The sequence below is a fragment of the Variovorax sp. dw_308 genome, assembly GCF_019207085.1.
Taxonomy (GTDB): domain Bacteria; phylum Pseudomonadota; class Gammaproteobacteria; order Burkholderiales; family Burkholderiaceae_C; genus Variovorax.
Map to the genome: position 1 here is coordinate 56,204 of NZ_JAATOM010000013.1, position 55,834 is coordinate 112,037.

52 protein-coding genes and 4 pseudogenes (2 of these 56 cut by a window edge) are annotated in these 55,834 nt (G+C 64.7%); 39 read left to right on the forward strand and 17 right to left on the reverse strand.

All coding sequences use genetic code 11. The features are described 5' to 3' along the window. The 3 genes in view from HCU76_RS22975 to HCU76_RS22985 are tightly spaced (at most 7 nt apart) and all read left to right on the forward strand, a layout consistent with a single transcriptional unit that may run on beyond the window. Positions 1–992, forward strand: partial view of an AMP-binding protein gene (locus HCU76_RS22975; RefSeq protein ID WP_213958809.1) — the 3' portion only. It extends 610 nt beyond the left edge of the window; only the last 992 of its 1,602 coding nucleotides appear in the window; the start codon falls outside the window, past its left edge; the stop codon is at positions 990–992. Further along, the gene (locus HCU76_RS22980; RefSeq protein WP_213958808.1) at positions 989–1,663 is read left to right on the forward strand and encodes an NADPH-dependent F420 reductase; all 675 of its coding nucleotides are present in this window, start codon (positions 989–991) and stop codon (positions 1,661–1,663) included. Before HCU76_RS22975 ends, HCU76_RS22980 begins: the two co-directional genes overlap by 4 nt. A 7-nt stretch (positions 1,664–1,670) precedes the next feature. Next, positions 1,671–2,660: an Ldh family oxidoreductase gene (locus HCU76_RS22985; protein ID WP_218510737.1), complete on the forward strand. Its 990-nt coding sequence runs from the start codon at positions 1,671–1,673 to the stop codon at positions 2,658–2,660. A 92-nt stretch (positions 2,661–2,752) separates the two neighbouring features. Here HCU76_RS22985 and HCU76_RS22990 read toward each other — a convergent pair whose 3' ends face one another. The 3 genes from HCU76_RS22990 to HCU76_RS23000 all read right to left on the reverse strand — a co-directional run bounded on the left by HCU76_RS22990 (position 2,753) and on the right by HCU76_RS23000 (position 5,235). Beyond that, positions 2,753–3,076 (reverse strand): 3,4-dihydroxy-2-butanone-4-phosphate synthase, encoded by a 324-nt coding sequence (locus tag HCU76_RS22990; protein WP_213958806.1) that lies wholly within the window; start codon positions 3,074–3,076, stop codon positions 2,753–2,755. Continuing rightward, the gene (locus tag HCU76_RS22995) at positions 3,073–4,176 is read right to left on the reverse strand and encodes a flavin reductase (protein WP_218628358.1); all 1,104 of its coding nucleotides are present in this window, start codon (positions 4,174–4,176) and stop codon (positions 3,073–3,075) included. The genes HCU76_RS22990 and HCU76_RS22995 overlap by 4 nt, the downstream gene beginning before the upstream one ends. Before the next feature lie 99 nt (positions 4,177–4,275). Next, positions 4,276–5,235, reverse strand: coding sequence for a LysR family transcriptional regulator (locus tag HCU76_RS23000; RefSeq protein WP_213958805.1), 960 nt, complete (start codon positions 5,233–5,235; stop codon positions 4,276–4,278). A 157-nt stretch (positions 5,236–5,392) separates the two neighbouring features. Between HCU76_RS23000 and HCU76_RS23005 the strand changes: the two genes are divergently transcribed. The 8 genes from HCU76_RS23005 to HCU76_RS23040 all read left to right on the forward strand — a co-directional run bounded on the left by HCU76_RS23005 (position 5,393) and on the right by HCU76_RS23040 (position 15,066). After that, on the forward strand, positions 5,393–6,373 hold the full coding sequence (locus HCU76_RS23005; RefSeq protein ID WP_213958804.1) for a tripartite tricarboxylate transporter substrate binding protein: 981 nt from the start codon (positions 5,393–5,395) through the stop codon (positions 6,371–6,373). Positions 6,374–6,451: 78 nt separating this feature from the next. Next, positions 6,452–7,807, forward strand: coding sequence for an LLM class flavin-dependent oxidoreductase (locus HCU76_RS23010; protein ID WP_256354381.1), 1,356 nt, complete (start codon positions 6,452–6,454; stop codon positions 7,805–7,807). A gap of 38 nt (positions 7,808–7,845) precedes the next feature. Further along, on the forward strand, positions 7,846–9,177 hold the full coding sequence (locus HCU76_RS23015; protein ID WP_256354382.1) for an acyclic terpene utilization AtuA family protein: 1,332 nt from the start codon (positions 7,846–7,848) through the stop codon (positions 9,175–9,177). After that, positions 9,174–9,497 carry a DUF4387 domain-containing protein gene (locus tag HCU76_RS23020; protein WP_213958801.1) on the forward strand — a complete coding sequence of 108 codons (324 nt, stop codon included), beginning with the start codon at positions 9,174–9,176 and terminating at the stop codon, positions 9,495–9,497. The genes HCU76_RS23015 and HCU76_RS23020 overlap by 4 nt, the downstream gene beginning before the upstream one ends. 322 nt (positions 9,498–9,819) lie before the next feature. Next, on the forward strand, positions 9,820–11,229 hold the full coding sequence (locus tag HCU76_RS23025; protein WP_213958800.1) for an MmgE/PrpD family protein: 1,410 nt from the start codon (positions 9,820–9,822) through the stop codon (positions 11,227–11,229). Between the two features lie 55 nt (positions 11,230–11,284). After that, entirely contained in the window at positions 11,285–12,628 is a 1,344-nt protein-coding gene (locus HCU76_RS23030) for an MFS transporter (RefSeq protein ID WP_213958799.1), read from the forward strand. Positions 12,629–12,778: 150 nt separating this feature from the next. Continuing rightward, positions 12,779–13,759, forward strand: a complete 981-nt coding sequence (locus HCU76_RS23035) for a tripartite tricarboxylate transporter substrate binding protein (protein ID WP_213958798.1) — start codon at positions 12,779–12,781, stop codon at positions 13,757–13,759. A gap of 521 nt (positions 13,760–14,280) precedes the next feature. After that, complete coding sequence (locus HCU76_RS23040) at positions 14,281–15,066, forward strand: recombinase family protein (protein WP_213958797.1); 786 nt, start codon at positions 14,281–14,283, stop codon at positions 15,064–15,066. Between the two features lie 35 nt (positions 15,067–15,101). Here the strand turns inward: HCU76_RS23040 and HCU76_RS23045 are convergent, their stop codons facing one another. Then, complete coding sequence (locus tag HCU76_RS23045) at positions 15,102–15,452, reverse strand: DUF6788 family protein (protein ID WP_213958796.1); 351 nt, start codon at positions 15,450–15,452, stop codon at positions 15,102–15,104. 121 nt (positions 15,453–15,573) lie between these two features. On the opposite strand from HCU76_RS23045, the gene HCU76_RS23050 reads away from it, so the two are divergent. Together HCU76_RS23050 and HCU76_RS23055 are read left to right on the forward strand one after the other, a co-directional pair. Then, complete coding sequence (locus HCU76_RS23050) at positions 15,574–16,932, forward strand: IS701 family transposase (protein ID WP_213958795.1); 1,359 nt, start codon at positions 15,574–15,576, stop codon at positions 16,930–16,932. 89 nt (positions 16,933–17,021) lie between these two features. Then, entirely contained in the window at positions 17,022–17,903 is an 882-nt protein-coding gene (locus tag HCU76_RS23055; protein ID WP_213958794.1) for a helix-turn-helix domain-containing protein, read from the forward strand. A gap of 31 nt (positions 17,904–17,934) precedes the next feature. Here HCU76_RS23055 and HCU76_RS36740 read toward each other — a convergent pair. Beyond that, a pseudogene (locus HCU76_RS36740) lies at positions 17,935–18,206 on the reverse strand (ATP-binding protein); the annotation flags it as partial. Between the two features lie 393 nt (positions 18,207–18,599). Here HCU76_RS36740 and HCU76_RS23065 point away from each other — a divergent pair. The 10 genes from HCU76_RS23065 (at position 18,600) to HCU76_RS23110 (ending at position 27,620) form a co-directional block, all read left to right on the forward strand. Continuing rightward, positions 18,600–19,031 carry a hypothetical protein gene (locus tag HCU76_RS23065; RefSeq protein ID WP_213958792.1) on the forward strand — a complete coding sequence of 144 codons (432 nt, stop codon included), beginning with the start codon at positions 18,600–18,602 and terminating at the stop codon, positions 19,029–19,031. After that, entirely contained in the window at positions 19,028–20,221 is a 1,194-nt protein-coding gene (locus tag HCU76_RS23070) for an amidohydrolase family protein (protein ID WP_213958791.1), read from the forward strand. The genes HCU76_RS23065 and HCU76_RS23070 overlap by 4 nt, the downstream gene beginning before the upstream one ends. Further along, positions 20,218–20,676, forward strand: a complete 459-nt coding sequence (locus HCU76_RS23075; RefSeq protein ID WP_213958790.1) for a RidA family protein — start codon at positions 20,218–20,220, stop codon at positions 20,674–20,676. The genes HCU76_RS23070 and HCU76_RS23075 overlap by 4 nt, the downstream gene beginning before the upstream one ends. 296 nt (positions 20,677–20,972) lie before the next feature. Further along, a complete protein-coding gene (locus HCU76_RS23080; RefSeq protein WP_213958789.1) occupies positions 20,973–21,794 on the forward strand; it encodes a creatininase family protein in 822 nt (273 codons plus the stop codon). 23 nt (positions 21,795–21,817) lie between these two features. After that, entirely contained in the window at positions 21,818–22,618 is an 801-nt protein-coding gene (locus HCU76_RS23085; protein ID WP_213958788.1) for an ABC transporter ATP-binding protein, read from the forward strand. Next, positions 22,596–23,477: an ABC transporter permease gene (locus tag HCU76_RS23090; RefSeq protein WP_213958787.1), complete on the forward strand. Its 882-nt coding sequence runs from the start codon at positions 22,596–22,598 to the stop codon at positions 23,475–23,477. The genes HCU76_RS23085 and HCU76_RS23090 overlap by 23 nt, the downstream gene beginning before the upstream one ends. Then, positions 23,474–24,865, forward strand: coding sequence for an FAD-binding oxidoreductase (locus HCU76_RS23095; protein ID WP_213958786.1), 1,392 nt, complete (start codon positions 23,474–23,476; stop codon positions 24,863–24,865). The genes HCU76_RS23090 and HCU76_RS23095 overlap by 4 nt, the downstream gene beginning before the upstream one ends. 35 nt (positions 24,866–24,900) lie before the next feature. Next, on the forward strand, positions 24,901–25,920 hold the full coding sequence (locus tag HCU76_RS23100; protein WP_213958785.1) for an ABC transporter substrate-binding protein: 1,020 nt from the start codon (positions 24,901–24,903) through the stop codon (positions 25,918–25,920). A gap of 11 nt (positions 25,921–25,931) precedes the next feature. Next, positions 25,932–26,900, forward strand: a complete 969-nt coding sequence (locus tag HCU76_RS23105) for a PDR/VanB family oxidoreductase (RefSeq protein ID WP_213958784.1) — start codon at positions 25,932–25,934, stop codon at positions 26,898–26,900. A 36-nt stretch (positions 26,901–26,936) separates the two neighbouring features. Further along, positions 26,937–27,620 (forward strand): TetR family transcriptional regulator C-terminal domain-containing protein, encoded by a 684-nt coding sequence (locus HCU76_RS23110; protein ID WP_213958783.1) that lies wholly within the window; start codon positions 26,937–26,939, stop codon positions 27,618–27,620. A gap of 579 nt (positions 27,621–28,199) precedes the next feature. Here the strand turns inward: HCU76_RS23110 and HCU76_RS23115 are convergent. After that, positions 28,200–28,562: pseudogene (locus tag HCU76_RS23115) on the reverse strand (integrase core domain-containing protein); the annotation flags it as partial. 47 nt (positions 28,563–28,609) lie between these two features. On the opposite strand from HCU76_RS23115, the gene HCU76_RS23120 reads away from it, so the two are divergent. Beyond that, entirely contained in the window at positions 28,610–29,137 is a 528-nt protein-coding gene (locus HCU76_RS23120) for a hypothetical protein (RefSeq protein ID WP_213958782.1), read from the forward strand. A 39-nt stretch (positions 29,138–29,176) separates the two neighbouring features. On the opposite strand, the gene HCU76_RS23125 is transcribed toward HCU76_RS23120, so the two are convergent. The 4 genes from HCU76_RS23125 to HCU76_RS23140 form a co-directional block, all read right to left on the reverse strand. Further along, positions 29,177–29,743 (reverse strand): NADPH-dependent FMN reductase, encoded by a 567-nt coding sequence (locus HCU76_RS23125; RefSeq protein WP_213958781.1) that lies wholly within the window; start codon positions 29,741–29,743, stop codon positions 29,177–29,179. A gap of 13 nt (positions 29,744–29,756) precedes the next feature. After that, the gene (locus tag HCU76_RS23130; RefSeq protein ID WP_213958831.1) at positions 29,757–30,953 is read right to left on the reverse strand and encodes a porin; all 1,197 of its coding nucleotides are present in this window, start codon (positions 30,951–30,953) and stop codon (positions 29,757–29,759) included. A gap of 131 nt (positions 30,954–31,084) precedes the next feature. Further along, a complete protein-coding gene (locus tag HCU76_RS23135; RefSeq protein WP_213958780.1) occupies positions 31,085–31,726 on the reverse strand; it encodes a nuclear transport factor 2 family protein in 642 nt (213 codons plus the stop codon). Between the two features lie 28 nt (positions 31,727–31,754). Further along, entirely contained in the window at positions 31,755–32,726 is a 972-nt protein-coding gene (locus tag HCU76_RS23140; protein WP_213958779.1) for a tripartite tricarboxylate transporter substrate binding protein, read from the reverse strand. A 152-nt stretch (positions 32,727–32,878) separates the two neighbouring features. Between HCU76_RS23140 and HCU76_RS23145 the strand changes: the two genes are divergently transcribed. Both HCU76_RS23145 and HCU76_RS23150 read left to right on the forward strand, forming a co-directional pair. Continuing rightward, a complete protein-coding gene (locus HCU76_RS23145) occupies positions 32,879–33,781 on the forward strand; it encodes a LysR substrate-binding domain-containing protein (RefSeq protein ID WP_213958778.1) in 903 nt (300 codons plus the stop codon). A gap of 144 nt (positions 33,782–33,925) precedes the next feature. Continuing rightward, positions 33,926–35,116, forward strand: a complete 1,191-nt coding sequence (locus HCU76_RS23150) for an iron-containing alcohol dehydrogenase (protein ID WP_213958777.1) — start codon at positions 33,926–33,928, stop codon at positions 35,114–35,116. Between the two features lie 87 nt (positions 35,117–35,203). On the opposite strand, the gene HCU76_RS23155 is transcribed toward HCU76_RS23150, so the two are convergent. The 4 genes from HCU76_RS23155 to HCU76_RS23170 are packed head-to-tail and all read right to left on the reverse strand — an operon-like array spanning position 35,204 to position 39,679. Beyond that, positions 35,204–36,190: a tripartite tricarboxylate transporter substrate binding protein gene (locus HCU76_RS23155; RefSeq protein ID WP_213958776.1), complete on the reverse strand. Its 987-nt coding sequence runs from the start codon at positions 36,188–36,190 to the stop codon at positions 35,204–35,206. Between the two features lie 28 nt (positions 36,191–36,218). Further along, positions 36,219–37,076, reverse strand: a complete 858-nt coding sequence (locus HCU76_RS23160; protein WP_213958775.1) for a fumarylacetoacetate hydrolase family protein — start codon at positions 37,074–37,076, stop codon at positions 36,219–36,221. Continuing rightward, positions 37,073–38,035, reverse strand: coding sequence for a VOC family protein (locus HCU76_RS23165; RefSeq protein ID WP_213958774.1), 963 nt, complete (start codon positions 38,033–38,035; stop codon positions 37,073–37,075). The genes HCU76_RS23160 and HCU76_RS23165 overlap by 4 nt, the downstream gene beginning before the upstream one ends. A 12-nt stretch (positions 38,036–38,047) precedes the next feature. Further along, positions 38,048–39,679 carry an FAD-dependent monooxygenase gene (locus HCU76_RS23170; RefSeq protein ID WP_256354365.1) on the reverse strand — a complete coding sequence of 544 codons (1,632 nt, stop codon included), beginning with the start codon at positions 39,677–39,679 and terminating at the stop codon, positions 38,048–38,050. A gap of 130 nt (positions 39,680–39,809) precedes the next feature. Here HCU76_RS23170 and HCU76_RS23175 point away from each other — a divergent pair, with 130 nt between their 5' ends. The 4 genes from HCU76_RS23175 (at position 39,810) to HCU76_RS23190 (ending at position 44,421) form a co-directional block, all read left to right on the forward strand. Next, on the forward strand, positions 39,810–40,736 hold the full coding sequence (locus tag HCU76_RS23175; RefSeq protein WP_218510739.1) for a LysR family transcriptional regulator: 927 nt from the start codon (positions 39,810–39,812) through the stop codon (positions 40,734–40,736). A 140-nt stretch (positions 40,737–40,876) separates the two neighbouring features. Continuing rightward, the gene (locus HCU76_RS23180; RefSeq protein WP_213958771.1) at positions 40,877–42,352 is read left to right on the forward strand and encodes an aldehyde dehydrogenase family protein; all 1,476 of its coding nucleotides are present in this window, start codon (positions 40,877–40,879) and stop codon (positions 42,350–42,352) included. Positions 42,353–42,383: 31 nt separating this feature from the next. Then, positions 42,384–43,409, forward strand: coding sequence for an amidohydrolase family protein (locus tag HCU76_RS23185; protein ID WP_213958770.1), 1,026 nt, complete (start codon positions 42,384–42,386; stop codon positions 43,407–43,409). 25 nt (positions 43,410–43,434) lie between these two features. Further along, entirely contained in the window at positions 43,435–44,421 is a 987-nt protein-coding gene (locus HCU76_RS23190) for a tripartite tricarboxylate transporter substrate binding protein (protein WP_213958769.1), read from the forward strand. A 247-nt stretch (positions 44,422–44,668) separates the two neighbouring features. Here the strand turns inward: HCU76_RS23190 and mdeB are convergent, their stop codons facing one another. After that, positions 44,669–47,290, reverse strand: coding sequence for an alpha-ketoglutarate dehydrogenase (gene mdeB, locus HCU76_RS23195; protein ID WP_213958768.1), 2,622 nt, complete (start codon positions 47,288–47,290; stop codon positions 44,669–44,671). Positions 47,291–47,394: 104 nt separating this feature from the next. On the opposite strand from mdeB, the pseudogene HCU76_RS23200 reads away from it, so the two are divergent. Beyond that, a pseudogene (locus HCU76_RS23200) lies at positions 47,395–47,867 on the forward strand (Lrp/AsnC family transcriptional regulator). 50 nt (positions 47,868–47,917) lie between these two features. Here the strand turns inward: HCU76_RS23200 and HCU76_RS23205 are convergent. Then, positions 47,918–48,661: a TetR/AcrR family transcriptional regulator gene (locus tag HCU76_RS23205; protein WP_213958767.1), complete on the reverse strand. Its 744-nt coding sequence runs from the start codon at positions 48,659–48,661 to the stop codon at positions 47,918–47,920. Between the two features lie 144 nt (positions 48,662–48,805). On the opposite strand from HCU76_RS23205, the gene HCU76_RS23210 reads away from it, so the two are divergent. The 7 genes and pseudogenes from HCU76_RS23210 (at position 48,806) to HCU76_RS23235 (ending at position 53,755) form a co-directional block, all read left to right on the forward strand. After that, a complete protein-coding gene (locus HCU76_RS23210; RefSeq protein WP_213958766.1) occupies positions 48,806–49,321 on the forward strand; it encodes a flavin reductase family protein in 516 nt (171 codons plus the stop codon). A gap of 45 nt (positions 49,322–49,366) precedes the next feature. Beyond that, the gene (locus tag HCU76_RS23215) at positions 49,367–50,578 is read left to right on the forward strand and encodes an acyl-CoA dehydrogenase family protein (RefSeq protein WP_213958765.1); all 1,212 of its coding nucleotides are present in this window, start codon (positions 49,367–49,369) and stop codon (positions 50,576–50,578) included. A gap of 23 nt (positions 50,579–50,601) precedes the next feature. Continuing rightward, the gene (locus HCU76_RS23220; protein WP_256354366.1) at positions 50,602–51,177 is read left to right on the forward strand and encodes a VOC family protein; all 576 of its coding nucleotides are present in this window, start codon (positions 50,602–50,604) and stop codon (positions 51,175–51,177) included. Positions 51,178–51,208: 31 nt separating this feature from the next. Then, positions 51,209–51,805: pseudogene (locus HCU76_RS36745) on the forward strand (sulfatase-like hydrolase/transferase); the annotation flags it as partial. Between the two features lie 98 nt (positions 51,806–51,903). Further along, entirely contained in the window at positions 51,904–52,917 is a 1,014-nt protein-coding gene (locus HCU76_RS36750) for a sulfatase-like hydrolase/transferase (protein ID WP_256354367.1), read from the forward strand. Between the two features lie 51 nt (positions 52,918–52,968). Then, positions 52,969–53,400: a nuclear transport factor 2 family protein gene (locus HCU76_RS23230; protein ID WP_213958764.1), complete on the forward strand. Its 432-nt coding sequence runs from the start codon at positions 52,969–52,971 to the stop codon at positions 53,398–53,400. 22 nt (positions 53,401–53,422) lie between these two features. Beyond that, the gene (locus HCU76_RS23235) at positions 53,423–53,755 is read left to right on the forward strand and encodes a YciI family protein (protein ID WP_213958763.1); all 333 of its coding nucleotides are present in this window, start codon (positions 53,423–53,425) and stop codon (positions 53,753–53,755) included. A 153-nt stretch (positions 53,756–53,908) separates the two neighbouring features. Here the strand turns inward: HCU76_RS23235 and HCU76_RS23240 are convergent, their stop codons facing one another. Next, positions 53,909–54,940, reverse strand: coding sequence for an amidohydrolase family protein (locus HCU76_RS23240; protein WP_213958762.1), 1,032 nt, complete (start codon positions 54,938–54,940; stop codon positions 53,909–53,911). Between the two features lie 143 nt (positions 54,941–55,083). Between HCU76_RS23240 and HCU76_RS23245 the strand changes: the two genes are divergently transcribed. After that, on the forward strand, positions 55,084–55,834 hold the 5' portion of the coding sequence (locus HCU76_RS23245; protein ID WP_213958761.1) for an acyl-CoA dehydrogenase family protein. Its footprint extends 494 nt past the window's final position; only the first 751 of its 1,245 coding nucleotides appear in the window; its start codon is at positions 55,084–55,086; its stop codon lies off the right edge, out of view.

Below are 55,834 nucleotides of genomic sequence, written 5' to 3' on the forward strand. Positions count from 1 at the left end.
ACGCGGTGGGCATGCGCGCAGACGACAAGGTGTTCTCGCCGCTGCCCCTGTTTCACGGCATGTCACGCTCCATGGCTACGCTGCCCGCTCTCGCCCTGGGCGCACAAGTGCACTTGGCGCCGCGCTTCTCAGCCACCACCTTCTGGGACGATGTGCGTGTGTCGGGCGCCACCATCAGCACGACCATCTTCACCATCCCTCCCGTGCTCAAGCGCCGCGATCCTTCGCCAAGGGACCGTGACCACCGGGTGCGAGTCATGTTCAACGCCCACCACGACCTGGAGTTCGAGGAGCGCTTCAACGTGCGCCTGGTCGAGGCCCATGGCATGACCGAAGTGGGCCTGACCATCTACACCCACTTCCCGGAACGCAAGCTGGGCACCTGCGGCCAACCTGGCGCCGAATGGGAGGTCCGGTTGGTCGATGAGAACGACGGTCCCGTGCCAGCGGGCGTGCCGGGTGAATTGCTCCTGCGCCCGCGCGTGCCCGGCGTGCTGATGCAGGGCTACGTCAACAAGCCTCAAGCCACGCTTGACAGCTACCGCGGCCTGTGGTTCCGCACCGGCGACTTGATGCGCTGCGACGACGAAGGCTGGTACACCTACGCCGGCCGCAAGAAGGAGCGCATCCGCCGTCGCGGCGAGAACATCTCAGCCTACGAGGTCGAGTCGATGGCGGCCCAACACCCAGCCCTCATCGAATGTGCGGTGCTGGGCGTGCCGGCGGGCGACGGCGAGGATGACGTGTATCTGGTAGCCGCCATGCGAGAGGCGCCGGCCCTGACACCCTCAACGCTGCACGCGTGGCTGGCCGAGCGCCTGCCGCGCTTCATGGTGCCGCGCTACATCGAATTCCGTGCGGCACTACCGAAGACGGGCTCGGCCAAGATCGAGCGCCACGTTCTGATGCAGACAGTGCCCGCGATTGACGCGTGGGACAGCCTGGCCGACAAGCCAAATACAAACATGGAAACGAAAAGGAGCATGGCATGAAGATAGGAATCATCGGCGCTGGCCGCATCGGACGCGCCTTGGCGGCACATGGCGTACGCTGTGGCCACGAGGTCATGCTGAGCAACTCGCGCGGAGCCGACAGCCTGCGCGACGCAGCAATTGAACTCCGCTGTCAGGCAGGCACGCCGGAGCAGGCTGCAGCGTTCGGCGAGGTGGTCGCGCTCGCCCTCCCGTTCTGCCACTTCCGGGCGGTTCCCGCAGTGCCGTTGCGCGGCAAGGTGGTACTGGACGCAAACAACTACTACCCGCAGCGCGATGGCCAGCATCCCGATCTTGATGAGGGCCGCACAACGACCAGTGAGATGGTCGCCGCCCACCTTCATGGCGCACGGATCGTCAAGGCGTTCAACGCCATCCTGGCCGACGACCTGGAGCAGCAGGGCCTGCCCGCGGGCTCGCCTGGTCGCAGGGCGCTGCCGCTCGCAGGCGATGACGCGGAAGCCCGCGCAACTGCGGCGTCGCTGGTGGACGCCTTCGGCTTTGATCCTCTGGATTGCGGCGCATTGAGCGAAGGCTGGCGCTTCGAGCGTGCGCGTCCTGTCTACTGTGTACCGCTGGGCCGCGCCGTACTCGAGGCAGCGCTGGCGGGCACGCGGCGGGACAGCTTCGTGCCGCTGTTTTCATGGCACCGCGACACGATGGAGCGATGACATGAGGATGAGCATCGAAGAGGCGCGCCAACTCGCGCGCGACAGCATGGCGGCTTATGGTCACACGGCCGAGGAGGCGCACACCATTGCAGACCACCTCATCGATTCGGAGCTGCGCGGCCTGGAATACGGCGGGCTCGCGCGCTGCCTCTCGATCGTGGAACACCTGCGCACCGCACCCGCTCGCCGCCCGATTTCCGTACTGCGTGACTCGCCAGCCTCAGCACATCTCGACGGCGGCTACCAGGTGGGCTACCTGGTGGCCCAACGCGCTACCGACATCGCCATCGAGAAGGCCAAGCAGACCGGCGTGGCGATCGTCGGCGCTTCCAAGACCTGGTACACCGGCATGTTCTCCTACTACCTGGAAAGGGTCACGCAGGCAGGTTTCGTCGGCATGGCTGCCGGCAGTGGGGCGCCCCTCGTCGCACCGCACGGCGGTACCCAGCGCCGCTTTTCCACAAACCCCATCGCATTCGGTTTCCCGTCGACCAACGCGCCCGTGATCTGGGACATCGGCACGTCCTCGATCATGATGGCCGACGTCGTGCTGAAGGACCGCCTCGGCGAACGCTTGCAGGAAGGCCAGGCCTTTGATCAGGACGGCGGACCAACGATGGATCCGGCCGCCGCGTTGCGCGGCGCGATCGCGGTGTGGGGCGGCCACAAGGGCTCGGGCCTGGCCATGTCGGTGCAACTGTTGGGCATGCTGGCCGGCCAGGACAACGCGGCGCCACGGCTGACGGACTGCGGCTTCCTGTTGTTGGTGGTAGACCCTCAACTTTTCGGCTCGACTCAGGAATTTTGCGAGCAAGTCAGCACGTTTGCCGCAGAACTTCGCGCGACCCGTCCAGTGGATCCCGCGCAGCCGGTGCGCGTGCCGTTCGAACGGTCCATTGAGATCCGACGTCGTCGCATGGACGCAGGTCACATCGATGTGCCGGACCTGGTCGTGCAAGCGCTGCAAAAGGCCATTGCGAAAGCGGATGGGGCTTGAGGAATTGCCATCGCAAGGGCAGCCATTGTGCTTCGACAAAGGCAATGCGATTAGCTTCGAGTCCGCAACGTTGCGAACCGGGCGATGAAAACTTATCGAGTTGATTCATGAACACTTTCTTGAGAGTGGCAATCGCCGCCCAAGCTACAGCGAAGGGGCCGCATAGCCGAGTTGCGTTGAAATCCCAGAGGCGGCGTGAATGAGCCCGCGCGGCCGGCGCACCATGAAGCCAGGTGTGCGGGCGTCAAGGCATCAGCAGCGATGATGAGATTGCCCTCGATCTCTCTGTGTTCATCGTCAACCACGAGCACGAACTCGCCACGCGCGATAGCGGCGATCGCCGTCTTGACTTCATCCAAGACATAGTCAAGCGCCACGTCGTCGGGGAACGCCTGTTGGAGATGATTTGCGTTCATGCTGCCTCCGAGCTGTCTTGTGCCCTGGAAATCTGCGTTGAGATTTCGGCGGCCGCGAGGGACAGCTCGCGTGGAACATCTCCGTCCCAGTCGGATGTCAATCGGTCGGCGTTGGAGGTCACCGACAGCGCCATGACCATGTGCCCTTCGGCATTCCTGATCGGCGCGCTGAACGCATTGACGGCAACCTGGTGGATCGGGGAGGGCGTCGAGCCGATGGCTCGTGCCAACCCGTGGCTGCGCGTCTCAACCATCGTCGCATCGAACGCGGCGCGGCACTCGGCGATGCTGCCATGCGTGGCGGTCGACACCCTAAGGTCTTCATCGATGAGGTGCTTCGTCATCTCGGCTGGCAGGAAAGCCGCGAAAGCGCGTCCCGTGGCGGAGCGCGTGATACTCATCACGAGCCCGGGCCTGAGTTGGTCGCTCACAGGTTGCTTCGACGGCTCCCAGTGCACCGCGGTCGGTCCATGGTTGCCCCACACGGCCAGGCACAGCGTGTGTTCTCCGAGGCGCGTCGAGACGGCTGGCAGCGCATCGGTGGCAAGCTTGATGGCTTGAAGATCGGCTGGTTTCGAGGTGCCCAGGCGCAGCGCAGTGGGGCCCAGATCGTGTGAGTAGGCGACCATGTACTTGCCGCCTCCGAATGCCAGCGCACGTCGCCCAGACTGCGCGATGCGTTCGACGCGGCCCACATAGACAACGTGATCGCCGCCCGGATATTCTGCGACCTTCACGCACTCCAGATGGGCGGCCGCACCGTCCAGAAGCGGTACGTCGCCGATGCCTCGCCCGTGTGCGACGCCGCTGAATTTGTCGTCGCGCGACTTCGCAAAGTGATTCGACACCTCGATCTGGTCGTCTGCCAGGATGTGAACCGCGAAATGGTCGCTGTCATGGAATGCGCCGTAGCTGCGCGAAGATAGGGATTGGCTCCACAGCACGAGTGGCGGGTCGAGCGACACGGAACTGAAAGAGTTGGCGGTCACGCCGTGTGCCACCCCGTTGCCGTCTCGTGTGGTGATCACGGTGACACCCGTGACGAACGTGCCGAGCACGTCGCGTAGTTGCCGTGCTTCGAATGCTGCGATCGATTCCATGTGTTGTCTCCATCTGCTTGTCGATGCAGAGAGTCTAGGAAACGAGCGCCTATTCAACAATTCATCTGTCGCTATGAATTGATAATTTAGCTTGATGAATCAAACCTGCGGATGCAGGTCTGACTGACGCAGAAAACGGATGAAACTCTGTACTGACGCGCCCGGGTTTGCACTGCGCGCCGTCGCAATGCCAAAGGTGCGTGTCATGTCGACGCCTTCGATCTCGATGCGCGCGTGCTTGGCCACGCTGCCTCGCGAGGACACGGAGCGGGGCAGCAACGTCACGCCCATGCCCGCATCGAGCATGCCGAGCAGCGTATTAAGGTTACCTACGACCTTGGACGCAGGCAGCGCGAGGCCTTGAGCCTGCAGTGCGGCAGCGATGCGCGCACGCACGCCCTGGTACTGGTCCACGACCATGAGCGCGATGGAGGACATGTCCTTGGTGTTCACGCTCTTGCGTCGGGCCAATGCATGACCTTTGGGGGCAACAAGAACCATGTCATCGTGCCAGAGCGGCGTGAAGCGATAGCGTTTGTCTGTGCCCTCGTATGCCAGCACCGCCAGATCGGCCCGCCCATCGTCAATGGCAGCGAGCACGTTCATGTACTGAAGGTCGAGAAGCTCGACTTCCACATCCGGGTAGCGCTCGGCATAGGCCTGGATGATCGGAGGCAGGCGCAGCGCTGCGATCGTCGGCGTTGCAGCCACCACCACCCGCTGGCGACCACTGCGTGCGTTCTTGCGAAACCCGTCGACCAATCGCGAAAGGCCCTCAAGCGTCTTCACTGCCTCCTCGAGAAGCCGCTCGCCCTCTTCCGTGGTTTCGACCTTACGGGTCGTGCGACGCAACAACTGCGCCCCCAGCGAGGCCTCTAGCCGATGGATCCGGCCGGTGATGGTCGGCTGCGTGACGTGCAGCTGTTGCGCGGCGGCACTGAAACTGCGCGCCTTGGCCACCACGATGAATGTCTGCAACTCAATCAATTCGAGTCCTGCCGTCACAGGGACATGGGGCATTTCACGGCGGAGTTCAGTCGAGATGAATGAACGAGGCATCGTGATTACTTATAGAGTCAATTTATAAGAATATAGCGCTTCTCGATTTGTTTGTGCAGAGCTCGCGCCGAACAATCGATGCACGCTCCAAAAGCCGATAGGGCCCGCACAAAGATGCGCCAAGGGGCGGGGACAGACAAACCTCGGAGACAAAATCATGGTCAATCGCAGAGACTTCTGCCTGTCGGCAATGGCGGCGACATCGCTGGCCGCGACATGGCAACCCGCCCTCGCCGGCGACTATCCAGACAGACCCATCCGGCTCATCGTCGGATTTCCCGCGGGACAGAGCACCGACACGAGCGCCCGGCGCATCGCGCAAAGTATGTCGCAGACGCTCGGGCGTAGCGTCTTCGTCGACAACCGTCCGGGCGCTGCCGGCATCATTTCGCACGAGGCGGTAAAGAACGCGCCAGCCGACGGCTACACACTGCTGATGGGATCGACCGGCACGCTCGCGATCAACCCCTGGCTCTACCAGAAGCTGCCCTATGACCCCATCAAGGACTTCGAGCCAGTGGCGTCCGTCTCGGCGTCGCCGCTGGTGCTGTTCACGTCCGTGGACTCGCCGGTCAAGAACCTGAAGCAGCTGATCGCGTTGGCCAAATCGCGCCCTGGAAAACTGAGCTACGGCTCAAGCGGCAACGGCACCACCGGCCACATCGCGATGGAGATGCTCAAGAAGGAAGCCGGCATCGAGCTGCTTCACGTGCCTTACAAAGGCTCGCCGCCGATGATCACCGACGTAATGGGCGGTCAGGTCAACGTGGCCTTTGACACGGCGGGTGCGGTGCTGGCAATGGTCAAGGGCGGGCGTATCCAGCTGCTGGGCATCGCCACGCTCAAGCGCTTCGAAGCGGCGCCGGATTTGCCCACGCTGGCCGAGCAAGGCCTAGCCGGTTTTGAGGCGATGCCGTGGTCCGCGATCCTTGCACCCAAGGGCACGCCCGCACCCATCGTCCAGCGCTTGAACACGGCTGTGAACGCGGCCCTCAAGGACCCCGTCGTGCTCGATCAGTTCGTCTCGACTGGCAGCTACGCGCTCGGCGGACCACCGCCGCAGCTCCAAGCCTATCTCGCTCAGGAGCACGCGCGCTGGGGTAAGGCCGTCGTCGCCTCAGGCGCACGCGTCGACTGAATACATCCACTCCACACAGCAAGGACACATTCCATGAAAAACAACCCACCTTCGCGGCAGATGAGTCTGATCGCCTTCATGCAGGCGCAGAACTGCACCAACTACGTCGGCTCGTGGCGCCATCCCGCGAGCATGAGCGACTTCATGACGCCGGAGTACTACCAGCGCATCGCCCGTACGCTGGAAGACGGCAAGTTCGACATGGCCTTCTTCGACGACCGCCTGGCAATGCCAGACATCTATGGCGACGATCACCGCGAGACGGTCGCCCACGGCGTTCGCTGCGTGAAGATGGACCCGTCGACGATTCTCATGGCCATGGCCGCCGCAACGACCAAGCTCGGACTGGGCGCTACCTACTCCACCACCTACTACGAGCCCTTTCACGTGGCGCGCCTGTTCGGGACACTCGACCTGATGACCAAGGGGCGCGTGGCGTGGAACGTCGTGACCTCGCTCAACGATTCGGAAGCTGCAAACTTCGGCCGCGACGAGCATCTGGAACATGACCTGCGCTATGACCGCGCCGATGAATTCATGGAAGTCGTGCAAGGCCATTGGGACAGCTGGGAGGACGACGCGTTGATCCTGGACAAGGCGAACGACCGGTTCGCGGATCCGGACAAGGTGCACCGGCTTGATCACTCCGGAAAATTCTTCAAATCAAAGGGCCCGCTTCCGGTGCCGCGTTCGCGTCAGGGCAATCCGGTGATCCTCCAGGCCGGCTCGAGCGGACGCGGCATGGCGTTTGCCGCACGCTGGGCGGAACTCGTCTTTGCCGCCTACCCCAACCTCGAGGTGGGCAAGAAGCAATACGCTTACTTCAAGAACGCAATTGCCGAAGCGGGTCGCGACCCGGCGCAGGTCAAGGTCGCACCCGCGGTCAAGTTCGTGGTCGGCGAGTCAGAGGCTCATGCGCAGGACAAGCTGGCCTTGGCCATGTCGACTGCACGCCCCTTCGACGGGCTGGCCCTGCTGTGCGAAGTCCTCAACGTCGATTTCGCTGCGCGTCCCTACGAAAAGCCGTTCTCCGATGAAGAGCTCGCTTCGATCTCTTGGCACGGCCTGCGCGACAAGGTGATTGCCAAGAGCGGCAAGAAGAACCCTTCCGTCAGGGATTTCGTGGAAGCCTCGGGCCGCGGCACTGTCGCGGAAGGTCCGAACTTCGTCGGCACACCCACACAAGTTGCCGACCAGATGGAAGAGTGGTTCAACGGTGCTTGCGACGGCTTCGTGATCCAAGCCTTGCACACGCCAGGGAGCTACGAAGATTTCGTTCGTCTGGTTGTGCCGGAATTGCAACGCCGCGACCTTTTCCGCAAGGAGTACGGCGGTGACACGCTGCGCGAAAACCTTGGATTGAAGCGTCCTCAACCTCGTGACTGGCGTCGCGCGCAAGACGCTCTGTTGGCGCAGAAGGCAAAAGCAGTATGACAAAGAAGCCTGAAATCAAGATCCTCACGCCCGTGGGCATGCTCGGCTATGGAATCCCCGAAGTCGACTATTTGCGCGGCATCGATGCAGGCGCCGACGCCGTGGTCGTAGATGCGGGTTCGACCGATCCCGGCCCCTATCTGCTCGGACTCGGCAAGATGATCGTGACGGAAAGCGCGCTCGAGCGCGACCTTCGCCTGATCCTCGCCGGCTGCGACAAAAACAAGATCCCCCTCCTCCTTGGTTCTGCAGGAGGACCGGGCATTGGGAAGCACGTCGACGAGACGATTGACATCATTCGTCGCATCGCCAAGGACAAGGGCTACAAGCTCAAGGTCGCGGCCATCTATGCCGACGTCAAGCGTGAACTCGTGCATGAACGCTTCGATGCCGGTCGCGTCACGTCCTGCGCCTCCGCACCCCCCGCAACCAAAAACGACATCGAGACTTCGGAACACATCGTCGCGCAGATGGGCGTCGAACCGATCCTGGCGGTTTTGAGAGAGCATCCCGACGTCAACGTGGTCGTGGCAGGTCGCGCCTACGATCCTGCGCCCTACGCCGCGTTCTGCATGCTCCACGGCATCGAGGACCCGGGCATTTTCTGGCACATGGGCAAGATCATGGAGTGCGGCGCCAATTGCGCCGAGCCCAAGGGCAAGGTGATCCTCGCCACGATCCGCCAGGACAGCTTCGACCTCGAGCCCATGAGCCCGAACGAGCGCTGCACGCCGCTGTCCGTTGCCGCCCACACGCTGTACGAAAAAACGCGACCGGATCTGCTATCCGGCCCTGGCGGGGTGCTGGATCTGAACGGCGCGCAATACACGCCGTTGAACGACCGAAGCGTGCGCGTCAGCGGCAGTGTGTTTCGCCCCACACCCAAGTACCTGGTCAAGCTCGAGGCCGCCGCGATCGCCGGACAACGCACGATCTTCATGGGCGGCATCCGCGACCCGATACTGATCGGCCAGATCGACGCTTTCCTCGAAGCATTGAAGAAGCGTCTGAACACCGTCTATCCCGAACTACGTTCGGGTGAGGCACAGATCAACTTTCACGTCTACGGCAAGAACGGCGTGATGGGCGCCCTCGAACCCGAGAAGGATTTCGTGCCGCTGGAAGTCGGCATCCTGGGCGAAGTGACGGCACCGACGCAGGATCTGGCTACCGCGATCTGCAGCAACGCACGCATCGGCGTGCTGCACATGCCCTACCCCGGCCAGATGGCGACCGCAGGGAATTTCGCCCTGCCGCTCAATCCGATGGAAAACCCGATCGGACCTGTGTGCCGCTTTTCGCTCTACCACCTGATGGAAGTCGAATCGCCGCTTGAACTCTTTCCATACCGCATCGAGGAGGTGGCATGACGCAACTGAAAGATTTGGCCCAGGTCATCCGTAGCAAGAACTCCGGCCCGTTTGAAATCACCTTCGATGTGATGTTCAAGGATGCTTCTACTTACCAGTTCGTGGAACAAAGCGGTGTACTGACTCACGACCTGATGTGCCGCCTGTACGGCGTCAAAAGGGAAGACATCGTCGCGTTGCTGTTCTTCAAGCCTGCTCAAGCCTTCAAGTTCACGCTGCGTCGCAATTGGGCACAGGGCAGCATCAACGAACGTGACACGTTCGGCGCGCAGCAGCATGCGCCCCTCATGACGATCGACATTCCAACCGAACCCAGATGACTGAATGCGACAGCCATTCGCCTTGCGTGCGTCGCTGTCGCGCTCACGGTCACGGTCACGGTCACGTCACGTCACGTCACGTCACGTCACGTCACGTCACGTCACGTCACGGTCAGCAGCATTTTCCCGATCTCCGCGGCGGAGTTTCCCGACAAGCCAATATGCATCGTCGTGCTTCACGCGCCCGACGGGGACCGCGAGACGCTCGCGTGGCAACTGGCTGAACGTGTCCAACCGCGCCTTGGTCAGGATGCCGGGCTCAAGGTCGCGTGAGATCGCTTTCTACCTAATCAACACATCTACGTCAGAGTTTAAAAAGATCATGAACGCAACCAGCCAAACCGAAGTCCATGCGCTCGCGCAAACCGAATCCGAAAAGATCGCGCAGTTTGCGCTGAATCTGAAGTTAGAACATGTCCCGGCCGATGTAGTGGCGCTGGCGAAAGAGCACTTTCTCGATGTCATCGGCATCGCCCTGGCTTCCTCCAAATTCGACATCGGTCAGTCCGTACTGCAGGGTGCTCAGGAGTTGGGGCGTGGCGATGACGCCACGGCCATCGGCAGTGGCGTGCGGCTCCCCGCCGCATCTGCCGCGTTGGTCAACGGTGTGCTCGCCCATGCGCTGGACTTTGACGACACACACATCGGCGCCATTTACCATGCCAGTGCGCAGGCCATGGCTGCTTCGGTCGCAGCAGGGCAAGCCAACAAATCGACAGGCGAGGAGGTTCTTCTCGCCTTCATCGCGGCATTGGAGATCGGCTGCCGGCTTGCCACGGTCGGCGCACCGGACTTCCATAATCGCGGCTTCCATCCGACCGCTCTGTGCGGCACGTTTGCAGCCGCGGCTGCGGCGGGACGTCTCTACAAAGTCGACCATAAGTCGCTGGTTTCGTCGCTCGGCCTGTGCGGCAGTCAGGCCTCCGGCATTCTGATCGGTGGCATCTCCTGGCTCAAGCGCTTGCACCCTGGCTGGTCTGCGCACGGCGCGCTCGCGGCGGTGGCCCTTGGCCGCGCTGGCTTCCTCGGCCCGAACACCGTCTTCGAGGCCGCCAAGGGCGGCTTCTACTTCACGCATATCCAGCGCATTCCTGAAGGCGACAAGTTGCCGAGCTTCGGCTTGGGCGAGCCGCAACAGGTCTGGCAGACCCTGGGCATCGCGCTCAAGCCGTATCCGTGCTGCCACTTCATTCATGCCTTCGTGGACGCGGCGCTGGAGCTGCGCGGCCAGTTTGAATTGGACGAGATCGAGCGCATCGAGTGCCCCCTGACGGCCGATCTCCACAAGATGGTGGCGCTGCCGCGTGAAGCCTGCATCAAGCCCTCCATCCCCTATCGCGCACTGTTTAGCGTTCAATATGTGGTGGCCCTCGCGTTGGCCAGAGGTCGGGTGGATATTGCGGCGTTCCATGACGAACCGCTCGACTCGCCGGACGTTCTTGCAATCGCTGACAAGACGTTCTGCGTTGACGACCCGGCCAGCGATTTTCCGGTGCACTTTCCTGGAGAGGTCATTGTTCACCTCAAGGATGGCCGCATCGTGCGTTGCCGCAAGCCCGCAAGCCTCGGTACAGCCGACGTGCCACTGTCGAGCGCTGCGCTCAAGGCGAAGTTCATGACCAATGCCACGCGAGCCATCACACCTCGCGCCGCCGAGGAACTGATCGACAAGGTACTGAACCTGGAAGCCGCGTCGTCACTGGACGAAATCATGGCGCTTTGCGTGATCTGAGCCTCCCCGCGGAGGCGACCGTCGCCCGATACCGATTAAAGAAAGAGACATCAAAATGGCCTATACCGCCGCGCAGCGGCTTGATCGCCTGCCCGAATCTATGTTCCATCGTCGGATGGCACTGATGATCGGCGCAGGTCTTTTCTTCGACGCATTCGACCTCTATCTTGCGAGCGGCGTGATGGTCGCGCTCACCTCGACCGGATGGTCGACGATGGCCGGCAATGCCAACTTTGCCTCGGCCGGAGCACTCGGCACTTTGATCGGCGCATTCATGGCCGGCTGGCTGGGCGACCGATTTGGCCGGAAATTCACCTTCCAGTTCAACCTGATCTTGTTCGGCGCCACCTCCGTCGCTGCTGCGTTCTCGCCGAGCATGGAGTGGTTGATTTTCTTCAGATTCGTGATGGGCATCGGCCTTGGGGCTGAGATCGTTGTCGGCTACGCCACCATCTCGGAGTTCGTTCCGCCCGCCAAACGCGGCAAATGGGGAGCTGTGCTCTTCTTCTTGGCGACGTCGGCGCTTCTCGTGTCGAACGTCGTGAGCTACTTCGTGATCCCGACCCTTGGATGGCGCTGGATGTTTGGCATTGCGGGTGTAGGTGGTCTGATGGTTTGGGTGATGCGCCAAAAGATGCCCGAGTCGCCGCGCTGGCTGGAATCGGTTGGACGTGGCTCCGAGGCGAATGAGATCCTCGATGCGATCGAAGCCGAGGTCAGAGCAGAGACAGGACGGCCGTTGGCGGACCCCCTCCCCGTCCCCAACGTGATGCCTTCCAACTTTCGATTCGTTGACTTGTTCCGGCCGCCCCTGCTTCGTTCGACACTCGTCGCAGTGACACTGAACGTGGTGGCGCTTGCCTCGCTGTACGGATTCATCATCTGGTTGCCCACCTTCCTGGTCAAGCAGGGCCTGTCCATGTCTTCTTCCTTGGGCCACACCGCGCTCATGTCGTGTGGAAGCCTTTTGGGTGTCCTGCTCGCGGCGCAGGTGACCGACAAATGGAGCCGCAAGAAGTGGATTGTGCTGGCATCCATCGGTTCAGTGGCGCTCGGCTGGGCCTATGCCAATGCGGGCAGCCTCACTGCGACAACGGTGGTCGGCGTAGCGTTCATGACCGTTAGCTACTTTGGCTCGACCATGGGTTTCTCGACCTATGTCCCGGAGATCTTTCCGACGCAAGTGCGACTGCGCGGTGCCGGCATCGCAAGTGTCTCCGGTCGAGCTGCATCCATCTTTGCGCCGCAGGCGGTTGCCGTCTTGTATGCGTTCAACGGCGTCAATGGAGTGATCTTCACCGTGATGGCATTGGGCATTGCACAGGCAGTCATTCTCTCGATCTTCGGCATCGAGACGACTCGGCGTTCACTTGAGAGCGAATTCGTGTCTGTTCATTGAATCCAGCCGGTTTCAATGTCGCTTTCCTGTGCCCGGTCGGTCACAAGCCGCTGGGCTGCTTATGCCACTGAATGCCGCCACCTCACTAGCCGACGGCCCAATCGACCTTCTCTCGAATTTTCATTTCACAGACGCGCTTGGAGAAAAAACATGCACCGGAGACAACTCTCAAAAATCTTGGCAAGTGCCGCAGCTCTGACCATCCTCGCTCAGGTCGGTCACACCGAGGAACGATTTCCCAGCCGCCCCATTCGCCTCGTCGTTGGCTTTCCAGCGGGGCAGTCCTCTGACGTGGGTGCGCGAATCGTTGCGGCGAGGCTCAGCGAGGAGATGGGCCAACCTGTGATCGTTGACAACAAGCCGGGCGCCTCGGGGATCATCGCACACGAATTCGTCAAGAAGGCCGCGCCCGACGGCTACACGTTGCTCCTCACCTCGACGGCCCCGCTCGCCATCAATCCGTTTCTGTTTCGCAATATCCCTTACGACTCATCCAAGGACTTCACGCCGATCGTCCTGATCAATACGAGCCCCATGTTCCTGGTAACTGCGGCAGATTCGCCATTCAACACCCTTCGTGAGTTCATCGACTATGCGAAGGCGCACCCTGGCAAGGTTTCGTACGGTTCGAGCGGAAGCGGCACCACCGGCCACATCGCGATGGAGATGCTGAAGAGCGAAACCGGGCTCGACGCCGCACATATCCCATACAAGGGCTCGAGCGCGCTCATCACGGACCTCATCGGCGGACGCGTGCAGGCCGGGTTTGATGCGGCGAGCTCCATTACGCCGATGCTCGGCGCCGGCAAGGTCAAGGCACTTGCAACCAGCGGTGCCGAGCGCTCCCCGCGTTTTCCCAAGGTTCCCACCGTCGCCGAGCAGGGCGTCCCGAACTTTCAGGCCTTGACCTGGGCCGGATTGGTGGGCCCGGCCGGAATGCCACCCGCAGTGGTCGAGCAACTGAACGCCGCTGTGAACCGCGCACTAAAGAACCCCCAAGTTCAAAAGCACTATGAAAGCGTTGGCTCGGTCGTCAACGGTGGGACGGCCGCAAGCTTCGATCAACTCGTTCGTCAGGAATTGAAGCGCTGGGGGCCTGCAGTGAAGGCGTCAGGCGCGCAACTGGATTGACCGACTACCTCTGTCGGCGCTTGGTCACAATTTCGGCGGTGGCGGCCGATCCCGAAATCGTCCGCCTGTTAAAGACGGACATCGGGGGCACCGCTCCTGCGATTCGATCGGCTCCTCTACGACCTTCGAAAGTTACCGGTTCAGCACCTGACTATTCACATGACTTCGGAACGCAGTCGCTTGGTGATCGACGCCGCTGCTGCTGCGGTCAACACGGCGAGCGCGGGACAGATCGTTCACGACAATCAAGGTTGAAAATCGCGTCGCTTCCTTCGACAAGCTCGTGGGCGCACCCGCGCGCACCCGCTCAGTTCTTCTACGCCAACTGCACCGACACTCGCGGGTTCTACAGCGTCCACGGATCGTCACGATCTCCTCGGGGCAGGAGCCGGCGTTGCGCTGCCAGCGCAGTCGGTGACAGGGCTGGCGGCTTTTGGGCTCCTGGGTTGTCGGCGCCAATTCGATATTGACCAGATGGCGTATATGACCCGCGCAGCGTCAACGATCGACTGCTGCTCGGCATGAAGGGCACCATGTCGGAGATGGAATTGTCCTTGCTGCGTCAGCGCTCGGTCGAGGCGATCAAGCTCAAGGCCGCGCGCGGCGATCTGCACACCACCGTGGCCATCGGGTTCGTTCGCAGTGAGGATGATCGTATCGAACTGGATCCTGATTTGCGCATCCGCGAGGCCATTGCTTCGGTGTTCGCCCGCTTCGCCGAAGTCGGCAGTATTCGCCAGGTGCTGCTGTGGTTCCGGCAGGAGAAGATCGAGCTCCCCACGGCCATCTACGAAGACAGCCGCCGCAGCGTCGTCTGGAGACTGCCAACCTACAACACCGTGCTTCACATCCTGAGCAACCCGGACTATGCAGGCGCATACGCCTTCGGCCGCACCGAAACACGTACCCGAATCGAGGGCGGAAGGAAGCGGATCGTGCGCGGCAATCGACGCGAGCGCGAGGACTGGCAGGCCTTGATCGTCGAGCACCATGAAGGCTACATTGGGTGGGACACCTACGACCACATTCAACGTGTGATTGCCGACAACACCAACATGCGCGGCGGCATGGTCCGCGGCGCCGTTCGCCGGGGCGAGGCGCTTCTGGCCGGATTGCCGCGCTGTGCGCATTGCGGTCGCAAGCTGCATGTGGCCTACAGTGGCAGCGACGGCACCATACGCCGCTACCACTGCCGAGGTGCGGCTATCAATCACGGCGCAGAGATGTGCATCTCGTTTGGCTCATTGCGCGTAGATCGCGCCGTCGCAGACGAGGTTCTCGCTCTGCTAATCTTACTGTGTCATTAAAATTGGTCTCCTTCTGAATCGACGTGTCCACGGGGCTATGGGTTGCGCGGCGCTTGCGCATCAAGGAGCCGTTCTGTCTCCTGCTCCCAAGCCTGCATGAGCTTCTTTGCCTTGCGATGGTTGGCAATGGCGACTTCCAGGATGGCGGCTTGTTCGGGCGACACCGTGCGGTGAACGAGCTTGCCGTCCTTCATGTGCCCCCACTCGAAGTAAGGACCGTGGCGAGCGTCCGGGTCGCTGGCGCAACGGCAGCCCGGCTTTCCACAGACCTTCGTTCGCTGTAGCAGCGTACCCGAGCACAGGTAGTCGATCTCGCCGAGGGTGTCTCGAATTCGCGCGATGCGCTCGCGCGCCTGCTTGACGATGGTTTCGGGTCGATGCGCCATGGGCTTTACTTTCGTTTATCTGTCGCTAATACTAGCGCCAGATTATCAACATGCAAGTTTCCTGGCCTGTATGACCTGCGCAATGCGGGCCGTGTGCATACTGCGCAGCAAAGGGCGATCGATGGAAGACCTGAAGGATTTCGAGCAGTACATGGCCCACCTGAGCGAGGGCCTGGGACATTCAGACCGGCACGCCGGGCTGCGCGGCTACACCACCGGGCTGATGTCGCCGTTGCAGCGCAAGAGCGTGGAGCCGATGGCCGCGCATATGGACCCGCTGAATGTTCGTTCGCGCCACCAGTCGCTGCACCACTTCGTGGCTGACGCGAACTGGTCGGACGAGCGCATGCTGCTGGGGATATGCCAGTGGGTCGTGCCGCTGATGGATTTCAGCGACGGCGGCTGGTGGATCATCGATGACACGGGGTTTCCCAAGCAGGGGCGGCACGCGGTGGGCGTCGCGCGCCAGTACTGTGGGATGCTGGGCAAGCAGGACAACTGCCAGGTGGCGGTGAGCGTATCGCTGGCTTGCGCGGCGGCCAGCATTCCGGTGGCGTGGCAGTTGTACCTTCCCCAGGAGTGGGCCGACGATGCGCCCCGACGCGAGAAGGCCGGCGTGCCCGAAGCGCTCAAGTTCGCCACCAAGCCCCAGATCGCGCTGCAGCAGATCGAGAACCTGCTGGCCCAGGGAGCGCCCAGGCACTGCGTGTTGGCCGACGCGGGCTACGGCGTGGAAACGGCGTTTCGCGAACGCCTGAGCGAACTTGGCTTGCCCTACGTCGTGGGCGTGACAGGCAGCGTCACGGTGTGGTCGCCCGGGCATGAACCCCTGCCGCCCAGGCCCTACAGCGGCAAGGGCCCCATCCCCCGACTGCTGCGCCGCGGCGGCGCCAATGCCCCCGAGCACCGGCCTCGTACGGTCAAGGACGTGGCCTTCGACATTGATCCAGACGACTGGCAGGAGGTCACCTGGCGCGAGGGCACGAACACCGCGCTGCGCTCGCACTTCGCCCGCGTGCGCGTGCGTGCTGCGCACCGCGACGCGCAGCGCAGCGAGCTGCGCGAACCGCAATGGCTGCTGATCGAGTGGCTCGAAGGGCACGATGAGCCGCTGAAGTACTGGTTGTCCACGCTGCCCGAGGACGCGTCGCTGGAGCGGATGGTCTACGAGGCCAAGATGCGCTGGCGCATCGAGCGCGACTACCAGGATCTCAAACAGGACCTGGGCCTCGGACAGTACGAAGGCCGCGGCTGGCGCGGCTTCCACCACCACGCCAGTCTCAGCATCGCCGCCTACGGCTTCCTGCTGGCGCAGCGGTTGCAGCACCCCGACGAGGTCGGGGGTAAAAAAAACTCCGCACGCGAGGAGCCTGCCCTACCCACGCATTACAAGCCTCGGGGAAGCCCAGAGGGCGCAGCGCCACGTCCCATCCTCCATCACGAGCTTGCGATTGCGAATCGGCGCGCTGCTGGCTCGTAACCTGCCTCGATGTCCCTGCTGCCTACGGCATCAGCGCGAGCAAATTAACTAACACAGTAAGACTAAGGCCCATCGGCCTTCAGGCTGCATTGCGCGCGATCGAGCAACGAGCCGACGACGGCCGGGCCAAGCGACGGCAACTCGAACTTACTCTGGAACAAGCTCGTTTCGAAGCCGCCCGTGCTCAGCGACAGTTCGATGCCGTGGACCGGGGCAACCGGCTTGTGGCGGGCGAGCTTGAGCGGCGATGGAATGAACGACTGGCGCTGGTGTCGCAGCGTCAAGAAGCGATAGACGCGCTGGTTGCCGAGCAGGCACCCGCTATCACACCGCAGCAACGCGAGGCGCTGCTCGCGCTGGGCACCGACCTGCCACAAGTGTGGGGCCATCCCGCGGCGACCAGCGAAGTGCGCAAGCGCATCCTGCGCATCGTGATCAAGGAGATCGTCGCCCGGGTAGGCGAAGGACGGATTGAGCTTGTGCTCCATTGGCAAGGCGGCGACCACACTGATTTGAGCGTGATGAAGAACCGCACCGGGCAACATCGCTGGACGGCCAATGTCGAAGTCCAAACGCTTGTCTCGCAGCTGGCACGCCAACTCAATGACGGCAGCATCGCTTCACTGCTCAACCGACTCGGGCACCGCACCGGCGGAGAACTTACCTGGACCCAGTCGCGGGTACGGTCGTTCCGTTGCGCGCATGACATCGGCGTCTTCAAGGTCGGCGAGCGAGAGGAACGCGGCGGGGGCACGCTGGAGCAGGCAGCCGACGCCTTGGGAACAAGCAACATGACTGTGTTGCGCATGATCACTGCCGGCACGCTGAATGCCTCGCAGGCGCGCAAAGGCGCGCCATGGGTCATCAAGCGCTGCGATCTCCAGCGTCCTGAGGTTCGTGCGGCGACTCAGCCGCCCAGTCGCCGCCCGCTCCCAGAAGATCCGCGGCAAATTCCCATTGAATATCAATAACGTACTGAGGTGAGCATCATGTCGCGTACTCGGGTCCACCGACCAGGACGGCGTTGTGCGCGACTTCGGTGAACTCGCCCTCGGCCAACTGGTGGATCAGCTTGCGGTCCACCGGCGACACGGTGAAGTCGAAGCCCGCCAGGTCACGATGCACCGGGAACTTCGCCGCATGCATCTGGTGACTCACCGAACGCATCGACCGCTCCGTGCTCTCTGCCTGCAGAAGGTGCTCCAGCAGCCAGCGCGAATTCTCGGTGTCCGCGTTGGCGCCTGCTCGACCAGATCGCCCCAAACGCAAGCCATGCACGATGGCCAGTTGTTGGAGCAGTTGCTCTGGAAAGTGGCACAGCGTGGCGAAGCGATCCGTCCGACCGACCTGGTAGACATCTGTCCGTTGGACTGGGGGCGGCAGAGGCGCAATCGCGCCTTGCACGTCCTATACGAGTCGGGGCGCGCCCGGCGCGAACACTGAAGGAAAATCGAGTACGTTCAACTATCGTCGATGCCGCAGCCGCACATGGTTCTCGCCGGGCATGCGTCGGGAAAGACGATCGCCAAGGCATGAGTTCTTTTGCTCGTGCGCTCCCGCTTGACGGCGCCTCCTAGTCGACGATCCAGCAAACCCGGCCATCACTTCAAGACGCTCTCTCAGCACCTGCAGCCCTGCCTCCATCGCGCGAGCCTGCACGGGACAGCTTGAGGCGGAAGAAGCAAATCGGCCAGCACGAGATCAATTGCGTCGGTGACTACCTCCATCAACGCGGCTGCTGGCTCGCCAATAAAGTGCGCTTGGGCAGGGCTACCGCCGACACCGAGATGGAGGCCAAGAACCCACGCAAATTTACAAGCGAACGCGTCGCAGGATCTTATCATGAGGAGATACGCGTGGCCGTCGAAGCTATGATGTCGCGCCCGTCTCTCGACGGGCATGCCAATGCAAAACATCCGACACCTTCTTCTGCTGGCTTGCGTCCTTTCCAGCGCAGGCACACTCGACAGCAGAGCAGCCTGCTTCCGCCGGCAGCGCAGAAGTGTCTTCCGTCCGTTCACGAGGGCATCGTGGATAACCGGATGCTGAGATCCAAGCTGGCAAAAGGCTGGCTGCCAAAGAGGCAGGCCACGGCGTGAAGCTCGAATCGGTACGCATTCCGCGTCGCTTGCAGGCCTCGGATCTCGGCGAAGGCGATGTCTTCGATGTCCGGATCGTGGATCGGCATGTCAGCGCGATAGCGCCCGCCGTCGATCCGGTGGCGCGCGGCACGCTCATCAGCTGTACGGTCGATGCACATGCGCACATCGACAAGAACTACACGGTGCGCGAGGTGGGTGCGGCCGAGGGTGACCTGTTCGCCGCCATCCAACGGATGCGCGAACATGCCGCGCGCTGGACACGCGAGGCGTTCGACGCGCGCATGGAGCGCGCCGTGGGCGAGGCGTGGCAGTGCGGCACCCGCGCGCTGCGCACGCATCTGGACTGGGTCGAGCCGAACGCGCCTGTGTCGCTGTATGCCTTCGAGCAGTTGCGCGAGCGATGGAGCGGCCGCGTGGAACTGCAATTCGTCTCGCTCACCCCGCTGGACCTGTTTGCCGATTCGGCGGCGGGCGACCGCATCGCGCAAGCCGTTCAGCACGCGGGCGGCGTCATGGGCGCCTTCGTTTATCGCAATGAAGGTCTGGTGCACAAGCTCGGAAGGGTCTTCGACCTTGCGCAGCAATACGGCCTGGCGCTCGACTTCCATGTCGACGAAGGCCTGGACGCGAATGCGACCGGGCTGCGCACCATCGCGCAACTGGCGCTCGCGCGCCATGAGCGCCGGCGCATCAGCTGCGGGCACGCGTGCTCGCTCGCGACACAGGACGATGCACAGGCCGGGCGCACGCTCGATTTGTGCGCGCAGGCCTGCATCGATCTCATCGCCCTGCCAAGCACCAACCTCTACCTGCAGGGCGAGTGGCATCGCACGCCGGTGGCGCGTGGCATCACCCGCATCCGCGAAGCCGCATTGCGAAGCATGCGCGCCAGCCTTGCCACCGACAACGTGCAAGACGCCTTCTATCCCTATGGCAGCTACGATCTGGTCGAGACCTTCGGGCTCGGCGTGCAGATGGCGCACCTTGCACCGGCAACCGATTGGCTCGACGCGATCACCGTGAGCCCGGCGACGGCGCTGGGGCTCGCCTGGGACGGACGCATCGCGCCGGGCTGTCCTGCCGACCTCGTGCTGCTCGCCGCCACCGACGAGTACGAGTTGCTGGACGCGCGCGGCCGCCGCCGCACGGTGATCCGCAACGGAACAGTGCTGGAGATTGAACAATGAGCATGGGCAAGCCGATGGCCAACTACGCGGCGGCCAAGCGAGTGGGGGATTTCGTCTTCATGAGCGGCGTGGTCGCGCTCGATCCGGCCACCCGGCGCGCGGTAGCCGGCTACGACGACATCCCCGACATCGCGCGCACTGCGATCCAAGGCCTCGGCTATGCGACCGGACAGTTGTCCGTCGACGTGTTCGAGGCGCCCATCGTCGCGCAAAGCTGGTTCGTGCTGGAGCGAATCCGTACGCTGGCGGTTGAATACGGCGGCACGATGGAAAACGTGGTCAAGCTGGTCCAGTATTTCCGTCACCTGCACCACTACGCACCGTACAACCGGGTGCGCGGGCTGTTCTATCCGGGCGAACCGCCGGTGAGTACGGTGGTCGAGGTGTCGCGCTTCCTGCCGGGCGACGAGGTGCTCGTCGAGGTCGAGGCGACGATGTATCTGCCGCAAGGTTGAGGCTCGCGGCGGCGCGGTCTGTCCGAGTCGGTGCCGCAGGGCTGCAGCCGAAAACCGAACTGTTCGATGTACGCACCATGCAGCAGGAAGCCGGTCACCGCGCGATCAAGTACTCGCGTTTCCCGTGCGTCGCCGAGCTCATTTGCAACTCCATTTCATTTGACCAATCGGTCGGATGAATGCTGCGCGCCTTTCAGATTGTTTCAATGTCGCTGCCTATATTATGGGTAAACCATAATCAATCTTTTTTTACCATATGGATAATTTAGGTTCCTTCCCGATGCAGGAGCCGCTTCATGCCTTCCAATCGCCCGCGCAGCCGCTACTGGTCTGACCTGACCAGCGAGCAGTTCTCTCGGCTCGACCGCGCCAACCTGATCGCGGTGCTGCCCGTAGGCGCCACCGAGCAGCACGGTCCGCACCTTCCGATGTCGACCGACACCGCCACCATCGACGGCATGGTGCGCGCGACGCTGCCGCACCTGCCCGACGACCTGCCCGTGCTGTTCCTGCCGACCATCGCCTACGGCAAGAGCAACGAACACTCCCGATACCCCGGCACGCTGACGGTGTCGGCCTCAACGCTGATCGCGCAGTGGAAAGACATCGGCGCCTGCGTCGCCCGCGCCGGCGTACGCAAGCTGGTGCTCTACAACAGCCACGGCGGCCAGATGTCGATCATGGACATCGTGGCGCGAGACCTGCGCGAGTCGCACGACATGATGGTGGTGGCCGCCAACTGGTACACGCTGGGGCTGCCCGAAGGCCTGTTCACGGCCCACGAGGGAAAGCACGGCGTGCACGCCGGAGACCTCGAAAGCTCGGTCATGCTGCATTTGACTCCCGACCATGTGCGGTCCGAGAACTTCCGCAATTTCCATTCGCTGACCGACGACATGGCGAAGGAAAATCGCTTCCTGTCGATCACGCCAAGCGGCAAGCTCGGCTGGCAGATGCACGACATCAACCCGGCCGGCGCGGCCGGCGACGCGACCCTGGCCACGGCCGAAAAAGGTCGCGCCGTGCTCGACCATGTCGGGCGCAATTTCGTCCAGCTGCTGCAGGAGGTGCACCGCTTCCCGATCGAGCGCCTGGCGAACGAGCCCGCGTGGCATTGACGGCTTCGGCCCCGGAGTCCGCCATGGAAAGCCTCACGCCATCCACACAACCCCTGGTCAGCCTGCGCCAGGTCAGCAAGCGTTTCGCCAACGGCACGCTCGCGCTGCAGGGCATGTCGCTCGATTGCGGCGAACACGACTTCATCAGCTTCCTCGGCCCGTCGGGCTGCGGCAAGAGCACGGCGTTGCGACTGATCGCCGGCCTCACACGCATCAGCTCGGGCGAGCTGACCTGGTCGCGCGCCGACAGCGCTGCATCGACCAGCGACCGCGAGCTGGGCTTCGTCTTCCAGGAGCCGACACTGATGCCGTGGGCCAAGGTCTTCGACAACGTCTGGCTGCCGCTCAAGCTGACCGGCATGAGCCGCGACGCCGCGGCGCCCGTGGTCGCACAGGCGCTCGAGATGGTCGGTCTTTCGCGCTTCGCCGACGTCTACCCGCGCGAATTGTCGGGCGGCATGAAGATGCGGGTGTCGATCGCCCGGGCGCTGGTCACGCGGCCGCGCCTGTTGCTGATGGACGAGCCTTTCGCGGCGCTCGACGAGATGACGCGGATCAAGCTCAACAACGACCTGCTGGCGATCTGGCGCGAGCACCGCTTCTCGGTGATCTTCGTGACGCACAGTGTCTACGAGTCGGTCTACCTGTCGAACCGCATCGTCGTGATGGCGCCCCGCCCGGGCCGCGTGGTCGACGAGATCCGCATCGACGAGCCCTATCCGCGCGGCGAAGCCTTCCGCACATCCACCGGCTACAACGCGCACTGCACCGCGGTGTCGCAATCCCTGCACGGAGCCCTCCATGGCGTCGACATCGATCACTGACAACACGGCGCTGGCCGCGCTCGGCGAGGCACCATCGGCCGCCGAACTGCAACGCCGCGACGACCGCCTGCGACGGCGCGAGTCGACGCTGCGCACCGCAGTGCCCGTCGCGGTGGTAATCGGCCTGCTGCTGATGTGGGAGTTGGTGGTGCGGATCAACAACGTGCCGCATTACATCATCCCCGCGCCGTCGCTGATCCTCACGACGCTGGTCGACAACTGGGACACGCTGTCGAGCGCGCTGTGGTTCACGGTCAAGCTCACGCTGCTGTCGCTGGCCGCGGCGATCGTCGGCGGCGTGCTGCTGGCGATCGCCTTCGCGCTCTTCAAGTGGGTCGAGATTGGGCTGTTTCCGATCGCGGTGATCCTGCAGGTGACGCCGATCATCGCGATTGCGCCGCTGATTCTGATCTACGTGTCGAGCACCACGGCCGCACTGCTGCTGTGCGCCTGGATCGTGGCCTTCTTCCCGATCCTGTCGAACACCGTCATCGGCCTCAAGAGCGCCGACAGCAACCTGCGCGACCTGTTCCAGCTCTACAAGGCCTCGCCCTGGCAGACCTTCCGCCATCTGCTGGCGCCGAGCGCGCTGCCCTACTTCATGGCGGGACTCAAGATCGCCGGCGGCCTGAGCCTGGTCGGCGCGGTGGTGGCGGAGTTCACGGCCGGCACCGCGGGCCGCGAGACCGGGCTGGCCTCGCGCATCCTCGAGTCGAGCTTCCGGACCGAGATCCCGATGATGTTCGCGGCGCTGCTGCTGGTGTCCCTGCTCGGCATCGTGATCTTCATCGTGTTTGCCGCGCTGTCGCGCGCCGTGCTGGGCCACTGGCACGAAAGCGAGATGCGGAGGGAGCGATGAGCGCAGTGCCGAAACCGCTGCAGCAGCCCGCCGCCGTCGACTGGGACGCCGTCCGGCGCGAGCTGCACGGCCTCAACGTGATCGCCGCGCCGAACCAGCGCAAGCAGCTCTCGAAGGACTTCTACTGGTACAGCCCGATCCTCACCGAGCAGCTCGCGGGTTGCGTCGCCGACCTGGTGATCAAGGTGTCGACCGAGGACGACGTGCGGCAGGCTGCCGCCGTGGCCGCCAGATGGAAACTGCCGCTGACGGTGCGCGCGGGCGGCACCGGCAACTACGGCCAATGCGTCCCGCTCGAGGGCGGCTTGGTGCTCGACGTGACGCCGATGAGCCGCGTGCTCGATGTCGGCGACGGCAGCGTGCGGGTCCAGGCCGGCGCGCGCATGCACGACATCGAGCTCGCCGTGGCCGAGACCGGGCAGGCGCTGCGCATGTGGCCCTCGACCTGGCACGTGGCCTCGATCGGCGGCTTCATCGCCGGCGGATTCGGCGGCATCGGATCGATCCGCCACGGCATCCTGCGCGATCCGGGCAACCTGCTGCGGGCGCGCATCATGACCGTCGAGCGCGAGCCGCGTGTGATCGAACTGCAGGGCGACGAGATCCAGCAGGTGCACCACGCCTATGGCACCAACGGCATCCTGACCGAGGTCGAGGTGGCGCTGAGCCCAGCCGTCGACTGGGAGCATTGCATCGCGCTATTCGACAGCTACCGGCGCGTGATGGATTTCGGAATCGCCGCAAGCACGCCGGCGCTGGAGCTGTTCCTGCTGTCGGCCGTCGACGCGCGCTTCTCACCCTACTACGCCAACCTTGGCGCGCACTTTCCGCCGGACCAGCATGCGATGTTCGCGATGGTCGCGCCCGCTTCGATGCCGGCCTTCCGCGCGCTGGTCGCCGAGCATGGCGGCACGGTGTCGCTCGAGGGCACCGAGGCCGAGCTGCACGCCGCCGGCCTGCCGCCGGCCTACGAATGCGCCTACAACCACACGACACTGCAGGCGCTCAAGGTCGACCGCAGCTGGACCTATCTGCAGGTGGCCTATGCACAGCCCTTCGACCCCGCGGTGGTCGACCGCCACATCGCGATCTTCGGGGACGACGTGCTGCAGCACCACGAGTTCGCGCGCGCCGGTGGCGAGTACGGCACCTTCTCGATCCTGCTGGTGCGCTGGAAGGGCGAGGCCCACCAGTACGAGCTGATCCGCGAGATCGAGTCGCAGGGCGGCTGCCAGGTCTTTAACCCGCATGTCGTGACGATCGAGGACGGCGGCATGAAGACCATCGACACGCAGCAGATCGACTTCAAGAAGCGCAGCGACCCGATGGGCCTGATGAACCCCGGCAAGACGCGCGGCTGGCACCCCGACATGGCGCGCGACGCCTGAACCTTCACCACCGAGACACAACCCGAGGACCCACGATGCAAACCGAATCCCGCTTCATCGCCCGCCGCCTGATCGCCACCCTGCTTGCCGGCACCGCCCTGGCGGCCTTCGCGCAGGACAAGGTCACGATCGCCACCAACTGGCGCGCCCAGCCCGGCCACGGCGGCTTCTACCAGGCGCTGGCCGATGGCACCTACAAGAAGTACGGCCTCGACGTCGAGATCCAGCAAGGCGGGCCGCAGGTCAACAACCGGCCGATGCTGCCGGCCGGAAAGATCGACTTCCTGATGACCGGCAACATGCTGATGGCCTTCGACAACATCAAGCAGAAGGTGCCGACGGTGGTGGTTGCGGCCTATTTTCAGAAAGATCCGCAGGCCATCATCGCCCACCCGGGGCAGGGCTTCGAGAAGTTCTCCGACCTCGCCAAGGCCAAGACCGTGCTGCTCGCCAAGGACGGCCAGATCAGCTATTGGCAGTGGATGAAGAAGGCCTACGGCATGCGCGACGAGCAGGTGCGCCCCTACAACTTCAGCCTCTCGCAGTTCCTGGCCGACAAGCAGTCGGTGCAGCAGGCCTACGCGACCTCGGAGCCGCTGGCGGTCGAGAAGCAGGCCGGCTTCATGCCGGTGGTACTGTCTCTGGCCGACGCCGGCTGGTCGACCTACGGCATGGTGGTCGAAACCCGGCAGGACCTCGTCAAGACCAAACCCGACCTGGTGAAGCGCTTCGTGGAAGCCACCAACATCGGCTACTACAACTATCTCTACGGCGACCGCAAGGCAGCGGATGCGATGATCCAGAAGATCAATCCGGACATCAGCGATGACTACATCGAGAAGTCGATGCCGATCCTGCGCGCCCACATCGACGTCGGCGACGCGACTACCCAAGGCATCGGCGCGATGAGCGACGAGCGCATGAAGGACTTCTACGACAAAGCAGTGTCGGCCGGGCTCTACAAGCCGACCGACTTCAACTACCGCGACGCCTACACCAGGCAGTTCGTCAACAAGGGCGTCGGCATCGACATCCGCAAGGCGGCCGCGAAGTAACGGCACCGACGATGACCGAGCGCACTCTCACCGTCCGGGTCGCGCGCATCGCGCGCCAGACGCCGGAGATCCTTTCCTTCGAGCTGGTGCATCCGGCCGGTCGGGCGTTGCCCGGCTACCAGGCCGGCGCGCACATCGATGTCCACATGCCCGGCGGCTTCTCGCGCCAGTACTCGCTCGCCTGCGACGCCGGCGCCGGGGGCCGCGAAGCCTCGCGCTACCTGATCGGCGTCAAGCGCGAGGCCGCGAGCCGCGGCGGCTCGGCCTCGATGCACGGCCGCGTCCGCGAAGGCGACCTGCTGCCGATCAGCTCGCCGCGCAACAGCTTTCCGATCCGCAGCGAGGCGCGCCGCCACCTGCTGCTGGCCGGGGGCGTCGGCATGACGCCGCTGCTCGCGATGGCGCAGACGCTGGCACGCGCCAGCGCCGACTTCATGCTGTACCTGTTCGTTCGCAGCGAAGAGCACCTGGCCTTTGCCGAGGCGCTGCGCGATCCGCTGCTGGCGTCGCGCGTGCGCCTGCATTTCGATGCCGGCGACGCATCACGGAAGATCGATATTCGGCGGCTGCTCGCGGTGCGCGAAGCCGACACGCAGTTGTACGTGTGCGGGCCCGGCGGATTCATGCAGGCCGTGCGCGACGCCGCCGCGCACTGGCCCGAGGACGCGGTGCACACCGAATACTTCGCAGCCCCTGCCGATGCCGCGGGCGTCACCGGCAAGCCCTTCGTGCTGCGGCTCGCGCAGCGCGGCATCCGCGTGCCGGTGGCCGGCGACCAGAGCGCGGTCGATGCGCTGCATGCGGTCGGCATCGACATCCCGGTCTCCTGCGAGCAGGGCCTGTGCGGCACCTGCGTGGTCGGCGCCGAAGGCGAAGGCGCGGAGCACCGCGACTTCTGCCTCACGGGCAGCGAACGCACGCACAAGGTGGCGCTGTGCTGTTCGCGGGCCCGCGGCGAGGAGTTGGTGATCGATCTCTGAGCCGCCCGCGCGGCACTCTGGCACCATCCGCATCCGATGAGAACAGCACCGAACAACGAGACCCCCGACGCCGTGGATGCGGCGGACGAGCCGCTCGACGCACCCGCCACGCGCGGTCGTGCGCGCAAATACGCGCAGATGCAGGGCCTGATCCACCGCGCCGCGGTCGAGGTCTTCGCGAGCGAAGGCCTGGCCGGCGCGTCGACCCAGGCGATCGCCGACAAGGCCGGCCTGTCGAAAGCGCAGCTACATTACTACATCGAGAGCAAGGAAGCGCTTTACCGCCAGGTGCTGCAGGGCATCATCGACGACTGGATCGGCGTCTTCGGTTTCAGCGACGAGGCCTTCGGGCCACGCAAGGTGCTCGGCGACCTGATCCGGCGCAAGATGATGTTCTCGTTCGAGCACCCGCTGCGCTCGCGGATATTCACGGCCGAGATGATGCGCGGCGCCCCGGTGCTAGGCTCGATGATGAGCCACAGCCAGCAGCGCACCGGACAGGCGGCGGCGGTGATCCAGAACTGGATCGACCAGGGCCTGATGGACCCGGTGGACCCGATGCTGTTCCTGTTCCACCTGTGGGCCGTGACGCAGTTCTATGCCGACCACGCGACCCAGGTGGCGCTGTTCCGCAAGGTCGCCGAGAGCGACGACAAGGACCAACGCTACCTGATCGAGCAGGTGACGGCGTTCATGCTGAAGGGCGCCGGGGTCCGCTAGGACGCGCGACTTCGACAAAGCCGGACGACGCGGTGAGGCATGGCAGCCGGCTTTGTCCGATCAACGGCCATGCCGAGCGCCTTCGATTTCGGCAACGGTCCGCTTCAAGGTGGCAACAATCACAGCCGAAGAGAACGAATTTCAATCGGAGTCCATCACCCGTACGGTTACAACTTTTGTCGCATTTCACCGCGTAGTCTCGATCACGCGCCCGTGGAGCGGCGGCTGTGTCGGCCGCGCATTTATCGCATGGAGCTTGCCGAAGGCGGTGATCTCGCCGCCGGAAGTTCTGGGAAGGACAGCAAGCGCTGCGGAACTCGAGTGCACGGCGCTCGCCGGGCCTTACCATCTGCGGCTGGATGAGGCTCCAGCCTGCAGCCGTGGATGGGCGGATCTGAACGAGGGATGGACCGGTTTGGGCCACAGTTTCTAGACTGGACCGCACCGGCTTTCGAGGAGGCCTATTGGCTTGAGTCAGACCGGGATGGTCTGACTTCTCTTCTGGCTGTTCTGGCTTTCATTATTTCAGCCCCCGCAGGGGCCGCCGGAGGCCCCCCGGTTGGGCCATGTACTCATGGTTCAACCCTCCTGAAGCACTGCCGCTTGGGGCTTGGTTGCGGTCACAGCCTGAGCTTGTCGGCGCCAGTAGTTGGCCTCGGCTTCGGCCGGCGGGATGTAGCCGATGGGCTCAAGCAAGCGGTGGTGGTTGAACCATGAGACCCACTCGAGGGTGGCGAGTTCGACCGCCTCACGCGTCTTCCAGGGGCCGCGCCGGTGGATGATCTCCGCCTTGTACAAGCCGTTGATGGTCTCGGCCAGTGCGTTGTCGTAGCTGTCGCCGGTGCTGCCCACCGAGGGGTCGATACCGGCTTCGGCCAGCCGCTCGCTGTAGCGGATCGACACGTACGAGCCCCTGTCGCTGTGATGCACCAGCGCCCCTTTCTTCTACGCCGGCCCGGCGCGCGCTCGCCACGGCTTGTGGCGCAACCGTGGTGGTCGACCCCGCGGCTGCCTCGCCCTACGAGGCGCTCGCATCTCGTGGCTACACCACCTCGATCGCTGACCATGCGGCAGGCGGGCTGAAGACCATGAAGGGGCTGCGCAGCCTGCCCTTGCCGTGGCACCTGACCCTCGGTGCCCTGAAGGCGCTGGGCGCCACCGCGCCGAAGCGGCCGATCGTGTTCGAGTGCGTCGGCGTTCCCGGCATCATCGACAGGATCATCACCGACGCTCCGCTCAATTCCCGCGTCGTCGTTGCCGGCGTCTGCATGACGCCGGACCGGTTCCGCCCGGTGATGGCGATCAACAAGGAAATCGATCTGCGCTTCGTCATGGGCTATGACCCGCTGGAGTTTCGCGACACCTTGCGGATGCTGGCCGACGGCAAGATCGACGCGTCGCCTCTTGTCACTGGCACTGTCGGGCTCCATGGTGTCGCCGGCGCATTCGATGCCCTTGCCGCGCCGGACAAGCATGCAAAGATCGTCATCGATCCCCGCAGCGCCGCGGTGCTGTAGCCGCAGCGTGACCGAGGCGCATCCAGCCGGTGCGGCTTTCTACTTTCTCAGCGCAGCGAGAGCGCGTGTCCACCGGTGCAGCTCGTCGAGCATCGTCTTTGCGGAAGCGGTGTGCAGGTCGCTCGGCAAGAACACGCCCTCGGCGCCTATGTGCTGGTTGAAATGCGGCACCACGACCGCCTCCGGAATCGGCACCAGCTTGAGCGTGCTCAGCAGTTGCTTGGTCGCCTGGACGCCACGGATGCCGCCGGAGACTCCGCCGTAGCTGACGAAGCCGACCGGCTTGTAGTGCCACTCGCCGACCAGGTAATTCATCGCGTTGATCAGCGCGCCGGGCGGCCCGTGGTTGTACTCCGGCATGACGAACAGGAACGCGTCCGCCGTTGACACCGATGCGCTCCACGCGCGCGTATGAGCGTGGTGGTACTTCTGGAGGCGCGGATGTTCCGGCTCGTCGAATACAGGGAGCGCGAAGTCCGCCAGTTCGACCAGCGTCGAATCGAAGCTGGCATGCGCCTGCGCGAACGCATGGGCCCAGCCAGCGATCGCCGGCCCGATGCGGCCGGGGCGCGTGCTGCAGACCAGCGTGTGAAGCCTGGGCTTCATCGAGGTTTGCGCTTCAGAAGGCATGGCGGATACCGAGGTCGTAGCCAGTGGCGACGCCCGGTGTATAGGTCGCGTTGTTGAGGAACGCAGGCCCGCCGTTGATGGTCAGGGCGGCGCCGTTCTTGTTGCTGATGCGGGCGACCGTCGCATAGAGCGCGGTGCGCTTCGAAAGGTTGTGCACATAGCCGAGCGCGACCTTGCTCGACTTGGGGTTGGGCAGTGCGGCCGTGTGCATGTCGTAGCGGACCTCCGAGTACGCGCCACGGATCAGGCCGACGCCGACAGTGACCGTGAAGCCCACGAGGTAGCCGTCGAGATTGATGTCGGGTGTGCCGCCGCCGATCGGCCTGATCGCGTAGTCGCGCACGCGCTGCTCATGCGACAGTTCGCCGAACAGCTTCAACACCCCGAAGTCGTAGCTCGCGCCCACGTTTGCCGTCTTGGTGGTGTCGGTGGTGCCGGCATAGAAGTTGTCGCCGGTCGTGTCCTCGGCGTAGGCTGCGGCAACGTCGAGCGATCCGTTCGCATAGCCGAAGCGGCCGCCGACGTAGCGACCCGCGCGCGTCGCCGCGACAGTGCCGGGATTCAGCGTGCCCGCAGCGTTGACGCCGGGCGGCGTCACGGTGCCCGGGTCGTACTTGACGTTCTCGTGAAAGCTGTACATCAGCTGCCCGTACCAGCCGCCGAGCGATGACGGCAGGAAATAGCCGATCGAGTTGCTCGCACGCGGGTAGTTGGTGCTGGCCTTGAAGTCACGGCCGGGCGAGGTCGAACCGATGGAGTTGAGCAGGTTGGCACCCACGCCGACCTGCCCCATCGGATCGAACACGCTGTTGGTCCAGTAAGTAGGCGTGTGGTCGCGTCCGAGCCGCACTTCGCCGAACCCGCCCGACAGGCTGACCGTGGAACGGCGCGAGAAGGTTGCGATGCCGCCGCCGTCATCGTTGGTGATCGGGGCCTCCAGCCAGAAGCTGGCGGCCAGGCCACCGCCCAGGTCCTCGGTGCCGCGGAAACCGAGCCGGCTGGTGTTGTAGCCGGAATTGCGCAGCACGAGCTGGCTGATCGTGGCGCTGCGGCCGTACCGGTCCTCGGACTTGTTGGTGAAGCCGCTGATGGCTGCATCGACCACCCCGAACAGGGTGACGGACGACTGCGCGATCGCAGCACCGCCGACGAGCATCAGGCCGAGTCCAACGCCGCCGAGAGGCATTTTTTTCATGGGTGAGGTCTCCAGGTACAGGCGCACTTCTTGATGGCGCGCAGGGGTTCGCACGCCACCGGCGGTGGCATGTCCGAAACATTCGAGGGAGGGGGCCCGGCTTTGCCGGGTTGGCGCTCGCGCTACGTGGCCGCGCCGGCGCCGCGGCCCAACCAGGCGTCGCCTTCGGCGCAAAGACGCGCCAGCGCATCGCTGTGGGGCGTCGGAAGGTCAGTGCCGATGCGGGCACCGCCGTCGGATTGCAGGTAGGCCAGATGGCGATAGCCTTCCGGGTGGCGCGCGAGCCGATCCGGGTCCAGCGTGACCAGCGCGCCTGGCACAAGCGTATCCATCCGGTCCCGCTCGTAGATCGGCACGCGTCGCTGAATGCGCCAACCGTCTGCGTTGGCCAGGAAGTCGTAGAAGCGGCCCTGGCAAGTGACGTCCACTTCGACCCCCTGCAGCTTGCCGCGCACCGTGAGGATCATCCGGGTCTCTGCAATGGCACGATCGCCGTTGATATCGATCGACGAGGTGCCGATGAAGTGCTGCACGCGTGCACCGGCCTTGGCCGCCTCGCGGGAGCGTTCGATGAACTCGGACGCGCTGCCCACGAACCAGGTCGCGTGCATGATTGCGTCGGGTGCGAAGAGCGCCTGCAGTTCGTTCCATCGACCCGCGTCGCGCGCGAGCCCCCAGTCTTGCGCCACGCGCGCGATCTCGGCACGCGCCATCAGCAGGCGGAGTGCATCGCGCTCCGCGGGAGTCAGTTCAAGCTTGTCCATGTGATGTGTCGTCGGATTGGTGCAGGGCTCAGTCGAGCGTGGTGCCGGACTGCTTGATGGTCTTGGTCCAACGCGCGTATTCGGCGTTGATGAAGGCTTCCGTCGCGGCTTGATCGAGGTTCATGACCTCGATGCCCAGCGGCTCCAGCCGGCGAGCCAGTTCTCCGCTTTGCACGGCGGCGCGCAAGGCCACGCGCAGTTGTTCGAGCACCTGGGGCGGCACGCCGCGTTGTGCGAACAGACCGAACCAGGTACCCATCTGCAGTTGCGGCAGGCCAAGCTCGGCGGCTGTCGGAATCGCAGGCAGAGAGGGGTTGCGCTTCTCGCTGGTCAGGAGGATGGCCTTGATGCGCTTGGCGTCGACCTGGGGCTTGGCCGTGGTGAGAGTGTCCAGAAAGAGATCCACCCGGCCGGCGATCAGATCCTGGTACGCCGGCGCTGCCGCCTTGTAGGAGACCTGAGTGATCTTCGTGCCCGTCGACTTGGCGAACAGCGTCGCCATAACTTCCTGTCCGCTGCCCGGTCCGGATGTGGCGATGGTCAGCCGATCGGGGTGGGCGCGAAGTTCGGCAAGCAGTTCCTTGAGGTCGTTCTGGGGCAGGTCGGCTCTTGCCACCAACAGGTACGGATAGCGCGCAACCAGCCCGATCGGAACGAAGTCCTTGGGGTCGTAAGGAAGCTTCTTGTAGAGCGCGGCGTTGAAGACCAGATTGCTCAGGCCGCCGACCAGCAGCGTGTAGCCGTCCGGGGGTGCCACGGCTGCCGCCTGGGTACCGATCAGCGTTCCGGAGCCGGCGCGGTTCTCGACGATGAACGATGCGCCCATCTGTCGGCTGAGAACGTCCGCCAGCATCCGACCCGTGAGGTCGTAGCCACCGCCCGGACCGGAGGGCGCGATGATCGTGATGGGCTTGCTGGGGTAGTCGGCCGCATGCAGGTCCAGGGCGGTGCCGAGCGCGGCGAAGGTGAGTGTGGCGGCTAGCAGTTTGCGGCGGTTCATTTCATGTGTCTCCGGAATCGTTGTATCGCTTCATGCCGGTCGCTGCGACTGCCGCGGCGCCGACGCTAGCCTGGATGCAGCGAAGTCTATGAAGACGCTCCAATTCCCATAAGATGGCAGAGTTGTTCTACTGATCAGCTTCAGCTATCACCATGAAATTCAACCAGTTGGAGGCAGTGACCGCGGTGGCCGAGCAGGGAAGCCTCCGGGCTGCGGCGCGGCATCTCGGTATGTCGCAACCTGCGCTGACGCGCAGCATCGGCGAGCTCGAGCGCGAACTGGGCGCGACCTTGTTCGAGCGGCGCGCGAGAGGCATGACGCCTACGCCCGTGGGCGAGGTGTTCATACGGCGCGCAAAGGTGATCGGCAGCGAGGCACGCCGGGCACAGGAGGAAGTCAGCCAGTTCCTCGGTGGCGACCAAGGCGACGTCGAGGTCTGCCTGTCGATCGTCGCGCACATGACGCTGCTGCCGAACGCGCTGCCGCAGTTCCAGAAGCGCTACGCGCGAACGCGGCTGCGCATCGTCGAAGGAGCGTTCCCTGCGGCGGAACCCCGGCTGCGCGATGGCAGCATGGACTTCTACATTGGACCGTCGCCCGACCGCGCGCCGTCGCGCGAATTCGCGGTCGAGAAGATGTTCGACAACACTCGCGCCGTTTTCGCGCGGCGCGGGCATCCGCGTGCCAAGGCGCGCTCGCTGGCAGAACTGACGGACGAGGTGTGGGCGACCACGGGCATCACGAGCAGAGCCGAGAGCGAGTTCGCGCAATTGTTCGCCCGGCACAAGTTGCAGCCGCCCCAAACGACCATTCAAGCGGATTCGATGCTGAGCCTGATGACGACGCTGATGTCCTCCGATGCGCTGGCGATCACGCTGCGTCAATACAGCGAGTTTCCACTGACGCGCAACGCGCTTCAGGTGATCGACGTCAAGGAAGCTCTGCCGGCGCCGAGCATCGTCCTCATCCGCCGCAGCGCCCTGCCGCTGACGCCGGCCGCTGAATACCTGGCCGACATGTTTCGCCGCGCCGCCGTGCACTACGCGCGACGCTGACGACCGGGCGAAGGCGAAGCGATCGCAAGCTGAATGCCGGGCGCGTGATCAGATTCAGCTATCGACCACCTTCTTTTGCCATCTTCCGTCGCTCTATTCCCGAACCTACAGTTCGCTGCATCACCAATGCAGGAGACCCGAGGAATGACAGCGCAAGCATCAGAGATTGAACGACAAGGGCTGCAGGAGACCGTGCCCACGCCAGTACCCATCCTTTCGACCTTGGAGCTGCCGCGCACCGTGTTCGCGGCGGGCGCTTTGTCGACGCTGCGGGACGAACTCACGGCACTCGGTGTCGCGCGGCCGCTGCTCGTCACGGACAAGGGCGTGGTGGCGGTGGGTATCGCGGCCAAGGCGATCGCAGCTTGGGGCGACGCTGCCTCGATAACGGTCTTCGATGGCGTCACCGAGAACCCCCTCTTCGCGGACGTGGACAGTGGTGCGGCCTTGTATCGCCAGCACCGCTGCGACGGCGTGGTGGCGTTGGGCGGCGGCTCCGTCATAGACACTGCAAAGATCGTCGCGCTGCTGGCGACGAACCAGGGACGCGGGGCCGACTACCTCGGCGTGCGCAATGCTGCGCACCGCGCGGCTGCGCCCTTGCTCGTCGTTCCCACGACCGCAGGCACCGGAAGCGAAGCCTCGCCATCCGCCGGCATCCATCCGGACGCAAGCACCGCATCGGTGGGCATGAACTCGCGTCATCTCGTTCCGCGGGTGGTGATCCTGGATCCGCAACTGACACGCAGCCTGCCGCGGGGACTCACCGCGGCCACGGGCATCGATGCGTTGAGTCACTGCATCGAGGGCTACCTCTCGCGCAAGAGCGTGCCGCTGGGTGACGCCATCGCACTCGACGGTATCGCACACGTGGCGCAGCACCTTCGGCGTACCGTCGCGGACGGCGCAGACGCGGATGGACGAGGCGGAATGATGCTCGCCGCGTTCGCCGGCGGCGTGTCGATCGGTATGGGCCTCGGGCCGGCCCATGCGGTGGCGATCTCGTGCAGCGACCAGGGATTTCCGCATGGCATCCTGAGCGGTATCGGCCTGGTGGCGACACTTGATGTCACGCAGCCTCGCGTGCCCGAACGCGCAAGCGCCGTGGCCCGGGCGCTTGGCCTCGCGCCTGGGGTTTCGCTTTCGGAGGGCGTCGCTTCGCTGATGCGGGACGTCGGATTGCCGACGACGCTCGCGGAACTGGGGTACGTTGCAACGGACGTGGACGCGCTGGCCCAGACTGCGCATTCAAGTCACTTCAACCTGTTCGCGCCCGTTCATCCTTCCGTCTCCGAGTACGCCGCGTTGCTCGGTCGCTCGCTGGCGCAGCATTAGACGAGACCTTGTTGCCGCACAGCGAGGCCCGTTGACGCAGCGCGTGGGGAGCGGCCGGTCGCGCTGCGCCGATCGCCTCTCCCCCGATCAGTCGACCGAGACCTTGACGTGCTTGAGTACTTCGGCGTAGCGCGCGCGATCCGCTTGCATCAGGTCCGCCACCTGTTGCGCAGGGCCGGGGCTTGCCACGAAGCCGAAGGTCGCCAGGCGCTCCTTCGCCTCGGGCTGCGAGAGCGCCTCGTTGACGCCCTTGTTGATCGCATCCGCCGTGGCGGTGGGCGTGCCACGCGGCGCCATCAGGCCGACCCACGACAGTGAGCTGACGCCCTTGGGCCCGCCCGCCTCCTCGAGCGTGGGCACCTCCGGCAGTGCCGGCGAGCGAGCGGCGTCCGCCACCGCCAGGAAACGCAGTTTACCCGCGCGCGCGAGGGGCCCGGCGGTGGCGATGCTGGCGTAAGCCCAGTCAACCTCGCCGGTCGACATTGCCGCATAGAGCTGCGACGTCTCCTTGTAGGGCACGTGCATCATCTCGACGCCCAATGCATGCGCAAGGCGGGCCGAGCCCAGGTGGATCGGCCCGCCCACCGCGTTCGAGCCGTAGCTCAGCACGGTGGACTTGCTGCCGGCCGCCTGAAGAAGATCCTTGAGCGTCTTGTAGGGACTGTTCGCGCCCACAGCGACGAAGAAGGCAGTCTTGTAGAGCAGCGCCACCGGCACCAAGTCCTTCTCGGGCTCGTAGGCCAGCTTCTTGAAGATCAGCGGGTTGATCGCCAGGTTGCCGACGTCGGCCACGACGAGATCGTTGCCGGTCGGCGGCGCACCTTTCACCGCATTGATCGCGACCACGCCCGCACCGCCCGGCTTCGGGTCGACGACGACGGGGCGATCCCATTTCGCCTGCAGCCTCTCCGCCACCACGCGCGCGATGGTGTCCGGGCCGCTGCCGGCCGGCAGCGTACTGGTGATGCGCACCGGACCTGCGCTCAGGCCCGCGGGCGCCTGGGCGTGCGCCAGTGGCGAGAGCGCGAGGGCGGCGAGAGTGGCTGCGGTGGCCACGATGATTCTTCTGTTCATGCGTTGTCTCCTGCGGGGGCCATGCGGCTCAGGCTTCGTCGACGATCGAGTTGCGAAGAACGCCGAGGCCCTCGATCTCCACTTCGCACACGTCGCCCGGCTTCATCCAGACTTGCGGCTTGCGCGCCAGGCCCACGCCCGAGGGCGTGCCCGTGATGATGATGTCGCCGGGTTGCAGCGCCATCGCTTCGGAGCATGCCGACACCAGCGTGGCCACGTCGAAGATCATGTCGCGCGTGTTGGCGTCCTGCAGCACCTTGCCATTGAGTCGGCAGGTGAGTTGAAGGCCCGATGCACCGGCAGGCACTTCGTCGGCGGTGACGAACTCCGGGCCGAAGGAGCCGCTGTTGTCGAAGTTCTTGCCCAGCGTCCACTGGTTGGTGCGCAACTGGTAGTCGCGGATCGAGCCGTCGTTGAACAGCGAGTAACCGGCCACGTGATCGAGCGCCTCTTCCTTCGGGATGTAGCGCCCGCCCTTGCCGATCACCGCGACCAGTTCGGCCTCGTAGTCGAACTGCGTCGACACCTTGGGACGTTGCAGCGGCTCCTCGTGGCCGACCCACGAAGACACGTAGCGCTGGAACACCACCGGGTGCTTCGGCGGATCGAAGTTGCTTTCCGCGGCATGGTCGATGTAGTTCAGGCCGATGGCGAAGGCCTTGGCCGGGTTGAGCACCGGCGGCAGGTACTGGAGGCCGGCGATGGGGCGGCGCACGGTGGCACTTGCAATCGCGTCGCGCGCGGCCTGCATCCCGGCTTCGCCCTGGCGCAGCAGCTCGTCGAGCGATGCGGGCAGCCCGAGGGCGGTGAGGTCGACCAGTTCCTGGCCGATGCGGGCGCCCAGCGCCGGCTGGCCCTGGTCGTTGGTGAATGCGATGAATCTCATGAGGGGGCTCCTGGAACGGGTTCGTGGTTGGTGATGAAGTCGCCGGGGACCGGCGGCCCCCAGACGTAGAGCGAGTCGTGCGGCGGATGGTCGGCCGCGGGCCATTCGAGGTCGTGAGGCACGAAGTCGATGTCGTGCGAGTACTCGGCAAAGCTGCCCCAGGGATCGCGCACGTAGTGGAAGTAGTTCGAGCCCAGCACGTGGCGACCCACGCCCCAGCCCTGGTCGTGGCCGGCAGCGCGCATCTGCTCGGCGCCGCTGCCGACCTCGTCGATGCTGCCGACGTCCCAACTCGAATGGTGCAGGCCCGGCGCATGCGATTTCGCGAACGCCACCAGGTGGTGGTCGCTGCCGTGCGGCCCATGCATGAACGCGATCACATCGCCCGAATGGTCGGACATGCGAAGGCCCAGCACCCTGGACGAGAACTCGACCATGCGCTGCACGTCGGGCGTGAAGAACAACGCGTGCGAAAGATGGCGGGGGCGCACCTGCCGCACGACGCTGCGTGTCGGCGCGGCGCCCTGCCCTGGCGCGGCATCGCTGCGTGCCGTGGCCTGCGATTTCTCACTCGGCGAGACCTTCGGAGCGACGACCAGTTGCAGCGGCGTGCCGTCCGGGTTGCGCAGCCACAGGCCGCCGCCTTTGGACAGCCGGTGCGCGGGGCCGGCGATGCCATGGCGATCGATGCGCTCGCGCCATGCAGGCAGGTCGGCCTCGTCGATGCCGTAGCTCAGGTATTCGAGGCGCTTGGCTGCGCCGCTTTCGAAGACCGAGCCCCAGGCGTGCGGATGGCCCCAGGTGTGGAGGTCGATGCGATCGGCGATGCGCCGGACATCGAGCCCGAAGGCAAGGTAGAAGCGCTCGGCTTCGTCGAGGTCGGGCACCGAGAACACGAAGCGGTTCAGCGAATGGACGGCGACGACGCCGGCGCGGCGATGCAGGTGGGGTTCGGTCATCGGGGCGTTCCTTCAGCCGGCTTGGCCGGCGACGTGCTTCAACAGGGCTTGATCCTCGACGGGCCACGCATCCGCGCGCCATGCCACGTGCTGATCGGGGCGGATCAACGTGTAGCGCGCGCCGTACAACTGCTTGAGCACGCGCTCCTGCGGCTGGGTCACGGTCAGTGGAATGCCCGCCGCGCGGGCCGCCTTCTGCGCCTGCGCGAGTGCTGCCGCGTCTGCGTCGTGCGAGGCCAGCAGCGTGAAGCCGCGACCGAACTGGTCATACAGCGAGCTGCCGTCGTGCAGCCAGGCATGCGGCGCCAGCGCCCCGGGTCGGGCGGTCGGCACGTAATTGAGGAAGTCGTGCGCGGGCGCCTCGGTGCCGTCCGGCACGATCACCGGCGAGCCGTCGTAGCGGTAGCCGAGCACCACGCCCAGCGTGTTGAACTCGCGCAACTTGGCGACCTCGATGCGCTTGCCGACTTCGCTGCGCATCCGTGTGCCGGCATCGCTCGCATCTTCCAGGCCTTCCTGCCAGAGCTGGTTGCCCAGCACCGAATGATTGGCCACCGCCTCGTCCATGACGGAGTCGTGCACCGGCCGGCGTTCCTGCTCGTAGCTGTCGAGCAGTGCCTGCCCGCCCCAGCCCTGCAGCACGGCCGCGATCTTCCAGCCCAGGTCGACACCGTCGGCCACGCCCATGTTCATGCCATAGCCGCCGAAGGGCGGGTGCAGGTGGCAGGCGTCGCCGATGAGGAAGGCGCGCCGGTCGCTGTACTTGTCGGCGATGAGGCGGCTCGCGACCCATTCGTCGGTGCTCAGCACCTCGATCTCCTGGTCGGCCAGGCCGGTGGCCTTGCGGATCAGCGCGGCCGCTTCGTCGTTGTCGAGCTTCTGGTCCTGGGTCATTTGCGTGGGCATGAAGAACCACTTGTCGCCACTGTCCATCGGCCCGATCAGGCTCGGCGCGTCGCCGTTGATCTGCCAGTACATGATGGCCGGGCCATGCGCGTGGGCCTGCGCCAGGCCCGGCGCGCGGAACACCACGTTGTAGTTGCGCGAGAGCCCGTAGGTGCCGTGCATCCTGGCGCCGATGGCGGTGCGCACCGTGCTGCGCGCACCGTCGGCGCCGACGAGGTAGTTGCATGCGACTTCGAAGCTCGTTCCGTCCAAGAGGTTCTTCAACTGCGCCACTACGCCGTCGTCGTCCGGCGTGAAGCTCAGCAAATCGGTGCTGAAGCGCAGTTCCACGCAAGGCAGCGTTTGCACATGCGCCCGCATGACTTCTTCCACCGAATACTGTGGAATCCACTGCGCATGCTCGGAGTACAGGGGGTTCTTGCCCGGCGCGCAGTACATCGCGTTCTCGATGCGCGCGAGGGCCGGGCCATTCAGGCGGGTGCAGAAGACGATGTTCGACGGGTAGTCGACCCCCAGCGGCGACGCGGCGCGCAGCTTGTCGGCAATGCCCCAGCGGCGCAGGTGCTCGCGGGTGCGCACGTTCGTCGTCTTGGCGCGGGGCGCATAGCCGACGCGGTCGTTGCGCTCGATGAGCAGGCAGGGGATGTCGCGCTGGCCGAGTTCGATGGCCAGCGCCAGGCCGGCCGGGCCGGCGCCGACGATCAGGACTTGCGGCTGCGTCTTTGTTTCCAGGTTCATTCTTGTCTCCTTCGCCGTGGACATTGGGCATCCACGGCCGCTGTTGGGGAGAGATCGTAGAAAGGCCAGTCAAATAACAAAAGATGGCAGAATCGTCGAACCGATACCTCCTTCGCATCAGTCGCTTTTCATGAAGTTGCACCACCTGCGTGATCTGTTGGCTGTCGCGGACCATGGCAGCCTGCGCGGCGCCGCCCGCGAGATCGGGATCGCCCAGCCGGCGATGACCCGCAGCATCCAGGAACTCGAAAAGGAACTGGGCGTCGCCTTGTTCGAACGACGATCCCGCGGCATCGTGCCCACCGCGATCGGCGAGGCCTTCATCCGGCGGGCGCGCAGCGTCGACAACGAGTTGGTGCGTGCGCGCGACGAGGTCGCGCAGTTGCGTGGCCTGACCCACGGCAGCGTGCGCGTGGCGCTGTCGATGGTGCCGCACATGGCCCTGCTGCCCGAGGTGCTGCGTCCCTTCCGCCAGCGCTTTCCGGATGTGCGGCTCGACATCCTCGACGCCGTGTTTCCGACGGTGGCGGCCGAGTTGCAGGACGGCAGGATCGACAGCTATATCGGCCCCCCGCCCGAGCAGTTGCCCGAGGGCCTGATCGTCGAGAAGCTCTTCGACAACACCCGCGTGATCGTCGGGCGCAAGGGCCATCCACTGGCCCAGGCCAAGTCATTGAGCGAACTCGCGGAGGCGGAATGGCTCACGACCTCGATCACCGCCCAGGCAGAACACGAACTCGGCCCCTTGTTCGCGCAACATGGCCTGCCGCCGCCCACGCTGGTCATGCAGGCGCATTCCGCCCTGACGCTGATCGTGGCCTTGCTCTATTCGGACCTGCTCAGCATGTTGCCTACGCAATGGATGCGTTTTCCGTTGACGCGCGATGTGCTGCAGGCCTTCGACATCTCGGAGCCGCTGGCAGCGCCCCCGATCTCCATCATCCAACGCGCCGGCCTGCCGCTGACGCCGGCGGCGGAGCACCTGTGCGACCTGCTGCGGCGCGCGGCTGCGCACATGGAAAGCGGGAACCTGGGCGAAGCGGTCCGCTTGCCCTGACCCCGCGCACGCTGCGAGCCTGCGATTCGTTTCAGGCATCGCCAGCTCGTTTCTCGCATCTTTTGCGCTCGCTCGCTCCCAACTAGCATTCGCGGCGGCGACGGCAATCCTGCCCCGCTGCCGAACGAAGGAGACAAGAGATGACAGCAGCCGTAGCGGCGCAAACCCGGACATTCCGACAGCTGATCGCAGGCCAGTGGGTCGAGGCAGAAGGTGGCCGGACCTTCGACGACATGAACCCCTTCAGCGGGGAAGTCTTTGCCGCGGTTCCGGCCTCCAGCGCCGCCGATGCGCAGCGCGCCATCGATGCGGCGGACCGGGCATTTCCCGCCTGGGCCGCGATGGGTGCGCGTGCGCGTCAAGCGCTGTTCCTCAAGGCCGCCGACATCCTCGAACGCCGGGCGGATGAGATCGTGTTGCTGATGGCGCAGGAGACCGGTTCGGCCAATGCGTTCTCACGTTTCCAGGTCCAGTGGGCGGTCGGGCTGCTTCGCCAGGCGGCCGGCTACCCCTACCTGCCCGGTGGCGAGATCGTCCAGTCGGATACGCCGGGCGTGTTCGCAATGGCGGTGCGCAAGCCGCTCGGCGTCATTGGCGGCATCTCGCCGTGGAACGGATCGCTGGCCCTCGGGTTTCGCACGGTGGTGGCGCCGCTCGCCTGTGGCAACACCGTGGTCCTCAAGCCCTCGGAGGACGCGCCCTTCTGCGCCGGCCTGCTGATGGGCGAAGTCATGACCGAGGCCGGCTTCCCGCCCGGCGTGGTCAACGTGATCACGCACGCGCCCGGCGAGGTCGGCCCGATCGCCGACCGGCTGTTCGAGAGCCGGCAGGTCCGTGCCTACAACTTCACCGGCTCTTCCGCGACCGGCGCACGGCTGGCGGCGCGCGCCGGCCAGCACCTCAAGCGCATCTCGCTCGAGCTGGGCGGCTACAACCCGATGATCGTGCTGAAGGACGCCGACCTCGACTATTCGGTCGACACCGCGATCTTCGCGGCCTTCTTCCATCAGGGCCAGATCTGCATGAACACGCGCAAGATCCTGGTGCAGCGGCCGTTGTTCGACGCCTTCCTCGAGCGCTTCGTGGCGCGCGCCAAGGCGCTCAAGGCCGGGGACCCATCCAACCCCGCCAACAAGATCGGACCGCTAATCAACAACCGTGCTGTGGCCAGCGTCGCGAAGGGCGTCGAGCAGGCGGTGGCCGCCGGCGCGCGCGTGCTCGCGGGTGGCGAATACACCGGGCGCTGCTTTGAGCCCACCGTGCTCGTCGACGTGCCGCCGGAAGCGCCGATCTACCGCGAGGAGATCTTCGGCCCGGTCGTGATCGTGGAGCCCTTCGACAGCGAGCAGGAGGCGATCGACAAGGCCAACGTCACCGACTTCGGCCTGTCGGCGTCGGTGATGACCGCCGACGTCTGGAAGGGCATCACGATCGGCGGGCAGATCCAGTCGGGCATGGTCAACGTCAATGGGCCGACCATGGGCGGCGAGCCGCAGATTCCGTTCGGCGGCGTGAAAGACAGCGGCTGGGCGCGCTTCGGCCGCTGGGCCATCGACATGTTCACCGACCTCAATCTCGTCACGGTGAGCCAGAACAAGCGGCAATACCCGCTGTAAGGCGCGGTCCTCATCACCCAGAAAGAGACACATGAAAAAGATAGACATCTACAACCACCTCCTGCCGCCGGCCTATTTCGAGCTGGTCAAGACGCATTCGAAGGACGCCGGCATCGTCAAGCGCATGGCCGGCCTGCCGATGCTATGGGACCTCGAAGCCCGCGCGAAGATGCTGGTGGAGAAGTTCCCCGACGTCGTGCAGGTGCTGACCCTGAGCGCGCCCGCGCCCGAGTACCTCGGCGGCCCCGACCAGTCGCCCGCGTTCGCCCGCGTCGCCAATGACGGCATGGCCGAGATCTGCAAGCGCTGGCCCGACCAGTTTCCGGTCTTCGTGGCCTCGTTGCCGATGAACAACGTGCCCGAGGCATTGAAGGAGATGGACCGCGCGATCGACCAATTGGGCGCCCGCGGTGTCCAGATCATCACCAACGTCAACGGCCGCCCGCTCGACGACCCGGAGTTCTTTCCGATCTTCGAGCGCATGGCCAACAAGCACGAACTGCCGATCTGGATGCATCCATTCCGTCCCGGCACGACGGCCGACTACAAGGGCGAGGAGCGCTCCAAGTACGAGATCTGGCAAGTACTAGGCTGGCCCTTCGAGACGTCGGTAGCGATGTCGCGCATGGTGTTCTCGGGCCTGCTGGAAAAACTCCCGAGCCTGAGGATCATCACGCACCACTGCGGCGGGATGCTGCCCTACTTCGCCGGCCGGGCCGAATCGCTGTGGGCACAATTGGGCAGCCGCAGCGCGGACGGCAGCGAAGCCGACGTGCTCAAGCGGCTATCGAAGGCGCCGATCGAATACTTCAAAATGTTCTACGGCGACACGGTGCTCGGCGGCTCCAGGGCAGCCTTGCGCTGTGGCCTCGATTTCTTCGGCGTCGACCATGTGGTCTTCGCATCGGATTGCCCGTTCGACCCTGAAGGCGGGCCGATGTTCATTCGCGAAGGCATACGCTCCATCGCGGAACTTGGCTTGAGCGACGAGGACCAGGAGAAGCTCTACCTGGGCAACGCGCTTCGCCTGATGCGCATGCCGCGCATCGGCCGCTGACGATCAAACCCCGAGGACATTCGAAATGATCAAGGCCATCCGAATCCTGGGCGCCGCCATGGTGGCGCTCGCCTTCATGCCGTCGCTGACGGCGCAGGCGCAGCCCGCAGCGACGTTCCCAGGCAAGCCCATCACGCTGGTCGTGCCATTCACGTCCAGCAGCGGCAGCGACATCATCGCCCGCATCGTCGCGCCGAAGCTCGCAGCGCGCTGGGGCCAGCCCGTCGTGGTCGACAACCGGCCCGGCGCGAGCGGCAACCTCGGTGCCCAGCAGGTAGCGATGGCCGCCCCGGATGGGCATACGCTGCTGATGGCGATCAACACCTTCACGATGACGCCGTCGATCTACAAAAAGTTGCCGTTCGATCCCGTGGCCGACTTTGCACCCGTGGCCCCGCTCGCCGAGGCGAGCTTCGTGTTCGCGGTGAACCCCGGCGTGCCGGCGACCGACATGAAGTCGCTGGTGGCGTATGCCAAGCAGAATCCCGGCAAGCTCAACTACGCCACGCCGGGCAACGGAACGCCGCAGCACCTGGCCATGGAACTGCTCAAGTCGAAGACCGGCATCGACGTCGTGCACGTGCCCTACAAAGGCATCGCAGGTGCGATCACCGACCTTCTGGGTGGCCAGGTCCAGATGATGATCGCCAGCCTGCACTCGATGCGCCCGCACGCAGAGGCCGGCAAGTTGCGCCTGCTGGCGGTCACGGGCCAGGCGCGCAGCGCGTTCGCGCCGGACGTGCCGACCTTCAAGGAGCAGGGTATTGACGTCATGGACGGCGTCGATGCCTGGTACGCGGTCATGGCGCCGGCTCGAACGCCGCCGGAGCTTGTGGCGCGGCTGAACAAAGACTTCGTTGCGGTGTTGAATTCCAGCGAAGTGAAGGAAAGTCTCGGCAAGCAAGGGCTGGTGGTGCGAACCGGATCGCCGGGTGAACTGGCTGCGCTCGTCAAGAGCGACATGACGCGCTGGAAAAAGGTCGTCACTGACGCCAGGATCACCCTGGACTGACGACGTCTCCCTCGCCCCCGGATGCATTCATGCGATGCATCCGAGGGGTCACGGACCTGGATCAAGACCGGACTATCTTCATCTCCCTCAGGCCGCTCGCTGAGCACGGAATCTCCATCGAGAACTTTGTCCGATTCCACCGGGATGAGCGACTGCTCCTCGATCAAGCCGCCCCGGCCATACCAGCGTTCGACCACGGCGACGTCCTTGAAGTCGCCTTGGTTGAGCACTCATCCTTCCAGCACGTTCATGCAAGCGCCTTCCGCGCAGCGTGGACGATGCTCGCGGCATCCACCCCGAAGAAATGGCGCAATGCCGCCCGCGTGTCGCTGCGGCCGAAGCCATCGGTGCCGAGGGTGAGGTAGCGGCGGCCTGCGGGCAGGTAGGCGCGCACGCTTTCCGACACGGCGCGCACGTAGTCGGTGGCGGCGATGATGGGGCCACCGCCATCGGCAAGCTGCTGCGCGATGTAGGGGGTGCCGGCTGCCTCGCCGCGCAGATCAGCTTGCTCGCAGGCCGCGCCATCGCGCGCCAGTTCGCTCCAGCTGGTCACGCTGATGACCTCGGCGGCGATTCCTTCCGCCGCCAGTTGCTGAGCCGCCTTGATGACTTCGGTGAGGATCGCGCCGGAGCCCATCAGCGTCACCTGCGTCGCCGACGCATCCGCAGGAAAGCGCCCGAAGCGATAGCAACCGCGCAATACATCGCCATGCACTTCCGGTGGCAGGCTGGGCTGCGCGTAGTTCTCGTTCATCAGCGTGACATAGTAGAAAACGTCCTGCTGCTCGACCATCATTTCGCGGATGCCGGCATCGATGATCACGGCCATCTCGCCCGCGAAGGCCGGGTCGTACGCTTTGCAATTGGGGATGGTCGCGGCGACCAGGTGACTGGTGCCGTCCTGGTGCTGCAGGCCTTCGCCGCCGAGCGTGGTGCGGCCGGAGGTGGCGCCCAGCAGGAAGCCGCGCGAGCGTTGGTCCGCTGCGGCCCAGATCGCATCGCCGACGCGCTGGAAGCCGAACATCGAGTAGTAGATGTAGAAGGGCAACATCGCCAGCCCATGCACGCTGTAGCTCGTGGCCGCAGCGGTCCAGCTCGCGATGGCGCCGGCCTCGCTGATGCCTTCCTCGAGGATCTGGCCGTCGGTGATTTCTCGATAGCTCAGGATGGTGTCGATGTCTTCCGGCGCATAGCGCTGGCCCACGCTCGAATAGATGCCGACCTGCTTGAACAGGTTGGCCATGCCGAAGGTGCGCGCCTCGTCGGCCACGATGGGCACCACGCGCGGGCCGATCTGCTTGTCCTTCAGCAGGTTGCCGAGCATGCGCACGAAGGCCATCGTGGTGCTCATGTCCTTGCCTTCGGCCTCGATGGCGAACTTGGCATACGCGGCCAGGTCCGGCTTGGGCACCACGTCGCACGCCGTCTCGCGCCGCGGCATCGCGCCGCCGAGCGCTTGGCGATGCGACTTCAGGTACTGCATCTCCGCGCTGTCATCAGCCGGCTTGTAGAAGGCCAGCGAGGTCGCCTGCTCATCGGTCAGCGGCAGGTTGAAGCGGTTGCGGAAGCCGATGAGGTCCGCGCTCTCGAACTTCTTGTGCGAGTGCGTGGTCATCTTGCCCTGCCCCGCGCCCATGCCGTAGCCCTTCTTGGTGTGGGCCAGGATCACGGTCGGCTGGCCCTGGTGCGCGGCGGCTGCGGCATAGGCGGCGTGGATCTTCACGAGGTCATGACCGCCGCGCTTGAGGCGATCGATCTGCTCGTCGGTCATGCCTTGGGCGAGGCGCGCGAGTTCCTCGTTCTGGCCGAAGAAGGTGTCTCGGTTGAAGCGGCCATCCTTCGCGGCGAAGGTCTGCATCTGGCCGTCGACGGTGTTGGCGAAGGCGCGGGCCAGTGCGCCCGTGGTGTCGCGTGCGAAAAGGCCATCCCAGTCGCTGCCCCACACCAGCTTGATGACGTTCCAGCCGGCACCGGCGAAGAGCTTTTCCAGCTCGTCGATGATGCGGCCGTTGCCGCGCACCGGGCCGTCGAGGCGCTGCAGGTTGCAGTTGACCACCCACACCAGGTTGTCGAGCTTCTCGCGGGCGGCCAGGGTCAGGGCGCTCATCGATTCGGGCTCGTCCATCTCGCCGTCGCCGAACACGCCCCACACTTTTCGAGCGCCACAGTCGAGCAGGTGGCGGTGCGTGAGATAGCGCATGAAGCGCGCGTGGTAGATCGAGCTGATCGGACCGATCCCCATTGAGCCGGTGGGGAACTGCCAGAAGTCGGGCATCAGGTACGGATGCGGATAGCTGCTCAGGCCGCGTGCGCCCTCACCCACGTTGAGTTCTTGGCGATAGTGCGCGAGGTCATCTTCGCTCAGGCGGCCTTCAAGGAACGCTCGCGCATAGACACCTGGCGCGCTGTGGGGCTGGAAGAACACGAGGTCGCCGCCGTGTCCGACGTCCTTCGCGTGGAAAAAGTGATTGAAGCCCGTCTCAAACAGGTCCGCCGCGCTCGCATAGCTGGCGATGTGCCCGCCCAGTTCGCCGTACGAATGATTGGCCCGCACCACCATCGCCAGCGCGTTCCAGCGCATCAGCGATGCCAACCGTTCCTCTACCGCCAAGTCACCCGGGAAGGCGGGCTGCGCCTCAACGGGGATGGTATTGACGTACGGCGTCGACAGCTCGGGCTGCCAGCCCACGCGGCCTTCGCGCGCAATGCGGGCGAGCTCATCGAGCATCCAGCGCGCGCGTTCGGGTCCATGCGCCTGTACCAGCGATTGGAAGGCCTCGCGCCATTCGGCCGTCTCGATGGGGTCGGAGTCGTGCGAGGCCATTTCCAGCATGCCGCGCAATTGGTGTGGGGACAGAGGTGCGTTCATCTTTCGAACTTTAGGCTGCGTCGATCGAAATGTGCTGCTGGAAAGGCATGTGAATGATGCATTCAGCAGCATAAGATGCCGCCAACCACCTACCTTCTGAGAACATGAAGCTCGACGCCCTCGACCTGCGCATCCTGGACGAACTGCAACGGGATGGCGCCCTGTCCAACGTGGAACTGGCACGCCGGGTGCAGCTCTCTCCGTCGCCCTGCCTGGCGCGTGTGAAGGCGCTCGAAGCCGCCGGCGTTATCGCTCGCTACGTGGCAATCGCAAACCCGACGGCCCTCGGTCTGGGCCTGAACGTCTTCACTCCATCAGCCTCACAACGCAAAGCAAGGCGTCGCTCGCCACGTTCGAAGAGCGCATCGCCGAGCATGACGAAGTGATGGAGTGCTACCTGATGTCCGGCGACAGCGACTACCTGATCCGCGTGCAACTGGCCGACATCGGTGCGCTGGAGAAGTTCATCCTGGAACAGCTCACGCCCATCCCGGGCATCGAGAAGATCCGCTCGAGCTTTGCGCTCAAGCAGGTGCGGTACAAGACCGCCCTGCCCCTGCCGTCGGTCCGGCTTTGAAAGCTGTTTGAACCGCAGGGCTCGTCTGTCAAGAGCGGTCGTCGAAGCATCTAAGAGGGTGTTTCGTCCGTATCGTGGTCCTCGCGACCGGACCCTGCCAGCGGCGTCCAAGCCAGCCGCTGCCCGCTGATCCATTCGTCCAGGTGTCGCCGCGAGAACTCGACACCACGTTCGCGCAGTTCGGCGCTGCAACCCAGTGACTGGAGCGCCAACCTGACCGAATTGTCCATGTAGGCATGCGGATCCGCCACACCGCTGCGCACGCCCTGGATGCCTCCGGCCGACGCGCCCATCAGGAAGTCGCAGGCCATCTGCGCATCATCGATCTGGAACTGCCCGAGTACCCTGCCGCGTTCCAGGTCGCGCGCCATGTAGGTGGCCACCAGCGAGTCGCGCGGCCATGCATCCATGCGCGTGACGAAGGCCGCCCAGTCGGGGTCCTGCCAGGCGCGAATGAGGAACAGGCGAAAGCCGACCGCCGCGCGCTGCCACGGCTCGTTCAGGCAGTCGTAGAGCGGAAGTATCTCCGCGATCATGCGTTCGTTCATCCCGGTGCTGGCGGCCAGAAGCGCATCGTCGAGCGAAGGAAAGTGCTGGTAGAACGTGCCGCGCGAGATCCCTGCCTCGCGCACCACATCCTCGATGACGGGCATGTCGTCGCCTCGACGCACGAACACCTGGATGGTCGCCTCGAGGATGCGTTTGCGGGTGCGCTCGCGCTTGCGCAGCGCGCTCTGCACGCGGTGATCGTTGTCGCCGGTTCCAGGATGCGGCACTGCGGACGTTGATTGCATGGGGCGTGTCTCCCGACTTCGATGGCGCGCTGACATCTTGACGATTTGGCATTCTGACTTGCGGAAAGCAGGCATGGAAGCGCCGACGGCAAAGATCAAGAATTCGCCCATGGCCTTCACACATGCAACCCGGAGCAACGCACGATGACCTCCATCGAACCCAGCCTCTTCCGCTCGATCATGGGGCGTTTCGCCACCGGCGTGACCGTGGTGAGTTATCACCGGGAAGGCCAGCCGGCGGGAATGACCGCCAATGCCTTCCTGTCGGTGTCCCTCGAGCCTCCCCTGGTGCTTGTGTCCGTCCGCAAGAACTCCCAGTTCACAGCCCATGTGCTGCACGGCAGCCGCTATGGCGTGAACCTCTTGGCCGAGAGCCAGCAGGACCTGAGCTCGCACTTCGGCGGCCGGCCCGTCGAGGGCATGCCGATCCCGTTCGTGCACGCCTCTGACACACCGCTGATCGATGGCAGCCTGGCACACATCGTGGCGCGCGTCGTCGACATCCATGCGGCCGGCGACCACCTGCTCTACATCGGCGAAATCGAACATCTGAGCCATGGCACCGACGCCAGCCCGCTCATCTTCTACGGCGGCAACTATCGCCAAGTGCATACCCACAAGAAGCCCTTTGTCCAATGGCAATCCACCGACGGCTGGTAACCGCCGCCCGACTTCACCTCGACCTTCACTTCCAAGGAAAGCACCATGTCCCATCCACGCCCCGACCCGCAGATTGAAATCGCCGAACGCGCACAACTCGTAGCACGCGCTCGCGCCTTGAAGCCGCTGCTGCAGAAGAATGCCGCGCAAACTGAAAAGGACCGCCGCGTCGCGGAGGAAAACATCCGGGCAATGACCGAGGCCGGATTGTTCCGCACATTGCAGCCGCGCCGCCATGGCGGCTACGAAGCCGGGCTTCGCACGCACCTGGATGTGACGGCCGCACTGGCGGAAGGCTGCCCGTCTAGCGCCTGGGTGGTCAACCTGATCGTCGTGTGCTCGTGGTTCGCCTCGCTGCTGCCGGGCCGCGCGCAGGACGAGATCTTCGGCGCCAACCCCGATGCGCGCGTCGCCGGCGTGTTCACGCCCAGCTCGCAGACGCATCGCAAGGAAGTCGAGGGCGGCCTCGTCGTGTCGGGCAAGTGGTACTACGCCTCGGGTTGCCTGCACGCCGACTGGGGCTTGATCGGCCTCACCGAGCAGAACGACAAGGGCGAGGTCACCGATCAATACCTCGCCTACGTGCCGATGAGCGAGCTGACGATCGAAGACACCTGGTACACGGTCGGCATGAAGGGCAGCGGCAGCAACTGCCTGGTCGCCAACGAGATCTTCGTGCCAGACCACCGGATGTATTCGATCCAGCGCGCCATCGGCGGCGACTATGCGACCGAGTTCAAGGACGAGCCGCTGTACCGCAGCGCCTTCGTGCCGGTTGCTGCGTTGATCCTGGTGGGTCCGCAGCTGGGTATGGGGACGGCCGCGCTGAAGTACGTCATCGACATGGCCAGCAAGCGCAATATCGCGTACACGGTGTATGGCAAGCAGTCGGAGTCGGTGGCTTTCCAGATGCAGATTGCCGAAGCGGCCATGAAGATCGACACGGCGCATTTGCATGCCTACCGGGCCGCCGAGGACATCGAGCGTTTCGCGACCGAGGGTAGCTATCCTGATTTCGTCGCGAGGGCGAGGGTGCGCGCGGACACGGGCCATGCCATTACGCAGATCGTCGACGCACTCAACATCCTCGTCACGGCACACGGCGCGGGATCCTTTGCGGAATCCAGCCCGATGCAGCGCTTCTGGCGCGATGCCAACACCGGCGCGCGGCATGCCGTGGCATCGCCCCTGATCGCCGCCGAGGTGTACGGCAAGGCATTGCTTGGTGTCGACACCTTCGTCACGCCACTGGTATGAGCCAGACCACAAAGAGGATCAACATGGCTATCCGACCCACCAGCTTCGCGCATGTCGTCTACCGCACCTACCGCTTCCAGCAGATGCTGGCGTGGTACGTGAAGGTGTTCGACGGCAAGGTGCAATATCAGAGTCCGGTCATCGCCTTCGTCACCTACGACGACGAGCACCACCGTGTGGCCCTGCTCAACATGGGCATCATCGTCGGGGAGTCCGACGCCCGCTCGCCACGCGGCCAGCCCGGGATGGACCACGTGGCCTACGGCTACCGATCGCTCACCGAACTGTTCGAGAAGTACGCTGAGCTGAAGGCGACAGGCGTGCTCCCGTACTGGTGCATCCACCACGGCATCACGGTCTCGCTCTACTACGCCGACCCGGACGGCAACCAGATGGAGTTCCAGGCGGACTGCTACACCTCGAACGACGAAGCCAACGCATTCATGTACGGCCCGAATTTCGAACTCAATCCGATCGGTGTCGAGTTCGATCCGGAAGTCTTCCTGGCCCGCTTGCGCGCCGGCGAAAGCGAAGCGGCGCTGCTGCGGCGGACCGAGCATCTGCCGGTGTCGGAAGTTCGCGGTTCGATGATGGGCTGAGAGGCCGGGCAAACGAATACCCGAAGTCTTCATGAACGCTTTTCCCTGGCTGCTCGCCGCCGGCCTGACATTGATCGGCCAGGGCGCCGCCGCTCTTGCCTCACCGGCCAGGCCGCCCGACATCCTCGTCGTCCTGGCCGACGACCTGGGATTCAACGATACCCGGCCGTTCGGCCAGACCGTCATCCAGACGCCGACGCTCAGCGCCCTGGCCCGCGAAGGCATGCGTTTCACCAACTTCCACGTGCATGCGACCTGCTCGCCAACGCGCGCCCAGTTGCTGACCGGCGTGGACAACCACCGCGCCGGCATGGGAGCTATGGGCGAGTACCACACGCCTGCAATGGACCAGTTACCCGGCAGCTACATCGGTGCCCTCAACGATCGCGTGACGACCTTCGCCGAAGTGCTGAAGCGCCGCGGCTACGCAACCTTCATGGCCGGGAAGTGGCACCTCGGTGGCAAGGAAAGCCAACTGCCACCGGCACGCGGCTTCGACCGCTCGTTCGTGCTGCTCGGCGGCGGCGCCAGCCACTGGAACGACCAGGGCCTGCTCGGCATCGCACCGAAGGCCCGCTTTGCCGAGGACGGCAAGCCAGTGGCGCGCGATACCGGGCAGTTCTCGTCCGATCTCTACACTGACAAGCTGCTGTCGTACCTGAAGGAGGCCCAGGCGGCGAAAAAGCCCTCCTCGGGTACCTCGCGTTCCAGGCGGTGCACGATCCGTTGCACGCGCCGCCCGAATTCACCGCCAGGTACAAGGGCAAGTTCGCGGGCGGCTACGACGCCGCGCGCAAGGAACTGTTCGCCAACATGCGGCGTCTCGGGGCGAGCACGCGCATGGGCCCTGCGGCGCCCTTGTTCAAGCCTTGGGCTGAACTGTCGGCCGACGAACGCGTGACGCAGGAACGCTTGATGGAGGTCTACGCCGGCATGGTCGAGAACCTCGACATGAACATCGGCCGGGTGGTGTCGGCACTGAAGAAATCCGGCGCCTACGACAACACGGTGATCCTGTTCTTCTCCGACAACGGGCCGTCGGCCGCCTACATGGGCCTGTACCAGGGCAACGCCGATGGCGAGTACGTACGCAAAAACTTCGACACCTCGCTGGCCAACCTCGGCGCGCCGCGCTCTTTCGCCGGCCTCGGGCCCGGCTGGGCCTACGCGAGTTCGGCACCGTTCAAGTCCTTCAAGATGTTCGTGACCGAGGGCGGCACGCTCTCGCCGCTGATCGTCAAGGGGCCCATGGTGCGCAAGCCCGGCACGATGAACGACGCGTTCCTCGGCGTGGAGGACGTCTTCCCGACCGTTCTCGACATCGCCAAGGCCCAGCGGGGCAAGACGGCGAACGGCCAAACGCTGGAGCCACTCAAGGGCTTGTCGTTCTTGCCGATGCTGACCGGCCAGTCGCCATCCGTGCGCGCCGATGACTTCGAACGCGGCGAGGAACTGTTCGGCAACAAGGCCTGGCGTCAAGGTCGCTGGAAGATCAGCTGGCTGCCCAAGCCCTATGGCGAGGCGCGCTGGCAATTGTTCGACACCCAAGCCGACCGCGGCGAAACGCGCGACCTCGCGGCCGAGCAGCCCGCCCGTCTCGCGGCGATGGCCGCGCGCTACGACCGCTGGGCACGCGAGAACAGCGTGGTGGACTGGGACTACGCCTACCTGGGCCGCGAACTGTTCGACTATTTCGATTGGCGCAAGGGCATCCCCGTGCAGATCGAGAACCGTGATTGAGGGTGGCCTCGACAAGAATTTCCCGGAACAAGTTTTGAGAAAGCCCATGCAATGAGCAGCAATACAAGCCAGCCAACCCGCACCGAGGACGAGGCCGCCTGTGCGCGCCTGTGCGTCGACTTCGCGAACCACCTCGACGCACGTCGCTATGCCGAGGTGCTCGACCTGTTCACACCCAACGGCACGCTGGACCGCATGGGCACGGTGTTCACCGGCCGCACCGCGATCGAGAGCTTTCTCAATGGACGACCAACGGGCATGGTGACCCGGCATCTGTGCACCAACATCCGCGTGCTCTTCGAAAGCGCCGACGAAGCCACCGGCCAGTGCTACGTCCTGTTCTTTCAGGGCAGCGCGGAACCCGACGGCGCGTCCCTCGCAAAGGGACCACCTTCGGTGGTCGAATACCACGACCGCTTCAGGCGCACGGCATCGGGCTGGCGCATCCAGGAGCGGCGCATCCGCATGGCGATCCAAGGCTAATCATTCGATCAAGGAGACTTGCATGCTCTTCACCCTGTATTGCATCGACCATCCCGGCAGCACCGAGCGCAGGCTGGCGCTGCGTCCCATTCATCGCGCGCATGTCGCCACGGTGGCGGAAAGACTCGCGGCGGCAGGACCGTTGTTTGCGGACGATGGCGAGACGATGGTCGGCAGCTTGCTGATCGTCGATTTCGAGGATCGCGCGGCGCTCGACGCGTGGCTGAAGGACGAGCCTTATACGCAGCAGGGCGTCTACGAGAGCGTCACCGTGCGGCCCTTCCTCAACGTGTGGCCCCAACGCACTGGTTCGCCACCGCAGGACATGTCGAAGCTGAGCGCGTTCTCGCGCTGACGCTATCGCCCGGCCCATCCTGCGACAACGTCCTTGACGGGCTGCGCATGGGCGACTCGTCCAGGCCGCGTCGCCGTGCGCCTGCGTGGCCAATGCACACGATGCCTAATCGTCGCGCCCCATGTGGAACGGCCGGTTGGTGGAGTTCCCCCCTCAGCCGAGGTCGAATGCCAGCCAACGCGCCGCGTTCCGCCATCGCAGCATCTCCGCAGCTTCGTCGTCCAGATTGAGTGACAGCAGCCGCTGAGCAGGTTCCCGATCCATGATCGCAAACGGGTAGTCAGTGCCGACCATCACCTGCCCTGCGCCGACCAACTCGATCAGCGCGCGGATCGCGGCCGCGTCGTAGAGCAAGTCGTCATAGAACATCAACCGCGCCGCGGAATTCGGCGCCAACTGGATCGCATCGCGCAACCCCTGCGTTGCCTCCCACGCATACTGCAACCTCGGCACCAGCGCCTGGATCGACCCCCCGCCGTGGCTCATTGCGATACGAAGCCGAGGATGCCTGGCCAATGTGCCACCGGTGATCAGCGAAGCGGCAGCCAAGCCGATTTCTCCCGGAAAACCCACCACCTGTTCGAGCGACCGCGGCCCGACGAGGCGATCCATGCCGGCCGGACGCAACGGGTGCACGAACAATGCAGCGCCCCATTCTTCCGCCGCTGCGAAGAACGGCTCGAAGCGAGGGTCGCCGATGGCGGTGCCGTTGACATTGCTACCAATCTCCACGCCGGAGAGCTTCAGCACGTGCATGGCGTAATCGAGTTCCTTGATTGCAAGGTCCACGTCCTGCAGTGGCACCGCACCCAGCGCGCTGAAGCGCGAGGGCGCATCCGCCACCATCTGCGCCAGCGTCTCGTTGAGGTAGCGCGACAGCACGGCGCCATCTTCTGCATCCAGCCAGTAGGAGAGCAGTTCAGGCATGGGCGACAACACGTGGCGTTCGACTTCGATCCGGTCCATGTCGTCGCGGCGCAAGGCGGTGTCCCAGCTCTGGTCCGGCACGGTGCGATAGACCTTGCCGGAAATCATGACGTGCCGATGGCAGGGCTGCTGCGCCTGTGCCATCGAGGGCCACGGCACGCCGATACGCGAGCCGAGGTAAGCGGGGAAGTCGCGCGGCACGACATGCGTGTGAATGTCGATGCAGCCGCAACGCCAGCGCGGCGAAGTCTGTTCCATGTTCAAAGCTCTCCTGGTGAAGCTGCAATCCAAGGGTTTGTCCCGAGGCAAAAATTCTCGCATTTAGATTGTAAAAGCAACCATTTAGAAGTCTAATCGCTTTCAGACAAAAGGTCGCTTTTACAACCATATTGGTGCTCACCATGACTTCAGATGCAACCACCCTGGCGCGCCCGGCGCGCATCAACACCGCCATCGCCGCCAGCCTGCCCACCTTCGACGAACTCATGTCCCGTGCCACCGCCCTGGGCACCGTGGTGCGCGAGCGCGCACGCCAGACCGAGCTCGATCGCCGGGTCTCGCCCGAGGTCACCGACATGCTGCGTGATGCGGGCCTCTACCGGGCACTGCAGCCCAAGCGCTTCGGAGGTTATGAACTTTCCATCGAGGAATTGCGTGCACTTGCGTTCGAGATTGGACGCGGCTGCACGTCGACCGGTTGGTGCTACGGGCTCAGCGCTGCGATGTCGTGGGTCGTCGGCATGTTCCCCGACCAGGCCCAGCGAGATGTGTGGGAAGCGACGCCCGACGCAGTGGTCGCTTCATGCATCGCGCCGACCGGGAAAATCCGCAGCGTCGAGGGCGGCTACAAGTTTCAGGGACGCTGGAGCTTTGGCAGCAACAGCGACAACGCAAGCTGGCTGGCGCTCGGCGGCATGCTCTCGGCTGGCGAAGGCGAGCCGCCACGGCCGATGTTTCTGATGGTCCCGCAAGGCCAGTACCGCATCATCGACAACTGGCACACCGTCGGACTGGCCGGCACCGGCAGCAAGGACATCGCGATCGAAGACGAGATCTTCGTGCCCGCGCATCGTGCCGTCAGCTTTGCCGAAGTTCTCAACCAGCAATCGCCGGGCGCACTGGTGAACCCGTCCGCCCTCTACAACATCCCTT

Excerpts from the sequence above, each read along its gene's own strand:
- HCU76_RS22980 (WP_213958808.1), top strand. The coding sequence starts at position 989 with ATGAAGATAGGAATCATCGGCGCTGGCCGCATCGGACGCGCCTTGGCG.
- HCU76_RS22985 (WP_218510737.1), top strand. The coding sequence starts at position 1,671 with ATGAGCATCGAAGAGGCGCGCCAACTCGCGCGCGACAGCATGGCGGCT.
- HCU76_RS22990 (WP_213958806.1), bottom strand. The coding sequence starts at position 3,076 with ATGAACGCAAATCATCTCCAACAGGCGTTCCCCGACGACGTGGCGCTT.
- HCU76_RS22995 (WP_218628358.1), bottom strand. The coding sequence starts at position 4,176 with ATGGAATCGATCGCAGCATTCGAAGCACGGCAACTACGCGACGTGCTC.
- HCU76_RS23000 (WP_213958805.1), bottom strand. The coding sequence starts at position 5,235 with ATGCCTCGTTCATTCATCTCGACTGAACTCCGCCGTGAAATGCCCCAT.
- HCU76_RS23005 (WP_213958804.1), top strand. The coding sequence starts at position 5,393 with ATGGTCAATCGCAGAGACTTCTGCCTGTCGGCAATGGCGGCGACATCG.
- HCU76_RS23010 (WP_256354381.1), top strand. The coding sequence starts at position 6,452 with ATGCAGGCGCAGAACTGCACCAACTACGTCGGCTCGTGGCGCCATCCC.
- HCU76_RS23015 (WP_256354382.1), top strand. The coding sequence starts at position 7,846 with ATGCTCGGCTATGGAATCCCCGAAGTCGACTATTTGCGCGGCATCGAT.
- HCU76_RS23020 (WP_213958801.1), top strand. The coding sequence starts at position 9,174 with ATGACGCAACTGAAAGATTTGGCCCAGGTCATCCGTAGCAAGAACTCC.
- HCU76_RS23025 (WP_213958800.1), top strand. The coding sequence starts at position 9,820 with ATGAACGCAACCAGCCAAACCGAAGTCCATGCGCTCGCGCAAACCGAA.
- HCU76_RS23030 (WP_213958799.1), top strand. The coding sequence starts at position 11,285 with ATGGCCTATACCGCCGCGCAGCGGCTTGATCGCCTGCCCGAATCTATG.
- HCU76_RS23035 (WP_213958798.1), top strand. The coding sequence starts at position 12,779 with ATGCACCGGAGACAACTCTCAAAAATCTTGGCAAGTGCCGCAGCTCTG.
- HCU76_RS23040 (WP_213958797.1), top strand. The coding sequence starts at position 14,281 with ATGAAGGGCACCATGTCGGAGATGGAATTGTCCTTGCTGCGTCAGCGC.
- HCU76_RS23045 (WP_213958796.1), bottom strand. The coding sequence starts at position 15,452 with ATGGCGCATCGACCCGAAACCATCGTCAAGCAGGCGCGCGAGCGCATC.
- HCU76_RS23050 (WP_213958795.1), top strand. The coding sequence starts at position 15,574 with ATGGAAGACCTGAAGGATTTCGAGCAGTACATGGCCCACCTGAGCGAG.
- HCU76_RS23075 (WP_213958790.1), top strand. The coding sequence starts at position 20,218 with ATGAGCATGGGCAAGCCGATGGCCAACTACGCGGCGGCCAAGCGAGTG.
- HCU76_RS23080 (WP_213958789.1), top strand. The coding sequence starts at position 20,973 with ATGCCTTCCAATCGCCCGCGCAGCCGCTACTGGTCTGACCTGACCAGC.
- HCU76_RS23085 (WP_213958788.1), top strand. The coding sequence starts at position 21,818 with ATGGAAAGCCTCACGCCATCCACACAACCCCTGGTCAGCCTGCGCCAG.
- HCU76_RS23090 (WP_213958787.1), top strand. The coding sequence starts at position 22,596 with ATGGCGTCGACATCGATCACTGACAACACGGCGCTGGCCGCGCTCGGC.
- HCU76_RS23095 (WP_213958786.1), top strand. The coding sequence starts at position 23,474 with ATGAGCGCAGTGCCGAAACCGCTGCAGCAGCCCGCCGCCGTCGACTGG.
- HCU76_RS23100 (WP_213958785.1), top strand. The coding sequence starts at position 24,901 with ATGCAAACCGAATCCCGCTTCATCGCCCGCCGCCTGATCGCCACCCTG.
- HCU76_RS23105 (WP_213958784.1), top strand. The coding sequence starts at position 25,932 with ATGACCGAGCGCACTCTCACCGTCCGGGTCGCGCGCATCGCGCGCCAG.
- HCU76_RS23110 (WP_213958783.1), top strand. The coding sequence starts at position 26,937 with ATGAGAACAGCACCGAACAACGAGACCCCCGACGCCGTGGATGCGGCG.
- HCU76_RS23125 (WP_213958781.1), bottom strand. The coding sequence starts at position 29,743 with ATGAAGCCCAGGCTTCACACGCTGGTCTGCAGCACGCGCCCCGGCCGC.
- HCU76_RS23130 (WP_213958831.1), bottom strand. The coding sequence starts at position 30,953 with ATGCCTCTCGGCGGCGTTGGACTCGGCCTGATGCTCGTCGGCGGTGCT.
- HCU76_RS23135 (WP_213958780.1), bottom strand. The coding sequence starts at position 31,726 with ATGGACAAGCTTGAACTGACTCCCGCGGAGCGCGATGCACTCCGCCTG.
- HCU76_RS23140 (WP_213958779.1), bottom strand. The coding sequence starts at position 32,726 with ATGAACCGCCGCAAACTGCTAGCCGCCACACTCACCTTCGCCGCGCTC.
- HCU76_RS23145 (WP_213958778.1), top strand. The coding sequence starts at position 32,879 with ATGAAATTCAACCAGTTGGAGGCAGTGACCGCGGTGGCCGAGCAGGGA.
- HCU76_RS23150 (WP_213958777.1), top strand. The coding sequence starts at position 33,926 with ATGACAGCGCAAGCATCAGAGATTGAACGACAAGGGCTGCAGGAGACC.
- HCU76_RS23155 (WP_213958776.1), bottom strand. The coding sequence starts at position 36,190 with ATGAACAGAAGAATCATCGTGGCCACCGCAGCCACTCTCGCCGCCCTC.
- HCU76_RS23160 (WP_213958775.1), bottom strand. The coding sequence starts at position 37,076 with ATGAGATTCATCGCATTCACCAACGACCAGGGCCAGCCGGCGCTGGGC.
- HCU76_RS23165 (WP_213958774.1), bottom strand. The coding sequence starts at position 38,035 with ATGACCGAACCCCACCTGCATCGCCGCGCCGGCGTCGTCGCCGTCCAT.
- HCU76_RS23170 (WP_256354365.1), bottom strand. The coding sequence starts at position 39,679 with ATGAACCTGGAAACAAAGACGCAGCCGCAAGTCCTGATCGTCGGCGCC.
- HCU76_RS23175 (WP_218510739.1), top strand. The coding sequence starts at position 39,810 with ATGAAGTTGCACCACCTGCGTGATCTGTTGGCTGTCGCGGACCATGGC.
- HCU76_RS23180 (WP_213958771.1), top strand. The coding sequence starts at position 40,877 with ATGACAGCAGCCGTAGCGGCGCAAACCCGGACATTCCGACAGCTGATC.
- HCU76_RS23185 (WP_213958770.1), top strand. The coding sequence starts at position 42,384 with ATGAAAAAGATAGACATCTACAACCACCTCCTGCCGCCGGCCTATTTC.
- HCU76_RS23190 (WP_213958769.1), top strand. The coding sequence starts at position 43,435 with ATGATCAAGGCCATCCGAATCCTGGGCGCCGCCATGGTGGCGCTCGCC.
- mdeB (WP_213958768.1), bottom strand. The coding sequence starts at position 47,290 with ATGAACGCACCTCTGTCCCCACACCAATTGCGCGGCATGCTGGAAATG.
- HCU76_RS23205 (WP_213958767.1), bottom strand. The coding sequence starts at position 48,661 with ATGCAATCAACGTCCGCAGTGCCGCATCCTGGAACCGGCGACAACGAT.
- HCU76_RS23210 (WP_213958766.1), top strand. The coding sequence starts at position 48,806 with ATGACCTCCATCGAACCCAGCCTCTTCCGCTCGATCATGGGGCGTTTC.
- HCU76_RS23215 (WP_213958765.1), top strand. The coding sequence starts at position 49,367 with ATGTCCCATCCACGCCCCGACCCGCAGATTGAAATCGCCGAACGCGCA.
- HCU76_RS23220 (WP_256354366.1), top strand. The coding sequence starts at position 50,602 with ATGGCTATCCGACCCACCAGCTTCGCGCATGTCGTCTACCGCACCTAC.
- HCU76_RS23230 (WP_213958764.1), top strand. The coding sequence starts at position 52,969 with ATGAGCAGCAATACAAGCCAGCCAACCCGCACCGAGGACGAGGCCGCC.
- HCU76_RS23235 (WP_213958763.1), top strand. The coding sequence starts at position 53,423 with ATGCTCTTCACCCTGTATTGCATCGACCATCCCGGCAGCACCGAGCGC.
- HCU76_RS23240 (WP_213958762.1), bottom strand. The coding sequence starts at position 54,940 with ATGGAACAGACTTCGCCGCGCTGGCGTTGCGGCTGCATCGACATTCAC.